The organism is Butyrivibrio proteoclasticus P6B7 (assembly GCF_000622085.1).
Lineage (GTDB): Bacteria > Bacillota > Clostridia > Lachnospirales > Lachnospiraceae > Butyrivibrio > Butyrivibrio proteoclasticus_A.
Genome location: NZ_JHWL01000005.1, coordinates 1 through 57,671, shown reverse-complemented (window position 1 = coordinate 57,671; position 57,671 = coordinate 1). Strand labels below are relative to the sequence as shown.

Below are 57,671 nucleotides of genomic sequence, written 5' to 3'. Positions count from 1 at the left end.
GAAGGACATGCAGATGATCCTTGCTGGTCTAAGGAGTCTTGATAGTGTCAGCGGCAGCAGATACTATGGTCAGCTCATGGAAAAAATCCAGGCAGGATCTTCAGAGTTTGTCAGCGGCAGGGATTCAGTTCTGATCGACCTTTCATCCTGGTACAGGGAATCTCTTGCTCCAAAAATTGAAGTTATACAAAGCGCCATTGAAAGTAGGCACATACTTAAGTTTACCTACTACAGCCAAAAGGGTGAAAGTGTCCGCAAGATAGAGCCTTACTACGTTGTCTTCAAATGGTCCAGCTGGTATGTGTGGGGCTGGTGCTTGAAAAGGAAAGATTTTCGTCTGTTCAAGCTAAATCGTATGGATAAGGTTACGATGACTGACACTGCGTTTAATTGTAGAACTGTCCCGACGCCAGATCTTTCCACGGAAAAGATATTTCCAGGTGGAATAAAGGTGAAAGCTCTTTTTACAAAAGACGTCAAATGGAGGCTGGTGGAAGAGTTCGGCCCAGAGTGCTATACAGAGGCAAAGGACGGCAGACTACTATTCACCGCTGACTACACTGATATGGATAACCTTGTCACCTGGATACTGACCTTTGGAGAGAAGTCTGAGCTCCTTGAACCTAAGGAAGCCAGGGACAGGATCAGGAATACAATTGAGGCTATGAAAAAGAACTATGAGGGGGGCTAGGATAAATATGCCATTTGATTATAAGAAAGAATACAAAGAATTCTACATGCCAAAGAATAAGCCCAGCATTGTGACGATTCCAAGCATGAATTACATTGCAGTGCGCGGGGAAGGAGACCCAAATCAGGAAGATGGTGAATACAAGAAATCTATCGAATTACTGTATGGGATTGCGTACACCATAAAGATGAGCAAGAAGGGTGACCATCAGATAGAAGGGTATTTTGACTATGTTGTTCCGCCCTTGGAAGGCTTCTGGTGGCAAGACGGTGTAGATGGAATTGATTATGCTCACAAAGAGAACTTCCACTGGATTTCAGTGATCAGACTTCCAGACTTTGTTACCAAGGAAGATTTTGATTGGGCAGTATCTGAGGCAACACGTAAAAAGAAAATGGATTTTTCCAAGGTGGAGTTCCTAACCGTTGAGGAAGGCTTGTGCGTTCAGTGTATGCATATCGGCTCCTATGATGACGAACCTGCAACGGTACAGATGATGCACGAATTTATTGAGCAGCAGGGCTACGAGCTTGACATTACTGATAAAAGACTTCACCATGAAATATATCTTAGTGATGCAAGGAAGGTAGCTCCGGAGAAACTTAAAACTGTGATAAGACATCCTATAAAGCAGAAAGATAGAAGTAACTTATAGAACGATGACTGATCTGAAGAAATCGCCAAATCAGGTATTCGCTTTGAATGTGAATTGGAGGAATGACCATGGAATATATCAAAGTTACCAAGGACAATTTAGAAGAAGAGCACATCTGCTGTGCCATATCCAATAATAAAGACGTGCAGGTTTCATCTAAGAAAGCATGGCTTGCAGACAGATTTGATGAGGGACTTGTCTTTTTAAAGAGCGCAGAGCGTGGCAAATGCTTTATTGAGTACATTCCTGCTGAGAGTGCATGGGTCCCTATTGAGGCTGATGGTTATATGTACATAGATTGCCTGTGGGTTTCTGGCTCTTTTAAGGGACATGGCTATTCCACAGAGCTTCTTGATGCCTGCATTGCCGACAGTAAGGAAAAAGGCAGAAAAGGTCTTTGCATCCTTTCATCTGCCAAGAAAAAGCCATTCCTTGCGGATCCTAAGTTCTTGAAATATAAAGGCTTTGAAGTATGCGATGAAGCTGATAATGGTATTCAGCTTTGGTACCTGCCATTTGATGAGAAGGCTGCCAAGCCAGCTTTTAAGGAATGTGCCAAGCATCCACACATAGATGAAAAAGGCTATGTGCTTTATTACACAAACCAGTGTCCATTCAATGCTAAGTATGTTCCAGTCCTGGAAGAAACAGCTAAGAAGAACAACATTCCGTTCAAAGCAATCAAGATCCAAAGTAGAGACGAAGCCCAGAATGCGCCTACTCCTATCACAACATATTCTTTCTTCTGTGATGGCGAGTACGTGACCAACGAGCAGATGAATGATAAGAAATTCCTTAAGCAGATTGGGAAGTAATAATACATAGTTGATGCGTGATTCATGTCAGAAAAAGAGTCGCAGAGAGGTTTTTACGATAGTAATTCGTGAGAACCTCTTTTTTCTTGCGCTTCAATATAGTATCATCAAAGAAATGCAGATGAGATGCGCATTCTTGGAAGATTAATGACTGGAGGACTAAATGACTAGAATATACTTCGTTAGGCACGCAGAACCAGACAAAACTGTGGAGGATGACAGGACAAGACCGCTTTCTAAGAAAGGTCTTTCTGATACACAGTTTGTATATGATACTCTAAAAGATAAAGGAATAGATGTTGCTGTCTGCAGCCCATACAAACGCAGTGTCGACACAATAAAGAGACTGACGGATGCATTGGGAATCAACATCCAGACTGATGAACGCTTTAGGGAACGTGAAGCCGGAATTAAAGGTACTGGACTTAGAAGTAATCCCCAGAGATGGAAAGCTACTGAATGGGAGAGTGATTGGGGCGAGTCAATCCAGAATGTTAAGAAGCGCAATGTAGAAGCACTCATGGATGTTCTTGATAAATACGAAGGGCACAACATAGTCCTTGGCACCCACGGAACTGCATTTAGCTCAATACTAGATTACCTATCACCTAAGTACGGCTATGACGACTTTATTCGCATGATGGACTGGATGCCCAACGTTGTGGAAATAGTTTTTGATAAAAGAGATGTCGTTGAAATAAACGAGATAGCTCATAAAGAAAAAAGCAAATAAAGGGGATACAAAATGTCTTTATCAGAAAGAGCACTAGAGATACTTGATCGATACAATAAAACAGAAGATGTGATAGAAACCACCAAGAAATTTGTTTATGAGATGCTTGGACCAACGCCTGATAGAGGCGACATGCTCTATCGCTACGAGCATTCAATACGAGTTGCAGAAAACGGCAGGATGATCGCAATTGCTGAGAACCTCCCCGTCACCGATACTGTTGTTGCCTGCCTTCTTCATGACGTTGGCTACAGAGAATGTGGTGACGACTGGCGCATACACCCACAGGTAAGCGCCGATATTGCCGCAGAGTATCTTGCAAGAATAGGCTATAATCCTGATATGGCAAAAGAAATAGTGCAGGGAATCGGAAGGCATAATCTGACTGACACGTTACCTGAGGATATGAGCGTATTCCAGACCACCATCAGAGACAGCGATGATATCGACAGGTTTGATATTATCAGGATTGCAATGGCTATGGGCAGTTCCGTTCACGAAAAGACAAATGTTGAGATCATCGAATCCTGTCAAAAGCAGATTGATATAGCTAGATGGTACATGACACTTCCAAGGGGAACTAAGACCGCCAAGGATATGATGGATAAAGAACTAACCCAGAGAATAGAGCTTCTTGAACAGATTATAGCGCAGGCAAAGAAAGGCTTTGAATAAACCAATGAATGCTTTAATCATTAATTGCAGCCCTGTAAAAACAGGAGCTACAGCAGAAATTGTCAACATCATAGAGAAGGAAATCTCTACTCGATATGATACAAAATGTATCTGTATAGATGATTATTCTTTTGACTTCTGCAGGGGATGTAGGACCTGCCACAGCACGGCAAAGTGTGTTATGGATGACGACATCCTCAAAATCTTGGATGAGTTCGACAATGCAGATGTCATCGTATCTGTATCACCCTCCTACTGGGCTGATATTCCAGGACAGTACAAGGCATTTATCGACAGATGCACGCCTTGGTGCGATACACATGAACCGCATGCTTCAATCAAAGAAGGCAAGAAGGGATATTCAGTTGCTCTTAGAACTGGCCCAGGCATGCATGAGTGCGACAGGATAATTCAGAGCATTGAGCATTTCTATGGTCATTTGCATATTGAATGCGCAGGTCATCTTGGCCTTACATCAATTGAGTATAAAGAGAATGTAGAGCCTAGGAAACAAGAAATAATTGATTTCTGTAAGAAGATTCAATTCCAGTCTAATAGATAAAGACAAATCGAGATTTGGTGGTGAGGTGGAAAAATGATTAGAGTTATGGAGAACACTGACTTAGCACAATGTGGAATGATTTATTCAAAAGCATTTCCTATGGAGCATTGGGGAATAGATTGGACAGTAGAAAATGCAACAGAATATCTTCAAGATTTTTTTGAGCAGAAAAGATTTGTTGGGTATGTATATGAAGAAAATAGTGAAGTGTTAGGATGTATATTTGCACTTTGTAAGATTTCTGGAAGCAAAGAGGAGATTTACATTAATGAGATGGCAGTTCTTCCCGAACGACAAGGGCATGGAATAGGTAAACAGCTATTAAATGCAGTTAAAGATTACAGTAAAGAAAAAGGACTTGCGGGAATTGTTCTTTATACAAGCGAGTATGCACCAGCGGCTAGGTTTTACGAAAAGAATGGATTTAAGTTATCAAATGGAACTATATGTATGTACTGCGAATAATTGAAAGATAGTTTACAGAATCACTTTAACAAACTGTACGCAAGGGATGAAAACTCCATTCAGGATAACAAGAAGAGAGTGCGGAGGAATGCAAAATGAAGATCACAGTGATAAACGGAACTGAAAAGCACGGTGTTACATACAGAATGAAAGAAGTCTTTTTAGAGCAGTTCAGAGCTGATGCAGAGATCACGGAATACTATCTTCCAAAAGATGGTCCTGGTTTCTGTACTGGATGTACTGCGTGCTTTAGAAATAATCAGAACCTCTGCAAGGATGCTGAAATAGTACAGAAGATCGAGAAGTCCTTGCTTGAAGCGGATTTGCTTGTTTTTACATCACCTGCATATGTTTTCCATACGACCGGCGCAATGAAAGCTTTGCTTGACCATTTTGGCTACAGGTGGATGCCCCATCGCCCAGCAAAAGAGATGTTTGGTAAGCGTGCAGTGATAATCACACAGTGCCTTGGAGCAGGCGGGAAATCCACAGCAAAGGACGTTAAGGACAGCCTTTCCTGGTGGGGCATTTCGACTATCAAAGTTGTTAGTTTCAAACTGATGTCTGAAATTGATTGGGACAAGATCGAGGACAAAAGAAAAGCCTCTTTCAAAAAGAAGTTAAGCAGTGTCGCACGTAAAATGCATGCTATCAACTATGATAAACCCGGGCATACTAATATTTCTGTGAAAGCTAAGTTCTACATTGTAAGGATGCTGCAGACGAGCCTTGGTAAAAAGGATCCCGAATACACCGACTTTAAGTATTGGAATGAGAATGGCTGGATTGGTAAAGTAAGACCATGGAAATAGAGGCTTTTTGTGAGAAGCTAAATAGTATATAATCCTCTAAGGAAATTCACTAATGTAAAGAGGATAAATATGAAAGCAATACGTAACTATTTAAAAGAAGAACTTGCTGGCTGGAAAGTATTTGATGTGGCGTGGCTTGTGCTTGCCACAGCGGTAATACTTGGATTATCAATTTACTGGAAGGATTCACTGATCAGTGTTTTTGCAGCTCTCACTGGTGTATGGTGTGTAATACTTACTGGAAAAGGCAAGCGTTCTTCTTTTATCTTTGGATTTTTTAATACAATTCTTTATGCTATAGTCGCTTTCGGGGAAAAATACTATGGTGAAGTAATGCTAAATGTCTTTTACTATCTGCCACTTAATTTTGTGGGATTCATCGCTTGGCGCAAATATATGAATTCTGAAACAGGAGAGGTTATTAAGGAACGTCTCAATCTATCAAAGAGTCTTATCCTTTACGCTATTACTGCGGTTGGAATAGTTGGCTATGGAATGGTCCTGAAGAGGCTTGGTGGTAATCTTCCATATGTTGACAGTATGAGTACCGTTGTATCGGTAGTGGCTCAGATTCTTTCAATTAAACGCCTTACAGAACAGTGGATTCTGTGGATCGTTGTTGATGTTGTCACTGTATTTATGTGGGCTGTTAGTTTTGTGCAGGGTGGTGAAAATATTGCTACGCTAGCTATGTGGTCAGTGTATTTGGTAAATGCGTTTATCATGTTCTTCCGCTGGTATAGGGAGGCTAAGAAAAATGAGGTATAAGGTTGGAATGTATGGCGGATCATTTAATCCGCTACACCTAGGCCATGTTGACTGCATAATTCAGGCAGCTAACATGTGCGAGGAATTATATATAGTATTAAGCGTTGGCCCTAATCGAGGTGAGATTGATTATAGAGTCAGGTACAGGTGGCTGTATCAGCTTACCAAGCACATCGGGAATGTTAGTATCATAATGCTTGAGGACGATGCTGCTTCCAAGGAAGAATACAACGAGAACTGCTGGGATGCAGATGCACAGAAGGTAAAAGAGCAGATTGGTAAACCTATAGATATCGTTTTTTGCGGCGATGATTATGATGATAACAGCTTTTGGAATAAGTGCTATCCGGACAGTGAACTGCATAGATTCCCTAGAAATGGAATTAGTTCTACTGAGATCAGAAGAAATCCATATGAGCATTGGGAGTGGCTTCCAAATGTGGTTAAGCCCTTTTATGTAAAAAAAGTTCTTTTGATGGGCGGAGAAAGCACTGGGAAATCCACATTGACCATCAATCTTGCAAATCGCTTTGCAACAAATTATATAGATGAGGCTGGAAGAGATATTTCTGAAAGAAGCGGTACAGACCTTATGATGATATCCGCTGATTTTACGGAAATACTGTTGCAGCACAAACTTAATGAGATTAAGGCTATTGAGAACAGTAATAAGGTACTGTTTGTTGATACTGATACTCTTGTTACCCAGTTTTACATGAAATTCTTAAATGACCCTGAGATTGATAAGAATAAAGCTTTATCAGATGCTATAGATGCCATCAATACATATGATCTAATTCTGTTCCTGGAGCCGGATGTTCCTTTTGTTCAGGACGGAGACAGAAGTGAAGTCATTAGAGATGATAGGCTTAAGTATAGCAACCAGATTAAAGATTTAATACTTTCTCACGGAAAGCAGGTAGTATCCATAAATGGTTCGTATCAGGAACGCTACATGGCTGCCGTCAAAGAAGTTGAGAAATTGCTGGATTGTCCCAATAAATGAAGATACTATAGAGGTTTTTGCGGAAGAAATTCGTGAAAGTCTCTTTTTTACTGCGCTCAGAAATGTTATCATAGTAAAAATGCTGAGAATCCGCAGGATATGCTTGATATTTTAAGAGGGGCTGATAAATGATGTTCTTTAAAAAGAAATCTGAAAAGAAAACCTACGACAAAGAAAACAAAAAGCCTGTAATCAAGGCAAGTATCTGTAATGGAGAGCAAGTTGCCGGATTTCAGGATATCCATACTGGAGCCTTTGAGGAAGTTATGCTGATCAGAAATTCTGAGGACCTGTTTCAGTTCAAGGATGAGTATGGGATTAGTGGGGATATAGAGAAAATCTATTAAAGAAATATTTTAAGATTTTTCTTGAAAAGAATTTTTAATCATATTAGCCTTTTCTTAGGACGTCCAAATCTTATTCCTAAGAGGAGGCTTTTTAATGAATAAAGAACAGCTTCATAAGTACATTTCTGAAAGCAAAGGAAATGAGAGCAATATTTGTCAGATATATGTGGTTAAAGATGATGCTACAGTATATGATGATTGCTGGCATGGATTTAAGACTCTGGATGCAATGAATGTCAATTCCGTGACCAAAGGCATTGTTGCATTACTTGCAGGAATTGCACTGGACAAGGGGGCTATCAAAAATGTAGATCATAAGGTCATGGATTTCTTTCCGGATTACACTGTAAAGCGCGGAGAGAAAACTATCTATGACGTTACGATAAGGCACCTTCTTACAATGACTGCTCCTTATAAGGGTAAGTCAGAACCCTGGAAAAAGGTGTGTACTTCCCAGGATTTTACTCTTGCGATACTTGATTTTCTTGGTGGCCGGAACGGGATTACAGGAGAATTCAGGTACGCAACACTTGGCATTCAGATTCTAGCGGGGATAATCGAGAGAGCAACGGGTGAAAAATGCATTGATTTTGCCAACAAGAATCTGTTTGAGCCGCTGGGACTTCCAAACCGTATACCTCACGGCGACAGTTCTAAAGAAGATCAGTTTGATTTCTTTATGAATAAGAATCCAAGGAAATACGAGTGGTACACTGATCCGCAGGGCAGCGTTACTGCAGGCTGGGGACTTTGCATGTCGGCAAAAGATATGGCTGTGATCGGTGCGATGGTGATTGGTGGTGGTTTGTATAATGGAAAAAGAATCATCTCAGAAGAATACTTAAAAGATATGCTGTCACCACATCTTAAGCTTGGAGAACGATTCGGATTCATGAACTATGGATACTTATGGTACAAGCCATACGATGACAGGGGAGTTTATGCTGCCATTGGTGATAGCGGAAATATCATCTATATTAACAAAGGGCTGAATGTGTCTGTGGGTATGACTGGTACATTCAAGCCAAGGATTTTTGACAGAGTAGAATTTATTGAACAAAAAGTATTACCTGCGATTGCAAACTAAGGAGCGACATGAATAATCCGTGGGAAGAAATAAGTTTGGATGATTATGAGAATCATATGAGCCTTGACTGTGTAAAACAGCTTCAGGCTATGAATGAAATGATGAAAGAGCAGTTTGAAGCATATCCTGCAACTACGGCTATGGTGCTTGGAGTTGCTGGTGGGAATGGCCTGGAACATGTAAGACGGGATAAGTATCAGACTGTTTATGGAGTAGATATCAACGAAGATTATCTTCGGACAGTGTCAGAGCGGTATTCTAATCTGACGGATATACTGAAGTGCTTAAATATAGATCTGACTCATAATGCGGATCAGCTTCCAAAGACACAGCTACTGATAGCGAACCTTCTTGTCGAGTATATCGGTTATGATGCATTTCAAAGAGTAATCCTTAAGGTGAATCCCGAATACGTATCATGCGCGATACAGATCAATACGGATGATAAGCAGTGGGTATCCGATTCGCCTTATCTACATGCATTTGACAGACTGGATGAGGTACATCACCAGATGGACGAGAAATCTCTTTTAGCCCAAATGCAAGAAATAGGATATAAAGACATTCTTAAAAAAAGATTATGCTACCTAACGGGAAGGCATTGGTAAGATTGGATTTTCAAAAGGGCCGATGAAGAGAAGAGAAAATACATTGGATTCAAGAGTAGAGAAGATACGTGACAGTGGAAGAAATAGTATTTTCATCGCAGATCAGTTGGCTGGAAACGGATGTCAGATAGATTGTGTTGATATATTGGAGATTGCCATTGAGAAACTTAGAGCTAATGCTAGAGAGCATGGCATATCTAATTGTATCTATGGCTATGTGGATACTATTGAGCATTATCCAATAGCAGAGAATTTATATGATATGATAATAGCTATTTCTGCATTAGAGCACGTAGAAAGCAGAGAAGTGTTCTTGAATAAGTTAAAAGAGATTCATTGCACACCTTGAGTTGAAAACTGCCTCAATATAGGATATTACAAATGGTGGCAGTTTAATTTATGATCGGAGTTCTGCCTTTATCCCAAGTAATGCTAATATAGGCAGTTGATTATTGCAGAAGGTTTCTGCCTATATTCAGTGTGCCATTGATATAGGCAGAATCTTTTTGGATAAATAAACTGCCTATATTTATAAAAGGTGCTATAGAGGCAGAAAAGCAAGCAAAAAAGCACTGCCGCTATCAAGATAAACAGCAATAGAGGCAGTAAAACTACACAAAAATCGACTGCCACTATTACAATTTCAGGAATAGTAGCAGAATAAAAGCGATAGCAAGTTATATCCGAACACATCATTAGAATAGAAAGGAACAACCCATGATAAACATACTCTTCGTCTGCCACGGCAACATCTGCCGATCCACCATGGCAGAATTCATAATGAAGGACATAGTCAATAAGCAAGGCTTATCAGAACACTTCCACATTGAGTCCAGTGCAACCCACACAGACGAGATCTGGAACGGTGTAGGAAGCCCGGTTTATCCACCAGCTAGAGCTAAGCTCCGTGAACACGGCATTGGTACTGACGACAACGAACTTGGCGTATCAGCAAAAAGAGCCAGACTCACATCCAGAGCGGACTACGACAAGTTTGACTTCATAATAGGCATGGACAGCGCTAACATAAGAGACCTCAACCGCGTATTTGGCGGCGACCCAGAGAATAAGGTCCACAAGATGCTTGAATATGCAGACAGGGACGGGGACGTGGCAGATCCCTGGTATACAGGCAACTTCGATGCCACCTGGAGAGACTGTTCTGATGGCTGCCACGGGCTCTTTAGACAGATTCTCACTAATCCCCAATATGCCAGAGAGCTGTCAGAAGCAGAAGACAACGCACATTATGATGACTACGCCGATGAACCACGAAACGCCAGTCTCATTCATGATGACTTCCCAAGGGGCTGATTCTTGATAAATTCAAATACTAGTAAATACGAGGAAAAACCAATGAACAATCTTAAAAATACAGTACACACCTTTATTATAGTAGCCATAGTCATGCAAGCCATATCTCTATTGAATTTGATAGTCGTAGCCCTTAATCAAAGCATGTTTGCAGCTATTTACGGCTATCATGAAGAAATGCGCTATGCACTTCCAGCGACAATAATAGGTATTATGGTTGTTCCAAATGTAGTTAACCTGATAGTATACTGCGGCCTTCTTCTTGCGATGAACTCATCCAATGAAAGAGCCTACAAGGTTCAGGGCATTGCGTTTCTGGTACTGGGAATAGTGGTGCAGGTTCTCATGGTCATATATAACCTTGTGGAGAACGTGATCATTGGTCGCAGCTACGGCGCCTATGCTTTATCAAAAATGGCAATGATAAGTTCAGTGTCAAACATTTTCAATACCATTCCTTCCGCTGTAGCAATAGGATTCTTCTTCGCGGCCTGCGGAATGCTTATGATTCTTGGCAAAAGAGCTATGAATGACCAGCAGAACACTGCCCATTATACAGAGTTGTAAATTCCTATAAACGCAGATGCCAATTGGCTATAAATGGATTGACATTTATTTAACGTGACCCTATAATATAATTGTGTATTAATTAACAAAGTTGTATGCACAATTTCGCGGTTTTGCGTTAAGGAGAGGGTTTTATGGCATCTAAAGAGATATCACAGGCGGTAATCAGTCGATTACCACGCTATTTCAGATATTTAGGAGAGCTCAAGGACCAGGGAGTTGAGAGGGTTTCATCCCAGGAACTGAGCGACATCATGAAGGTTACGGCTTCACAGATCAGACAGGATTTTAATAACTTTGGCGGATTCGGACAGCAGGGATATGGCTACAATGTCACCTATCTCTACGATGAGATCAGTAAGATTCTTGGCATTGATAAGCAGCACAGTCTTGTTATCATCGGAACAGGCCATCTCGGGCAGGCTCTTGCTGGCTATACCAACTTCACTAAGAGAGGCTTTGTATTCAAGGGAGCTTTCGATCGCAACCCAGCCCTCTATGGCACTAAGATTGGTAATGTTGAGGTTAGACCAATCGATGAGATGGAAGAGTTCGTTAGGGAGAATAATATAGAGATAGCAGTTCTTACTATTCCTAAGGATCAGGCAGTCCCAATGGCAGAAAAATTAGTAGGCTGCGGAATCAAGGCTATATGGAACTTTGCCCATGTTGACCTGGATGTTCCTAACAATATTCAGGTAGAAAATGTACATTTATCTGACAGTTTGATGAAATTATCGTATAATATTAGTAGGTACGAAAATTAAATTCTGTTTAGAGAGAATCCAATGGCTAAGAATGAAGAAGTGTACATGTCTGCGCTGGAGGGAAAGAGTATTCCCATACTGACACTTGATAATAAGTGGCACCAGCTCTTTACACAGACAGAGATGACTCCGGCGATCGAAAGTCTTTCGGAGGAACTGAATGCACTTGTTGAGCGCGACGGCAAGATCCGCAGCGAGACTAAAGATATCAAGAAGCTTAAAAAGAAGCTTCTTGGTGAAATTGTGCCCTTAAGAGATCAGGCCAATAAAAGCGGCAACGCAGCAGCCATTGAGAAGGAGATTCAGGACAGAACAAGGCTTATCAACGACTGTAACGACAGACTTGCAAGCCATGAGGATGAGCTTCTTGATTTGTCTAAGCAGATTTACGATGTTGACTATAAGCTCATGATAGAGACCATGAATGTCTGCTATGAAAGGCTTCATGACAATACTACAGAGATCAAGGCCATGGATGAGTGGATATCCAGAGTCAGGATTGAGCTTAAGAAGAATGTAATAAGGCTTCAGGAAACAGAGATGGAGAACTACAACCTCTACTCTTACATGCATCAGATCTTTGGACCTGAAGTTATCGAGATATTCGATATGAAATATGATCCGGACAGAAGGCATCCTATAAGGCGCCCGCTATCTGGTAATGAAAGTGATTATGTAGAATGAGGCGTTACCCTTTTAGTAACGCCTTTTCCTTTGTTTTTTACCATTTAATTTAGTAGTTGTAGTTTGCATGAAATGGGGGCATTTGTATGAAATATGCTGTTACAGCTGGTGAGATGAAAACCTATGACCGCAATACCTCTGAGCATTTCGGAGTGGACACCAAGATCCTTATGGAGAGGGCTTCTCTTGGAGTTACCCACAGGATCATGGAGCATATTGAGAACAGGGGCGTGGATAGGAAATATAAAGCCTTGGTCTTTGCCGGTGTTGGCAATAACGGAGGCGATGGTGTGTGCGTAGCAAGGCTCCTTAAGCAAAGAGGCGTAACTGTGACATTGTGTCTTATCGGCGACTATGCAAGGATCAGCGACCTTACCCTTACCCAGCTTAAGATTGCAGAGAAGTACGGCATTACCACCGACACTTTTTCCAATATAAGAGACAACAAATCCCCTGCTGAATGGGATATCATTGTAGATGCATTATTCGGAATAGGCTTATCAAGACCTGTGGCCGGAGATTACAGAAGTGCAGTTGAGTACATAAATGGCTGCAAGGAACAAAGAGCTGAGGATATTTACGTAGTTTCTGTGGATATCCCATCAGGAATTCATTCTGATAGTGGAGAAGTATGCCAGGTTGCCGTCAAGGCAGATGAAACCGTGACCTTCAATCAAGCCAAGATAGGACACCTTCTTTATCCTGGCTGCGAATACACAGGAAAGCTCACGATTTCCGATGCAGGAATTACAGAGGAGAGCTTTCTTGGTAAGACTCCCGGAGCCTTCTACTACGATGAGGAGGTAAAAGAGCTACTTCCTAAAAGAAAGCCTGATGGCAACAAGGGTACTAACGGTAAAGTGCTGATAATCGCAGGTTCTAAAGAGATTAGCGGGGCAGCAGTTCTTTGCGCCAGCGCCTGTCTTAAATCCGGAGCCGGCATGGTTAAGGTCTTTACGGCAGCTGAGAATGAAACTCCAATTAAGACTCTTTTACCAGAGGCTATGGTGGAGACCTATCAGGACTTTGAGCCTGTTAATGAGAAGCTTTTGGATGCCTTTAAATGGTCCACGGGAGCAGTACTTGGTCCTGGACTTGGCACCAGCGTAAGAGCCTTTGAGATTGTCAAAGAGGTCCTAGCCTCCTATGATAAAGACCTGGTGATTGATGCAGACGCCCTTAATCTTATTGCTGGTAGTGAGGAGCTGACAGCTCTTTTAACAGAGTATGCAAGGGGCAACAAGAAGGCCATCATAACGCCTCATTTAGGCGAGTTTGCAAGGCTCTATAAGTCTGATATTGCCGACTGCAAGCGCCACATTTTAGAATATCCCAAGCTTCTTGCAGATAAGCTCCATCTGACGGTCGTCTGTAAGGATGCCAGGAGCATAGTTGTTGACAGCAACAGCAAAAAGATATATATTAATATGAGCGGCAACGACGGAATGGCCACCGCAGGAAGCGGCGATGTCCTTGCTGGAATCCTGGGAGCAATGCTTGTTTTTGACAGATCTTCCTTTGAGATTGCGTCCCTTGGCTGCTATGTTCACGGCTTTGCAGGTGACAGAGCCAGCGACAGGCTTTCCAAGCAGTCCATGATTGCCTCAGACATTATTTATGAGCTTTCAGATATTTTGATATAAGTTAAGTAAGGAAATGAACTGAAATGTTAGAGTATTCAAGAGTTTGTGCCAAGATTGACCTTGCTGCTATCAAGTTCAACCTTGAATCCATGAAAAAGAATATACCAGCCTGCGATCGCATCATGGCTGTCATTAAGACAGATGCCTACGGTCACGGCGCAGTGGGAATTGCTAAGATGCTGGAGGGCATCGACTATATTTGGGGCTATGCCACAGCCACAGCAGAGGAGGCCTTTGAACTTAGGGATGCAGGCATGGAGAAGCCTATCCTGGTTCTTGGCTACACCTTCCCTTATGCCCATGAGAGAATGCTTTCTGAGGGCATCAGACCTACAGTCTTTAGACTTGATATGGTCAAAGAGCTTGATGAATGCGCAGAAAGACTCCTTAAGGCAGGTAAGATCAAGGAGGCACCAAGCGTTCATGTGGCGGTAGATACAGGCATGAGCCGAATTGGAGTTACTCCAGACGATAACGGAATCTCTTTTGTAAAAGAGCTATATAAGGCAGAGAATCTCCATCTTGAGGGAATCTTCACCCACTTTGCCAGGGCAGATGAAGAGGACCTTACCAATGTTAAGAGTAAGGAGCAGATATTTGCTGCATTTGTGGATAGACTTGAAGAGGAAACCGGCAGGAAGATTGAGCTTAGACATTGTGCTAACAGCGCCAGCATCATCTCTGTACCGGAGTCTTCAATGGATATGGTGAGAGCCGGCGTAACCATGTACGGTATGTGGCCTTCAGATGAGGTTAGCAGAGATATCATCAAGCTTAAGCCTACAATGGAGCTTATCAGCCACGTTGTAATGATAAAAGAGGTCCCAGTTGGCTGTGAAGTCAGCTATGGCGGAACCTTTGTAACTGAAAGGCCAACAAGAATAGCCACAATTCCAGTGGGCTATGGCGATGGCTATCCAAGAAGCCTTTCCAACAAGGGCTACGTTCTCATTAAGGGACACAGAGCGCCAATTCTTGGAAGAGTCTGCATGGATCAGTTCATGGTGGATGTAACAGACATTCCAAAAGCTTCTGAGGGAGATGAAGTAATCCTTCTTGGCAAGGATAAGACTTCAGGGGAAGAGATAACAGCAGAGCTTTTAGGAGACCTTAGCGGACGCTTTAACTACGAGCTTACCTGCGATATCAATAAGAGAGTACCACGAGTTTTTGTATAAGATAACAAATAATAATACCCTTCATGTTAAGTGATAGTTCATCACCAACGTGAAGGGTATTTGATCTTATTGGATAATATTTATTTAGATTTACATTTACTAGAATCTCTTTTTAGCAGCATCGTACTGGACGTTTATCTCTTGAAGTGCTGCGGTGTCACCGTCCATATTATCAGGATGATAGAGCTTTACAAGAGATTTATACTTCTTATCAACGCTTTCTCTTGAATTACAGCCTGCGAAGAAATCAAAGGAGCTCTTTGGAGCATCGTAGTCGTCCTCAAAGTCTTCATCCTCATATTTCTCGTATTCGTCAATATCTTCTTCTATGCGGTCATAATCCTCATAGTCTTCATCAGGATCATAATCATCGTATTCATCGTCATACTCAGGATCATCATACTCAGGATCATCATACTCATCATCGTAGAATGTGGCAGCCCTGCGCCTTTTCTCGCTTCTACGGTCATCCCTTATTTCCTCGTTCTTTTCCTTTAGCCACTTTTCATAGTTCTTTTCCTGGTGCCTCTTACCTGCATCCTTAAAGAGCTTGTAATATCTGTCTGTAACCTGATCCTTAAAGGTCTGGCCCAGCACGGCTCTAACCAGGTAGATAACCGCATCGGCACAGATTCCAAAGAACAGGATGTGACCATAGGAAACAAAGGCAGAGATTGATAAAAGAACTGCCATAACAGGAACGAACATGATAATTGTAAGGATAATCAGAAGGATATATGCTAAAGATCCTCTGGAACCTGCAAGGACACTGGTCCACCAAAGGGTTAGCTGCTTGAAAAGAGAAGCGGTGCTGTCCTTGGCTGTATCAAGGAGTTCCTGAGTTTGCTTTTGAACATCGGGATTATCGAACATTTCGCCTGGGACTGGAGAGTCCTTAGGCATCTGAGGTAGTGACTTTGAGATGCTTGCCGGCATTCTGACTGGCGCATCAGTTCCTGTAAAAAGAACTACCACATCCAGAACAAGGAGTAGTACGAAAACCACCGCAGTTACCGGCAGTAGCACATAGAAATACTTAAGAACCTTGAAAAACTGCCTGATAAACCATGTAAGCATGGAGAAAAAAGCTTTAACGACATACAAAAAAGCACTGATAACGGTATTAACAACCATAGATAGTAATGAAATCATTCACGTCTCTCCCAATCCGGCAGAAAATCTTCTGCTTTAATCCCCACTAGGTCATTTTATATGAAAAATAGTAGTACGACAACACAAAATATGTTATAGTGTAATTTGATATTTTGTGTTTATTTTGACTTCATGTCATAGCTTTAGGAGGGACAATTATGGACGAAGGCTTGCCTTCTGTCAGTATTTTACTGTTATTCGTGGTTATTTTGATCGATGTATTTATCCACGGATTCGGAGTAGCTCTTTTACATATCAAAGAGGATGAGATCGAGAAGAAAAGTGAAGAGGGTAAGGATAGCATCAGCAAGGGGCTATTAGCTCTTTTATCTGATGATTCCATGCATATTAAGTCTATGCAGTTTGTTACCATTCTTCTTAATATGCTTCTTGGTGCTTTTTCAGCTGGTAAGTTTACTGAGTTTTTCGGTAGGCTCCTTGGATATGGAGTGGGCGAGGCACCATATATCCTGCTTACGGTATTGGTGTGGTTTGTTCTTATCCTTGTGGTTATGATCTTCGGAGTTCTTATACCTAGAAGGCTTGCACTTAGGAAGCCTGAACCCTGGGCATATGTATGCTTTTATCCGGTCAAGATCTTAAGACTTGTTGTTTATCCGGTTGTCTGGATCATTGATGTTATCTCTAATACTCTTTTATATCTGGTTGGAGTAAGAGATGATGATACTCCTTCAGATGTAACTGAAGAGGAGATCAAGTCCATGGTTTCTGAGGGACAGGAGCAGGGCGTGCTTCAGGAAGCTGAAGCGGATATGATTTCTAATATCTTTGAGTTTTCCGATAAGGAAGCACAGGATATCATGACCAATAGAAATGCTATGGTGGCCATCGACGCCAACATGACTCTTAAAGAGGCTGTGGATTTCATGATGAACACCAACAATAGCAGATTCCCGGTCTATTTAGATGATATTGATCATATCATCGGTATCATGCACATCAGGGACGCCATGAAGAAATTGTCGCTTAAGACGGATGAGGAGCTTCCTATCCGTAAGATCAAGGGACTTCTTCGTCACCCTAAGTTCGTGCCTGAGACCCGTAATATTGACTCTCTTTTCCATAGCATGCAGTCCTCCAAGACTCAGATGGTTATCGTAATTGATGAGTACGGACAGACAGCGGGACTTGTATCCATGGAGGATATCTTAGAGGAGATTGTAGGAAGTATTCTGGATGAGTACGACGAGGATGAGAACTTCATCAAGTCCACTAAGAACCCGATGGAGTACACAGTGGATGGAATGACTCCTATAGAGATCCTTGAGAAGAAATTCGATATTTCTTTTGAGGAGAGTGAGTTTGAAACTCTTAATGGTTATCTTATCTCCAAACTTGACAGGATACCAGAAGAGGATGTGGATTTCACCACAACAGTTAGTGGCTATAGTTTCAAGATCCTTTCCGTTAAGAATCATATGATCGAGAGCGTGCTTATGACCAAGCTCCCGGAAGAAGAGACCGAGGATAAGGACAACGAATTAGAAATAGCAAAATAAGTTTTACTGAATTTAGAAAGGAAGTTTTTTATGTCAGGACATTCAAAATTTGCAAACATCAAGCACAAAAAAGAAAAAAATGATGCTGCAAAAGGAAAAATCTTTACTGTAATTGGTAGAGAGATCGCAGTTGCAGTTAAGGAAGGTGGTGCAGATCCTTCTAATAACTTCAAGCTTGCTCAGGTTATTGCAAAGGCTAAGGCTAACAACATGCCTAACGATACTATCGAGCGTGGTATCAAGAAGGCTTCTGGTGCAGACGGAGCAGTTGATTACAAGAGCATTACATACGAAGGATATGGTCCTGGCGGAACAGCTATCATTGTTGAGGCACTTACAGACAACCAGAACAGAACAGCTTCTAACGTTAAGAGTGCATTCACAAAGGGCAATGGTAACGTAGGAACTCCTGGATGTGTATCATATATGTTCGATAAGAAGGGTCAGATCCTTATCGACAAGGAAGAGTGCAAGCTTTCAGCTGATGACCTTATGATGATGGTTCTTGATGCTGGCGCTGATGACTTCAACGAGGAAGATGACAGCTACGAGATCCTCACAACTCCTGAGAATTTCCAGGCTGTAGTAGAAGCTCTTTCTAAGGAAAACGTTGAGACAGCTTCTGCTGAGGTTACAATGATTCCTCAGAACTACGTTTCTGTAACTGATCCAGAGACAGTAAAGTATATCCAGAGAATTTTAGATCTTCTTGATGAGGATGATGATGTTCAGGCTGTATATCACAACTGGGATGAGCCTGAAGAATAATTAAAAGACATTATTACATGACTGGGGGAGTCCTTTAATGAATCTAAAACGAAAATGGCCAGCAGTATGTATTTGGGTAATATTCCTGATATTTGATGTTGTTATGGTAGTAAGTTCTAGTTTCTTTATAGGACTTTTTCCGTCTCGTAATAATTTTCTTTATAGTGTGATCTTTACAGTGTTAGGGCTTTTGATAGTTTCTGTCATCACCTTTGCCCTTGGCAGAGTGTGTGATTTTATCAAGGTTCAGGAACTTAAGAAAAAGCCTGTTTTCAGTATTCTTTACTATGTTCTTCTTGCGCTGATACTTATTGGTGGCGCCTACCAAAGGGCAATCTTAGTAAATGGTTCTATCGAGCCAGCCTTTAACTCATTTCTATATGAAGATGCCATGATTGGAAGTGGCTCTATGTCCAGTCATGATCTGCTTTCTGTTTGTTACACAAGTATCCTTAGGGTAATACTTCTTTTTACAGGTAATAAGACTACAGTAGCCTTTTTCTTTGAGATAGGCCTGTTTTTGATCTTCATATTATGTTCAGCCCTGGCTGTTAAGAAACTTTTGGGATATTCTGCATCCCTGGTGTTTGCTGCTTACACAGCTTTTATGCCAATTTTTTATGATGGCTTAAGAGCATTTATGTTAAGTACTGATACACTTTTCTTTGCCATGTTTGGCTTAGAGATGCTTATAATCTCGATTTATTTAAAAAGAGCTATAGATAAACACTATGTATCCAAGTTGTGGATAGTTTGGTATCTGCTTGTGGGCGCTATGGTTGGATTTATGACCTATGTGGATCCAGGCACCTTTATAGCAGTTTTACCACTTCTTGTTGCACAGCTTTTCTTTGCTAATCTCAAGGCATCTGAGGAAGTTAAAAGACTTTTATTTGTGCTTTTGGGCGCAGTAGTAAGCTTTGCAGCATTTATTATTCAGGAAAAGGGCGCAGCTCTGGCCCTGACTTCCTTTGGAAATTGGTTTTCTTACTTCTTTAAAAATGTGAACGTGTTTAGCATGTTCTGGATTAATACCAATTACAAGCTTATATACCTTATCACTGTTCTTGCTATGGGCAGTGTTATTGTGGGATTTTGGAAGAACAGAAAGCTTGAGAGAGTATCTCCATGGCTTTTATCCTTCTTGTTTGTGTTTACTGCCATTCCATTTATGGGTAAGACCAGAATGAATGACCAGCTTATGGTTACCATCTACTATGCATTTATTCTTGCCTGCGGCGTTAATCTCATTACCTTCCCAGGATATGAGTCTGAGGAGACCATGAGAGAAGCTTTAGAGGGCGAGACTCAAAGCGAAGATGAGATTGTAGCTGAGACTGAGTCACAGTCTGAGAATGAGACTGAAAGTGTTTCTGCAGCAGAGCCAGCTGTCGATGGAATCGCAGAGGTGGTTAAGCCTGAGTCAGTAGCATCAACTCCTGTATCAGAGCCTGCTATCACTGAGCAACTTAGTGAGCCAGTAGCACCACAGCCAGTTCCAGAGCCAGTGACACAGAACACCACCAGGTTTGTGCCTGTTGGAATGATCCTCCCAGAGGATGACGATGATGGTACTCCAAATGAGGCACCAAGCAGAATGAAGATGCCAGAATTTAAGGGGAAGATCGCTCTTGAAAGAAACAGAGCAGATAAGGACAGACGTCCTAAGAACCCTCCTAAGACCATCTCCCGTAAAGATGATTTTGACATTGCCTTTAGACCAGGCGATGATTTTGATATATGATACCAAAATATAAGGATGACAATATGAAAATTGAAGATCTTTCAGCCTATGAAATATTAGAAAAGAGAAGAATTGACGACCTCAATTCTGAAAGCTATATCCTAAGCCACAAAAAGACCAAGGCTAGGATAGCTCTTTTATCCAATGATGATGACAATAAAGTCTTTGCAATAGGCTTTAGGACACCACCTAAGGATTCAACAGGTGTTGCCCACATCATTGAGCACACAGTTCTTTGCGGTTCTAAGGAATTCCCTGTTAAGGATCCTTTTGTAGAACTCGTAAAGGGCTCTCTTAACACATTCATTAACGCCATGACTTTTCCAGATAAGACTGTATATCCTATTGCAAGCTGTAACGATACAGATTTCCAGAATCTTATGCATGTTTATCTCGATGCAGTCTTTTACCCAAATATCTACAAGACAGATAAGATTTTCAGCCAGGAGGGCTGGCACTACGAGATGGAGGATGAGAACTCAGACCTTACCATCAATGGTGTTGTATATAACGAGATGAAAGGCGCCTTTTCATCTGCTGATGACGTGCTCTCAAGGGAAATCTCAAGCTCTCTTTATCCTGATAACACCTATGGCTTTGAATCCGGCGGAGATCCTGACTTTATAACAGATCTTACATACGAGGAATACCTTGATTTCCATAGGAAGTACTACCATCCATCCAACAGCTATATCTATCTTTATGGCGACATGGACATGGCTGAGAAGCTGGATTACATCGACAAGATGTACCTTTCCAAATACGACTATCTCAAGGTGGATTCTGACATTGAGCCTCAGGCTCCTTTCTCTGAGAGAAAAGAGATCCATAAGGATTATCCAATTATGGATGATGAGGCAGTTGATAAGAATACCTACCTTTCCTATAACTGGAGCGTTGGCTCAACCCTTGATAGAAAGGTCTACGTGGCCTTTGACATTCTGGACTACGCCCTTTGCTCAGCACCAGGAGCTCCTATTAAGAAGGCTCTCATTGACAAGGGAATCGGCCAGGAGGTTTACAGCGAGTACGACAATGGTATCAAGCAGCCTACCTTCTCCATCATCGCCAAGAATGCAGATGCTGATCAGAAGGAAGCCTTCGTTGAGACCATCACAGAGGTTCTTAAGGAGCAGGTTGCAAATGGCATAGATAAGAGATCTCTTTTAGCAGGTCTTAACTACGACGAGTTTAAGTACAGAGAGGCTGACTTTGGAAGATATCCAAAGGGTCTGCTGTACGGACTTCAGGTCCTTGACAGCTGGCTTTACGACGACATGAGCCCATGGATCAATGTGGAGGCCAATGAAACCTTTGCTGAGCTTAAGAAAGAAGCAGAGGGCCGTTATTTCGAGGATCTTATTGAGAAGTATCTTCTTAATAACAATCATTCAACAGTTCTTTTGCTTGAGCCTAAGCCAGGTCTTACAGGCAAGAAGGACGAAGAGCTTAGAACTAAACTTAAAGCTTACAAGGATTCTCTTTCTAAGGAAGAAATCAAGAAAATAGTTGATTATACAAGAGAACTTAAGGAATATCAGGATGCTCCGGATGATCCTGAGAATCTTAAGAAGATTCCTCTTCTTAAGCTTGAGGACATGAAGAAGGAATCTGAGAAATTTGTATATGAGCTCAGAGAGGCAGATGGGGTTAAGATCCTTTTCCACAACATCTTCACCAACGGCATCTGCTACCTGACCTTCGTCTTTGACATGAAGAACATTGATGACGAGCTTATCAGCTACGCTTCATCTCTTAAGAAGGTTCTTGGAATGCTGAACACTGACAACTATTCCTATAAGGACCTGTACAACGAGATCAACATTCACACCGGTGGAATAAGCGGCGCCATCAGCACCTATACAGACTCTGAGGACACCTGCAAGTTTGAGACCACCTTTGAAGTCAGCGTTAAGGTTCTTGGAGACAACCTGTCAAAGGCCTTTGAACTGGTTCAGGAGATCCTTACAAAGAGCCACTTCGATGATCCAAAGAGACTTAGAGAGATCTTTGGAGAGCAGCTTGCACGCTTGCAGTCCGACATGGCTTCATCAGGACACCAGAGCGCAGCTCTTCGCGCCATCTCATACATTTCTCCAGCGGCTACTGTTTCTGACAGAGTTAGCGGAATCTCTTACCTTAAGCACCTTGAGAAGGTCTATGAAGAGATATCCACAGATGAGGGAGCCAAGGCCTTCTCTGATAAGTTAAAAGAGCTATGTGAAGCAATCTTCAGACCAGAGAACCTTTTAGTTGATATAACAGGTACAGAGAAAGAGTTTGTGGGCGTTGATAAGGAAAGTATCGCTTTCAGCAAAGCTCTTTATACTGTTCCATACAAGAAGGGCACTATGGCACCTAAGCCTGTTAAGAGAAATGAAGCCTTCATGACTGCTGGCCAGGTTCAGTATGTCTGCAGAGCTGGTAATTTCGCTAATAAGGGCCTTAAGTATACCGGATCCCTTCGCGTTCTCAAGGTTATGATGGGCTATGATTACCTGTGGAAGTACATAAGAGTTCAGGGCGGCGCCTATGGCTGTATGAGTAGCTACGCCAAGAACGGCGACGCAGCCTTTGTTACCTACAGAGATCCTAATCTTAAGAACAGTATTGAGGTCTTTGAAAAGGCAGCAGAATACCTTAGAAACTTTGATGAGGATGACAGAGTTATCCTTCAGTATATAATCGGAGCAATCTCTGATCTGGATACACCTAAGACTCCTTCTGGAAAAGGAACCTATGGCCTTACAGCTTATCTTTGTAACGCCAAGATGGAGAACATCCAGAGAAACAGAGATGAACTATTATCAACCACCAAGGAGACTATCAGAGGCCTTGCCAACTACGTGGATGCATTTATGGAGGACCAGTGCCTTTGCGTAATCGGCTCCGCTGATAAGATCGGTGAGTGTAAAGAACTATTTGATGAGGTTAAACAGCTTGTTAACAGATAATTTTAAAACAGGATTTGTAACTTTGATCGGCAGACCTAATGTTGGTAAGTCAACCCTGATGAACCAGCTCATTGGTCAGAAGATCGCCATAACCTCCAGTAAACCTCAGACCACCCGTAACAGGATCATGACTGTTTACACAGATGAGGATTCCCAGATGGTGTTCCTTGACACCCCTGGTCTTCACGAATCCAAGAATAAGCTTGGTGAGTACATGACTAAGGTTGCCAAGAGTACTTTGGAAGAGGTGGATGTGGTACTCTGGCTCGTGGAACCAAGTACCTATATTGGAACCATGGAAAAGAGCATAATTGATGATCTTAAGGGTATTAAGAAGCCGGTCATTCTTGTTATCAACAAGATCGACACCGTTTCAGAAGAGGACCTTGATAAATTCGAGGCTGCCTATACCAGCGAAATGTCTTTTTCCAGAGTGGTTAAGGTGGCAGCATTAAAAAGAACTAACATTGATCAGGTACTTGCTGCAATCAAGGAATTTCTTCCTGTGGGAGAGCCCTTCTATGATGAAGAGACCCTTACTGATCAGCCGGAAAGACAGATCGTATCTGAGATTATAAGAGAGAAGGCTCTTCGCCTTTTACAGGATGAGGTTCCCCATGGAATCGCTGTTACCATCGAGTCCATGAAGATGAGACAGGTTCAGGTTAAAGAACCTGCCAAGAAAAAGAGACATTACCATCCTCCTAAGAAGAGCAAAGAGGTTGTAGAAACACCTGTTGATCCATCCCTTGAGGAGATGCTTGGCAATTTGTCACAACCGGAAGAGGCTTATGATCCAGAGGGTATCATGGACATAGATGCCACTATTATCTGTGAAAGAGATTCTCACAAGGGAATTGTCATAGGTAAGGGCGGATCCATGCTTAAAAAGATTGGATCCAGCGCCAGAAAGGATATTGAGAACCTTCTTGGCGTAAAGGTTAATCTTCAGATCTTTGTTAAGGTCAGAAGAGACTGGAGAGATGACAAGCTGCAGATGAAGAACTTTGGATACGTTTTTGATCCTAAGAATAAATAAAGTGGTCACCTATTATGGAAGATATTCTAACTGTAAGAGGAATTGTGCTAAAGCATTCTCCTTCGGGAGATTATGACTGGGTTGCCACCATCTTTACAAGAGAACGTGGCAAGATCACAGCCTTTGCAAAAAGCGCCAGGAAACCTGCCGCCAAGCTTTCAGGCTGTGTGGAGCCCTTTTGCTTTGGAACATTCAAGCTTTTTGTAGGTAAAAATTCCTATACTATTGTAGAAGCAGATATAGATAACTATTTCGAAGGCTTTAGACAAGATTTGGAAGGTGCCTGCTACGGCACCTTTTTTCTTGAGCTGGTGAATTACTACACCAGAGAGAACAACGAGGATGTATTTCTTTTAAACCTTTTGTACGTTTCTCTCAAAGCTCTTTTAAAAGAATCCCTGGATAACAGGCTTGTGAGATGCATATTCGAGGTAAGGTCACTGGTGGCAGAGGGAGAGTATCCCGGAATACCAGAGGATCTTAAGTTATCGGATTCTGCCAGATATGCTGTGGACTTCATAGTCAACACTCCACTGGAAAAGCTCTATACCTTTTCTGTAAGCGACAGTGTTCTTAATGAACTCATGGCATTAAGCAAGGTTTTCAGGCACAGATTTATTGATAAACCGTTAAAGAGTCTTGAAATGCTTGAAACCTTTGAGTATTGAAAAAGAAAAACTATTTGGATATAATTACTTTGTTTGCGTAAAGAAAGCTTTAATTATTTTCTGAATTATGATGGGAGAGAAAATGGTTTTTTGGCGAAATGATGTAAGTGTGGGTATTCTTTGTGCAACCGTTATGTTATCTATGCTTGCTGGATGTGCATCTGGCAAAGCTGATGTAACCAATATTACTATTGATAAGAATGGTAAGGTTACTAATGCTATATATGAAGACTTTGGCCAGTCTTATTATGATCTTGACGAGCTTTCAGATGTGGCGTTGACGGAGATATCCACTTATAACAATGAATATACTCAGGAAAAGGTTACTCTTGAGTCAGCTGAAATGCTGGAGGAGAGCGGATCTGTCAAGGTTGTGATGAAATATGAAAGCGCCTATGACTACGCTCATTTTAATCATCTGACACTGTTTTATGGAACTGTTAAGGAAGCCATAGACAGCGGATACACTATCGAGGGACTTATAGATAAGTCAGGAACTGCTTTTGCGGGTGATCTTAGTGAATACTATGATAATCACATTGTTATCACCTCAGACAGATCCAATATCAGAACACCATATGATGTTGCCTATATGACAGCAGGTGTTGTTTTACTTAGTAAAAAGGAAGCTGTACTACAGGATGCAACTACGGATACTGTGGTTTTACTTCTTTCAAAATAATATTTATAAATAATTTCTTGTGCGTGTAATCGCAGGAATGGAGGAATATGGAAACAAGCGCAAAATCAATGGAAAAAATTGTAGCCCTGGCAAAGGCAAGAGGATTTGTATATCCTGGTTCAGAAATTTATGGAGGTCTTGCCAATACTTGGGATTATGGTAATCTCGGCGTTGAATTTAAGAACAACGTTAAGAAGGCCTGGTGGAAGAAATTTGTTCAGGAGAACCCATACAACGTGGGCGTTGACTGCGCTATTCTTATGAACCCTCAGACTTGGATCGCTTCAGGTCACCTTGGTGGATTCTCAGATCCTCTTATGGATTGTAAGGAGTGTCATGAGAGATTCAGAGCTGACAAGATCATCGAGGATTTTGCAGCTGAGAACGGCATCAAGCTTGAGACTTCAGTTGATGGCTGGTCTCATGAGGAGATGGAGAACTTCATTAAGGAGAACAACGTTCCATGTCCATCATGCGGTAAGCACAACTTCACTGGCATCAGAGAGTTCAACCTTATGTTCAAGACATTCCAGGGTGTAACTGAGGATGCTAAGGATACAGTATATCTTCGTCCTGAGACAGCACAGGGTATTTTCGTTAACTTCAAGAATGTACAGCGTACATCCCGTAAGAAGGTTCCATTTGGTATCTGCCAGATCGGTAAGAGCTTCCGTAACGAGATCACACCTGGTAACTTCACATTCCGTACAAGAGAGTTCGAGCAGATGGAGCTTGAGTTCTTCTGCAAGCCTGGAACACAGACAGAGTGGTTCGAGTATTGGAGAAAGACATGCTACGAGTGGCTTCTTTCCCTCGGAATCAAGGAAGAGAACTTAAGACTTCGTGATCACGATCCAGAGGAGCTTTCCTTCTATTCAGATCACACTACAGATATTGAGTATGCATTCCCATTCACAGATTGGGGCGAGCTTTGGGGAATTGCTTCAAGAACAGATTATGATCTTACAAGACACCAGGAGACATCTGGCCAGTCTATGGATTACTTTGATGATGAGACTAATGAGAAGTACATTCCATACGTTGTTGAGCCATCACTTGGTGCAGACCGTGTAACACTTGCATTCCTTTGCGAAGCATATGATGAAGAGAATATCGGAACTGAAGAGAAGCCAGATATGCGTACAGTTCTTCATTTCCATCCAGCTCTTGCACCTGTTAAGATTGGTATCCTTCCACTTTCCAAGAAGCTTAACGAAGGTGCAGAGAAGATTTATGCTCAGCTTGCTAAGCACTACAACTGCGAATTTGATGATCGTGGAGCTATCGGTAAGAGATATCGCAGACAGGATGAGATCGGAACTCCATTCTGCGTAACATATGACTTTGACTCTGAGACAGATGGCAAGGTTACAGTAAGAGACAGAGATACAATGGAGCAGGAGAGAATTGCTATCAGCGATCTTGATGCATACTTTGCAGAGAAGTTTGAGTGGTAATTGGAATCTTTGGTAGATATAAAGGAGAGTTTTATGAAACAGTTTACAGCTAATGAGCTGCGTAAGGCTTGGAAGCAGTTCTATATAGATCGTGGACACGTAGATTGCGGTGCAGTTTCACTTGTATCTGACGGATCTACAGGTGTTATGTTCAACGTTGCAGGTATGCAGCCACTTATGCCTTACCTTCTTGGTAAGAAGCATCCTCTTGGAACAAGACTTTGCAATGTTCAGGGATGTGTACGTACTAACGATATTGATTCTGTTGGTGACAAGAGCCATGGTACCTTCTTCGAGATGATGGGTAGCTGGTCTTTGGGCGATTACTTCAAGAAGGAACGTTGCCAGTGGAGCTTTGAGCTTTTAACACAGCTCTTTGGATTCGACGCAGATCACCTTGCAGCTACTGTATTTGCAGGTGATGAGAACGCACCAAGAGACGAAGAGGGTGCTAAGTATCGTATCGAATCTGGATTTAAGCCAGAGAATATTTATTACCTTCCAGCTGAGGACAACTGGTGGGGACTTGAATATGGTCCATGTGGTCCTGATAGTGAGATGTTCTATGTTAAGGATATTCCAGATTGCGGACCAGACTGCGGACCTGGATGTCACTGTGGTAAGTACACTGAGATCGGTAACGATGTATTCATGCAGTATGAGAAGCACCATGATGGTAGCCTTACTCCTCTTACTCAGAAGAACGTTGATACTGGTTGGGGACTTGAGAGAATTCTTGCCTTCCTTAATGGCGTTGATGATGTATACAAGATTGATCTTCATGCACCAGTAATCGCTTATATTGAGAAGGAAAGCGGAATCAAGTACGACTCAGATGAGAAGACAACAAGATCAATGAGAATTCTTGCTGATCACACTCGTACTTCAGTAATGCTTATTGGTGATGAGGCTAAGCTTCTTCCATCTAACACAGGAGCTGGTTATATTCTTAGAAGACTTATCCGTCGTGCTGTTAGACACGCTAGAACTCTTGGTCTTAACAAAGAGCAGATCCTTGGCGTAGCTAAGATATACATTGATGAGTATAAAGAGAGCTATGAGCATCTTAACAAGAACCAGAAATTTGTTCTTACTGAGCTTGAGAGAGAAATCGTTCGTTTCGAGTCTACTCTTGAGAACGGTATGAAGGAATTCAAGAAGATTCTTGATAAGACTTCTGCTGCAGGCAAGAAGGAAATTGAAGGTAAGGATGCATTCTTCCTTTATGATACATTCGGATTCCCAGTAGAGCTTACAGTAGAGCTTGCTGAGGAAGAAGGCTTTACTGTTGACGAGAAGGGCTTTGCTGATGCTATGGAAGAGCAGAAGCAGAAGGCAAGAGATAATCAGAACTTCTCAGCTAACCTTACAACAGGCGCTGGCGTATTTGATGGTCTTGATGAGTCTGTTAAGGTAGAATTCCTTGGCTATGATGCACTTGGATGCGATGGCAGCATTGTTGCAATGGCTGGAGCTGAGGCTCTTGTTGATGAGCTTACAGAGGGTCAGCAGGGTACTATCATTACAGATAAGACTACCTTCTATGGCACAATGGGTGGCCAGGTTGGCGATATCGGTGAGATCCTTGGACAGAACGGATCTAAATTTGAGGTTCTTGAGACTGTAAAGGTTGCAGGCGGAAGAACAGCTCATGTTGGTAAGGTTGTATCCGGAAGCTTTAAGACTTCTGATAAGGTATCACTTAATGTAGATGCTGAGAACAGAGCTAAGACTTGTCGTAACCACTCAGCTACTCACCTTCTTCAGAAGGCACTGCAGGAGGTTCTTGGAGATAGCGTTGAGCAGGCTGGTTCATATCAGGATCCTGATAAGACAAGATTTGACTTTAGCTATCATCAGGCAATGACTGCTGAGGAGCTTCAGAAGGTTGAAGATATTGTAAATGCTAAGATTTTAGAGGCACTTCCAGTAGTTACTAAGGAAATGTCTATTGAAGAGGCTAAGAAGACTGGCGCTATGGCTCTCTTTGGTGAGAAATATGGCGAGACAGTTCGCGTAGTTAATATGGGAGATTTCTCAATAGAGCTTTGTGGTGGTACTCATGTTGCTAACACAAGCCACATCGGAATCTTCAAGATTGTATCTGAGAGCGGCGTAGCAGCTGGTGTTCGTCGTATCGAGGCTCTTACAGGAAGTAACGCAAGAGCTTATTACAAGAACACAGAGGCTAATCTTGCAGAGGCTGCTAAGACACTTAAGACTACACCTGCAGATCTTGTTGATCACATCAAGAAGCTTCAGGAAGAGCTTAAGGCACTTAAGAGCGAGAATGAATCTCTTAAGAGCAAGGAAGCTCAGGCAGCTCTTGGCGATGTAACAGATCAGGTTAAGGATGTTAACGGAGTTAAGCTTCTTGCTGTAGCACTTAAGGGTGTAGATATGAATGGTCTTCGTGATCTTGGTGACCAGATGAAGACTAAGCTTGGAGAGGGAGTAGTAGTACTTATCTCTGAGGCTGATGGCAAGGTTAACCTTGTTACTATGGCAACTGATGGAGCAATGGCTAAGGGAGCTCACGCAGGTAATCTCGTTAAGGCAATTGCACCTAAGGTTGGTGGAGGCGGCGGCGGTCGTCCTAACATGGCTCAGGCTGGTGGTAAGAACCCTGCAGGAATTGCAGATGCTATTGCTGAGGCTGAGACAGTACTTAAATCACAGATTGGTTAATAAGACTTATTAAAAATTTTGATAATTTTTGTCCTATTTATACAAAAATATGCTTGACGGGTTGAATTTTTATGATATAATTATTCATGTTATGTGAATCTTTAGGTTCTAATCATAATAAATAACCCAATCAGTCATGTACTTGAAGGGACTGAAGGGAGGGTAAGAGTAGAGATGTCAACAGTAGTAGTAAAAGAAAACGAGACTTTGGATAGCGCACTGCGTCGTTTTAAGAGAAGTTGCGCAAAGGCTGGTATCCAGCAGGAAATCCGTAAGAGAGAGCACTACGAGAAGCCTAGCGTAAGACGCAAGAAGAAGTCTGAAGCAGCAAGAAAGCGCAAATATAACTAAATCAAATTAAAAAAGTCCTTGGATTTTCCAGGGACTTTTTTCTTTGCTTTAAATCTGGTTTAAGAAAATATTCATTTGGTACACTACATGTGTTAAAATGTTTGAGTGCTTATAAATAAATGGGAAGAAGTTTTGTATGTGGATCTATATTATTATCGCAATTATAATACTGGCTGTGATAAGCGGCTTTGTAATCTATCATGATACCCATAGCTTTGTTGTTAGGGAGTATGAGGTTAAGACCAACAAGATAAAGGGTAATTATACCTTTGTTCTTTTATCAGATCTTCATGGATATGTATTTGGAGATGATAATGACAAGCTTATAGACCGTATCGATGAGATAAGGCCTGATGCTATCCTCTGTGCTGGTGATATGCTCACAGGCCAGATGAAAGAGGGCAAGGTTAACTATAAGCCAGGTTTAGATCTTTTAACCAATCTTGCATCTAAATATCCTGTATATTATGGAAATGGTAATCACGAGACCAAGACTAAGGAATTTACTAAGGAGTTTGGTAATTTCTTTGACAGATATAAGAGTATGCTTCTTAGAGGAAGAGTTAATGTTCTTGAGAACTACAGCATTCTTCTTGGCAATGAGAATATCAGAATAACAGGTCTTGATCTTGAGCTTGATTATTTCAGAAAAGTTATCAAGAAGAAAATGGATAGTGAGTATTTGGAGAAGCATATTGGAAAGGCTGATCCTAATATGTTCCAGGTACTTATTGCCCACAATCCTCAGTATTTTAAAGAGTATTCCAAGTGGGGAGCAGATCTGACAGTATCAGGTCATGTTCACGGAGGAATTGTAAGACTTCCTCTTATCGGAGGTGTTATTTCTCCAGCACTGGCTCTTTTCCCAAGATATGATGGCGGTAAGTATGTCAGGAATGGACGCACCATGATCCTTAGCAGAGGACTTGGTACTCATACGATTCATGTTAGAATGTTCAATCCAGGAGAGATTGATGTTATAAGGGTTTGTGAGGGTTAAAAATGTCATTGGAAGTTAAGCTTCAGGTGTTCGAAGGACCGTTGGATCTTTTGTTGCATCTGATCGATAAGAACCAGATTGATATCTATGACATTCCTATTGTTACTGTTACTGAGCAGTATATGGAATATATTAGAGCCATGGAGAAGGCTGATATGGACGTTACCAGCGAATTTCTTGTTATGGCCGCCACACTTATAGATATCAAGTGTAAGATGCTCCTTCCTAAAGAAGTTAATGAGGATGGAGAAGAGGAGGATCCAAGAGCTGAGCTTGTGGAGAAACTCCTCGAATATAAGATGTATAAGTATATGGCTTACGAGCTTAAGGACAGGCAGATGGATGCTGACCTTTCATATTTTAGGAGTAAGAATATTCCTAAGGAAGTAAGGGATTATGAAGCTCCACTTGATCTTGAGGGACTTATTGGAGATGCTACCCTGACCAAACTCAATGCTATTTTCCAGGATCTTCTTAAGAGACAGGAAGATAAGGTGGATCCTATCCGTAGTAAATTCGGTAACATCCAGAAGGAAGAGATAGATATGGACGCCAAGACCTTATATATCAAGGCGTATATTAGAGAGCATAGCAGATTTAGCTTTAGACAGCTGTTGGAAAAGCAGCATAGTAAGACAGAAATAATCGTCACCTTCCTTGTTATGCTTGAGGAGATCAAGCTTGGCGAGATAGAGATTGAACAGGAAGGAACCTTTGGCGATATCACAATTATTTCCAGAAAGGCAAGTTGATATTATGACAATCGAAGAAGGCGCTGCTGTAGTAGAAGCAATCCTTTTTACAATGGGGGACTCAGTTGAGCTTAGTGCTCTTTCCAAGGCAATGGAAACTGACGTTAAAGAAGTTAAGAAATATGTGGAGTATCTAAAAGAGAAATACCAGAAGGAAGATAGCGGAATAGGTATCATCGAGATCGAGAAGGCCGTTCAGCTTTGTACCAGAAAGGAAATGTACGAGTATCTTGTTAAGATAGCCAAGGCTCCTAAGAAGGCTGTACTTACTGATTCTCTTATGGAAACTCTTTCTATCATTGCTTACAAACAGCCTATTACAAGGCTTGAAGTTGAGAAGATAAGAGGTGTTAACTCTGATCACGCTGTTAACAGGCTTGTTGAGTTTGGACTGGTTCAGGAGCTTGGAAGACTTGATGCTCCAGGAAGACCACTTTTATTTGGAACAACTGAAGAGTTTCTTAGAAGCTTTGGAGTTAAGTCCCTTGAAGACCTTCCATCCATAGGAACTGTGCAGGTTGAAGAGTTTAAAGCTCAGGCCGAAGAAGAAGTGAATTTGAAATTGGATATTTAATTAAAAAATAATGGTGAGAATGCTGAATTTTTAGCATTCTCCCTTTTTTTTGTCTGCATTTATGGTATACTATAACATGACTTATGTTGCGGATTTATGTGATATTCGGAATAGTAAGGAAACTTTTACAATTTTCAGAATATCATATAGTTTAAAAAAATTCTCGGAGGTTAAACAAATGAGTAGTTCTTCACAAGCGAGTCAAAGAATCAATGCTTTGCTCGATGAAAACAGTTTCGTTGAAATTGGTGCTCTTGTGACAGCCAGAAACACAGATTTCAATCTGAAACAGGAAGAAACACCTTCAGACGGTGTAGTAACCGGCTATGGTGTTATTGACGGTAATCTGGTTTACGTTTATAGCCAGGATGCGTCAGTTCTTGGCGGATCTATTGGTGAAATGCATGCCAAGAAGATCGTTCGCCTGTATGAACTGGCAATCAAGACAGGCTCACCTGTAATCGGTCTTATCGATTCAGCTGGACTTCGTCTTCAGGAAGCAACAGATGCTCTTAATGCATTTGGCGAAATTTATCTTAAGCAGGTGGAGGCTTCCGGAGTTGTACCACAGATCACAGCTATTTTTGGTGCATGTGGTGGTGGACTTGCTTTGATTCCTTCAATTACTGACTTTACATTCATGGAGTCTGAGAAGGCTAAGCTTTTTGTTAATTCACCTAATGCCCTTGAGGGTAACTATAAAGAGAAGTGCGATACATCATGCGCTAAGTGGCAGAGCCAGGAAGTTGGCACTGTTGACGTGGTAGCTGATGAGGCTTCTATCTATACTCAGATTAGAGAACTTGTTTCTCTTCTTCCTTCTAACAATGAGGACGGCGATTCATATCAGGAGTGCGCAGATGATCTTAACAGAGCATGCGAGAATCTTGATGGTGCTGTAGCTGATCCTTCAATTATCGCAGGACAGATTTCAGATAACGGCGTATTCTTCGAGACAAAGAGAGATTACGCTAAGGATATGGTAACAGGATTTATCAGATTAAACGGCGCTACTGTAGGATTTGTTGCAAATCGTACAGCTGTTTTTGATGAAAATGGTAAGGAAGTTGAGAAGTTTGGCGATAAGCTTTCAGCTCATGCATGTGAGAAGGCAGCTTCTTTCGTTAACTTCTGCGACGCTTTTGATCTTCCTGTTCTTACACTTACAAATGCAACAGGCTTTGGCTCATCTAAGTGCGATGAGAGACATGTAGCTAAGGCAGCTGGAAGACTTGTATTTGCTCTTGCAAATGCTACAGTTCCTAAGGTTAACCTTATTACAGGCAAGGCATTTGGTAGTGCTTATGTAATCATGAATTCTAAGGCAATTGGCGCTGATGTAACAATTAGCTGGCCAGATGCTCAGATTGGAACAATGGATGCTAATCTTGCTGCTAAGATCATGTGCGATGGCAAGGATCCTGAGACAGTTTCTAAGGCTGCTAAGGATTATGCTGAGCTTCAGAACAACGTTAAGAGCGCAGCTGCAAGAGGCTATGTAGATGAGATCATCGAACCTGCTGATACAAGAAAGTATGTTATCGGCGCATTCGAGATGCTTTTCACAAAGAGAGATGAACGTCCTGCCAAGAAACATGGCACAGTTTAATGAAGGGAGCACTCAAAATGAAACATAAACTGTTAGTTTTGGGCGTTATGGTTACCAGTCTTCTTTCACTTACTGCATGCGCTGATACTACTAAGTACAACACAGTAGAGGGCAGCAAGTATACATCAGAGGTATTCACATCAGAGTGGATCAACGCTTACGTTGATGCTGTTGAGAATACAAACTTTGAGACATGGTATTTAGCAGGAGTTACACCTGATAATTTCCAGGATAAGCTCTACGATGTACTTGCAGTAGATGTAGAAGAATCAGAGGATGCGTTAAACAAGGCGGTAACTGTTAACGACGAATATTATGAAGTTAATAAATCCGGCTATACTAGCTGGTATAAGGCACTTAAGGATATAGGATTTAACTCTGAGAGCTCATTTGCAGAGGATATCTCAGTAGATGATGTTACTTATTATGTTAATAAGGATGGTCAGCTGGTAATTGAGGGTACTCTTCAGGGTACTAAGCATTCAGCTCTTATGGTCATCTATATGGACAACGAGAAGAATCCTACAGATATCGGTGTTACTGTTAACCTTTCCAAGGGTGAGAAGCTTGGCAATGCCGGACTTAACACACTCCTTGGTATGGGAATGGCATTCACTATCCTGATCCTTATTTCACTTATTATTTCTCTCTTCCCACTTCTTTTTGGTGCTAAGAAGAAAAAGAAGGTTAATGATCAGGAACTTGCTAAGACAGCTATGGACAACACCATTAGCCAGATTGAAGAGAAGGAAGACCTTTCATCTGACGCTGAGCTTGTAGCAGTTATTGCAGCAGCAATTGCAGCTTATGAGGGAAGCGCAGGCACTGATGGATTCCGTGTAAGATCTATTAGAAAAGTAAACACAAATTGGAAAAAATAAAAATGGCATCGAGCACGGAGAAGACAGTGCTCTATGAAAGGAGAAACAATGAAGAACTATACAATAACCGTTAACGGAAACGTATATGATGTAACTGTAGAAGAAGGCGCTGGTTCAGGAGTAGCTCCTGTAGCTTCAGCTCCTGTTGCTAAGGCTCCAGCAGCTCCTGCTAAGAAGGCAAGTGCTGGCGCAGGCTCTATCAAGATCACAGCTGGTGCAGCTGGTAAGGTTCTTAAGCTTAACGCATCTGTTGGACAGGCTGTTAAGAAGGGTGACACAGTTATCACTCTTGAGTCTATGAAGATGGAGATCCCTATGGTTGCTCCAGAAGATGGAACAGTTGCAAGCATCGATGTTGCTGCTGGTGATGCAGTTGAAGCTGGTGCAGTTCTTGCATCTCTTAACTAATGATCGGAGATAACAATCTAAGTTTTGATTAAAACAGAAATGAGGATGAAGAATGGATTACATAGTTAATACATTATCAAATCTCTGGTCACAAACAGCATTCACTACAATGACACTTGGCAATTACATCATGGTTGTAGTTGCACTTGCGTTCTTGTATCTTGCTATTGCAAAGGGATTTGAACCTTTACTTTTGGTACCAATTTCATTTGGTATGCTTCTGGTAAATATTTATCCAGATATTATGGCTAGCCCTGTAGGCGACGCCGCAGGTGGACTTCTTCATTACTTCTATATCCTTGATGAGTGGGCAATCCTGCCATCACTTATCTTCCTGGGTGTAGGAGCTATGACAGACTTCGGTCCCCTTATTGCTAACCCAATCAGCTTCCTTATGGGAGCTGGTGCTCAGTTTGGTATTTTTGCAGCTTACTTCATGGCTATTTTCTTCGGATTCAATGACCAGCAGGCAGCTGCAGTTTCAATCATCGGTGGAGCTGATGGCCCTACATCTATTTTCCTGGCATCTAAGCTTCATCAGACTTCAATCTTAGGACCTATTGCCGTTGCAGCTTATTCCTACATGGCTCTTGTTCCTATGATTCAGCCACCTATCATGAAGCTCCTTACAACTGATAGAGAGCGTAAGATCAGAATGCAGCAGCTTAGAGAAGTTTCTAAGCTTGAGAAGATTCTTTTCCCAGTTATCGTTACTATCGTTGTAAGTATGATCCTTCCTACAACAGCTCCTCTTATCGGTATGCTGATGCTTGGTAACCTCTTTAGAGAGTCTGGAGTTGTTCGTCAGCTTCAGGAGACAGCTTCTAACGCACTTATGTACATCGTAGTTATCCTTCTTGGTACATCTGTTGGTGCTACAACAAGTGCTGAGGCTTTCCTTAACTGGACAACACTTATCATCGTAGGTATGGGACTTGTTGCATTCATGTTTGGTACAGCTGCAGGATGTCTTCTTGGTAAACTCCTTTGCTTCATTACAAAGGGCAAGATCAATCCTCTTATCGGTTCAGCTGGTGTATCTGCCGTGCCTATGGCTGCCCGTGTTTCACAGAAGGTTGGTGCAGAGTATGATCCTTCCAACTTCCTTTTGATGCATGCTATGGGACCTAACGTTGCCGGCGTTATCGGTACAGCCGTTGTTGCTGGTACATTCATGGCGGTATTTGGAGTTTAATTTAGAAATTTAATCTATTTAAATCATAGAAAGGAAATAATAGATATGGCAGATTTACAGAAAAAACCAGTTCGTATCAATGAAACTGTACTTCGTGATGCACATCAGTCACTTATCGCTACTAGAATGCCTACCGAAGTTATGTTACCAATCATTGATACAATGGATAAGGTTGGATATAACGCAGTAGAGTGCTGGGGTGGTGCTACATTTGATTCCTGCATGAGATTCCTTAAGGAAGATCCATGGGAGAGACTTCGTAAGCTTCGTGATGGCTTTAAGAACACAAAGCTTCAGATGCTCCTTCGTGGACAGAACATTCTTGGATACAAGCACTATCCAGATGATGTTGTAGAGTATTTCGTACAGAAGTCAATCGCAAACGGTATTGATATTATCCGTATCTTCGACTGTCTTAACGACCTTCGTAACCTTGAAGCTTCAGTTAAGGCTTGTAAGAAGGAAGGCGGACATGCTCAGATCGCTCTTGCTTACACACTTGGTGATGCATATACAATGGATTATTGGATGAACATCGCTAAGGATATTGAGAACATGGGTGCAGATTCAATCTGTATCAAGGATATGGCAGGACTTCTTCTTCCTTACGAGGCAGAGAAGCTTGTTAAGGCTCTTAAGAGCGCTACATCACTTCCTATCGACCTTCATACACACTATACATCTGGTGTTGCAAGCATGACATACATGAAGGCAGCTGAGGCTGGTGTTGATATCATCGACTGTGCTATTTCTCCATTCGCACTTGGTACATCACAGCCTGCTACAGAGGTTATGGTAGAAGCATTCAAGGGACAGCCTTTCGAGACAGGTCTTGATCAGAAGCTTCTTGCTAAGATTGCTGATCATTTCAGACCATACAGAGAAGAGTGCCTTGCTAGCGGACTTATGGATCCTAAGGTTCTTGGTGTTAACATCAAGACTCTTATGTATCAGGTTCCTGGCGGTATGCTTTCTAACATGGTTTCACAGCTTAAAGAGCAGAACGCAAGCGATAAGTACGATACAGTGCTTGAGGAGATCCCACAGGTTCGTAAGGACTTCGGTGAGCCACCTCTTGTAACACCTTCTTCACAGATCGTTGGTACACAGGCTGTTATGAACGTACTTATGGGTGAGAGATATAAGGTTGCTACTGACCAGACTAAGGACCTTCTTGCTGGTGAGTATGGTAAGACAATTAAGCCTTTCAACCCAGAAGTTCAGAAGAAGATCATTGGCGACAGAGAAGTTATCACCTGCAGACCAGCTGATAAGCTTGCTCCTGGCCTTGATAAGTTCGAGAAGGAAGTTGCTCAGTGGAAGCAGCAGGATGAGGATACTCTTTCCTATGCATTGTTCCCACAGGTTGCTACAGACTTCTTCAAGTATCGTTTAGCTCAGCAGACATCAGTTGATGTATCTGCAGCAGATACTAAGAACGGAGCTTATCCAGTATAATATAGCTATTTTAAAGACTTAGATGCGCTTTGCATCTAAGTCTTTTTTTATATTTGAAGGCCTCTATTTTACCGCAAATTCATAAAAATTTTATCATTAATGTGATAAAATTATAGTATGAATGAGTATAGAAGACATAGGTCAGATCAATTTAATCGAAAACCGGTTGATATCGGCAACAGGCAGGTTCGAGAGCTTCGAAAAAACGAGTTCAAGAATAGAACTTTACTTGCCCTTGACGAAGTTGGAGGCTATCGAATTCGACCTGGTTTTTACTATGCAAACGGCGCCACTAACCTTAATGACGGCGTTAATTTTACTGTGTACTCAAATGGAGCTACGCAGATAACACTATGTCTTTTTAAAAGAGGTGAAAAGAAGCCATTCACAGAGATACCATTTCCTGATTCCTACAGGATAGGAAAGGTCTATTCAATGATAGTATTTGGTCTGGATATTGAGAATCTGGAGTACTGTTATAGAGCAGACGGCAAATGGGAGCCTGAGAATGGTCTTTTATTTGATAAAAACCACCTTCTTTTGGATCCATATGCAAAGGCAGTATCCGGACAACGTATCTGGGGCCAGAGCCCTAATAAAGAGGGTGCCTACAGAGCCAGAGTTGTAAGAGATAACTTTGAGTGGAATGACACAACCTCACTTAATACACCAATGTGCGATTCTATCATTTATGAAATGCATGTAAGGGGCTTTACTATGAGCCCTACTTCTGGTGTTAAGTGCAGAGGAACCTTTGAGGGAATCCTTGAAAAGGTTGAGCACCTTAAAAAACTTGGTATCACAGCAGTCGAGCTGATGCCTATATTTGAGTTTGATGAGACCAGGGATAAAAGAGAAGTAGGTGGAAAGACCCTTCTGGATTACTGGGGCTATAACACCATTAGCTTTTTTGCCCCTAATACAAGCTATGCCTCCCAGTCAGAGTACAACAAAGAGGGTGTAGAGCTTAAGAACATGATCAAGATCCTCAAGGACAATGGAATTGAGGTCATTCTTGATGTTGTATTTAACCATACAGCAGAAGGTAACGAGAATGGACCATTTGTCTCCTTTAAGGGACTTGATAATAATATCTATTATCTTTTAACTCCTCATGGTCAGTATTACAACTTCAGTGGCTGCGGCAATACTATGAACTGTAATCATCCTATGGTTCAGGAATTCATAGTTAACTGCCTTAGATACTGGGTTGAAGAGTATAGAGTAGACGGATTTAGATTTGATCTTGCAAGTATTCTTGGAAGAGATCAGGATGGTTCTCCTATGGAAAGACCTCCTCTTATCCAGAGACTTGCCTATGATCCGCTTCTTGGTAATATCAAGCTTATTGCGGAGGCTTGGGACGCAGGCGGAATGTATCAGGTTGGTAATTTCCCTGCCTGGAAGAGATGGGCTGAGTGGAATGGTAAGTATAGAGATGACATCAGGTCCTTCCTTAAGGGCGATATTTGGGCTGCTCCTGATGCGGTTCGTAGAATTACCGGATCTATGGATATGTATGGCGGTTCTTACCTTGGCTATGAGTCTTCAGTTAACTTCATTAACTGTCACGATGGCTTTACCTTGTATGACATGTACGCATACAATGACAAGCACAACGAAGCCAACGGCTGGAATAATACTGATGGAGCCAACGATAACAGGAGCTGGAACTGCGGCGTAGAAGGTGAGACTTCTGATGTTTATATCAATGACCTTAGATTCAGGATGATGCGCAATGCCATAACTGTGCTTATGTGTTCCCGCGGAACGCCTATGATCTACGCTGGGGATGAGTTTGGCAACACTCAGTTTGGCAATAATAACGCCTACTGTCAGGACAATGAGATTTCCTGGCTTGACTGGACATACCTTGAGAAGAATAAGGCTTTCTTTGACTTCTATAAGAGTGTTATTCACTTTAGAAGAAAGCATCCTGCTATAAGAAAAGACCTAAAGCCTGCAAGCTGCGGCCTGCCATTTATTTCAGTTCATACTGAGAATCCGGACAACGGCAATATTACAACGGATTCAAGGGTTATCTGCGTCAGATATGCAGGATTTGTTAAGCAGAAGGGCCACGACGATATTGTTTATCTTGCCATTAACGTATTCTGGGAAGATATACAGATCACGCTTCCTAATCCACCAGAGGGCGCTTATTGGGCTCTTTGTGTTGATACAGGAGATGAGACCGGCAAATACTTCTATAATAGACCAAAGCCTCTTACATGGAGAAATAAGACCTTAAAAGCACGAAGTGTGAGCGTATTCATTGCATCGTATGGAGCAGAATATGGCGGCTGATGATAAGAAAGAAGTGGATAATTTCATAGTTGGCGGGTTCGAGTTTCTGACAGAGGGTGATGCCCAAAAGGCCCAGATGGACCTTTCCAAGATCAATCTCTTAAAGGCAAGGGCAAAGGCTGTTCGTCCCAAAGAAATAAAGGCTGTCTACGATAAGGCTATTGAAAACAAGATCTTTAAGACCCCCATTGGCTGGATGTATCTGGCCTACATGAGGGAGCACTTGTTGGAAAGTGGCTTTACTGAAGATGACCTTATTCCCATACCTATTTCTATTCCAATGGTAAGACATTCTGCCATGGAGAATCTCACTGTTAAGCAGAGAATTAAACATGTAGAAGAAAAAGAAAAGACTGATTTTCCCAAGATCTTTTCTTTTATTCTTAATATAGTTTTGTTCCTGTTAGTGATAGGAATGTTCGTGGTAGCATTCACCAGTGAGAACGATAATATAATAAATTATAAGAAAAATGTCACAAATAGGTATGCTTCCTGGGATGAAGACCTTAAAGCACGGGAAAAAGCAGTCAGAGAAGCTGAAAAAAAGCTTGGCATAACTGACACTTCAAGTTATTATGAGGATACAGACATAAGTAACCAGGAGGAGTGACATAATGGAAAATCTGAAAATATTAGTAGTTGATGACGAGAGCAGAATGCGTAAGCTTGTCAAAGACTTTTTAATCAAGGATGACTATGTTGTTCTCGAAGCAGAGGATGGTGAAAAGGCTCTGGATATGTTTTACGAGGATCCAGACATAGCCCTTATTATATTAGATATTATGATGCCTAAGAAGGATGGCTGGGAGGTATGCAGAGAGATTCGAAGAGAATCCAAGGTACCGATCATTATGCTTACAGCAAAGGCAGAGGAAAGAGATGAGCTTCTTGGCTTTGAGCTTGGTGTAGATGAATACATTTCCAAGCCATTTAGCCCTAAGATCCTTGCAGCCAGAGTTTCAGCTATTCTTAGAAGAACAACCATGGCTGCCAACAATCAGGTAATGGAAGTTGGAGGAATTACCGTTAACAAGGTTGCACATAGTGTAATGGTTGATGGAAAAGAGATAGAGCTTAGCTACAAGGAGTTTGAGTTATTATCGTTCTTCTTTGAGAATAAGGGAGTAGCTCTTTCTAGAGAAAAAATCCTTAATAACGTATGGAACTACGATTATTTCGGAGATGCACGTACCATCGATACCCATGTTAAAAAGCTTCGTGGTAAGCTTGGCGAGAAAGGTGATATGATCAAGACCATCTGGGGAATGGGGTATAAGTTTGAAGAACTCGGAAAATAAATTCGGCAAATCAAATAAGACACATTCTATACGAGTTGATATCAGCCTTTTGTTCATCATCACCATGGCGGGAACCTTTATATTCTGCTTTATGGTCAATCTCTTTTTCATGGAAGACTTCTATGTTCAGAATAAGAGAGAGGTTATCCTGGCTGCCTATCAGAGCATTGAGGCCGCAATAGCCAATGGTGACGTAACATCAGAAGAATTTGGTAATGAGATTTCTCACATCTGTGAGCGATATAATATCGAGATGATAATTCTTGATGCGGATTCTAAGACCGTCAGATCCTCATCAAGTAACTCGGAGCTTCTTGGTAAGATTCTGTGGGAGAATATGATTAGTCCCACAAGCGGTAATATCATGGAGCCCCGTACAATCCTTGAAAAGGGTGAGACATATACTCTTCAGCTTGATATAGAAAAGACTACAGGCAGAAGATATCTTGATATGTGGGGAATTGTTGGAAACGGTAACCTGGTACTTCTTCGTGCTACAATGGAAAGTATCAGAGATAACGTTACTATTTCCAATACCTTTATGATTTATGTTGGTATCATAGCGGTTTCAGTGGGTTCTGTTATTATCCTTTACATTTGTAAAAGAATTACCGACCCTATCAAACAGCTATATCTGGTTTCAGATGAGATGAAAAAGCTCAACTTTGAAGCCAAGTATACCAGGGAGACAGAGAGAAGGACTGAGATCGACGTTCTTGGTGAAAACATGAACGATCTGTCTGAGACTCTGGAGTCCACCATCAAGGAGCTTAAGACTGCCAACCTTGCTCTCATGCAGGATATTGAGAAGAAGGAGCATATAGACGAGATACGTAAGGAATTCTTATCCAACGTATCCCACGAGCTTAAGACACCTATCGCTCTTATTCAGGGCTACGCAGAGGGCCTTAAAGAGGGCATTATAGACGACGAAGATAATAAAGAGTTTTACTGTGAAGTAATTATGGATGAAGCATCTAAGATGAACATCATGGTTAAGAAGCTTCTGACACTTAATCAGCTTGAATTTGGCAACGATTCTTCCAATATGGATCGTTTTGACATAGTAGAAATGATAAAGAACTACATCAAATCTGCAGAGCTTTTGGCTAAGCAGAAGGATGTAGTGGTTAAATTCGATGATTCTAGATCCATCTATGTATGGGGCGATGAGTTCAAGATTGAAGAGGTCCTTCAGAACTACTACAGTAACGCCCTTAACCACATCGATGGTGAGAGAATAATAGAGATCAAGGTTACAAGACTTGAGAACCGTGCAAGGATCTCAGTTTTTAATACAGGTAAGCCTATCCCTGAGGAAAGCATTTCCCATATCTGGGAGAAGTTCTACAAGGTTGATAAGGCTAGGACCAGAGAATACGGTGGAAGTGGCGTAGGCCTTTCTATCGTTAAGGCTATTATGGAAGGTATGCATCAGAAGTACGGCGTCAAGAATTTCGATAATGGAGTTGAGTTTTATTTCGAACTGGAGACTAAATAGTAGTTTGTATCCTAAAAGAGGACAATCTTATGAGGGGAAAAAAGTATTTAGTAGCTTCAATTGTAATTGGAACGACACTTGTATGCAGCGCCTGTGGCAGCTCTTTACCAGATCTTACTGAGGAAGAGTACAACCAGACCATCGAGTACGCTGCTGGAATTCTCATGAAGCATTCCAACAACGAACAGGAGAGACTGGTGTACGTTGATCCTGAGGCGGTGGAAAAAGAAAGAGAAAGAAAAGCTGAGCGTGAAGCCATCAGAGAGGCCAATCTTAAAGAGCTGCAGGAAAAGCAGAATGCAGCCATGGAAGAGGAACAGCGCCTTGAAGAGGAGCAGCAGGCTGAACAAGAAAGAGAAGATGAATCAGCAGTAGATGAGTCATCTCTTGATAATAGTGGTAATATAGAAGATGAAGCGACCCAGGCTACATCTAAGGATTCAGAGGATGAATCTTCCACTATGGAGGCAAATACCAAGGATACTACCGGAAGCGAAGAGACTTCAGAGACGGAGGAGAACAATACCAGTAACAGCAGCAAGGACTCAGGTTCTAGTAGCTCTGCCGTTACTGTAACCTCAGATGATTCACAGGAGCTTCAGAGTAATATCTTTATATCCTACGATGGATACTCAATTTCCAGCCATTATCCTGAGAGCTCAAAGAGCTATGTTATAAATGCGGATAAGGGCAGAAAGCTATTAGTGCTTCGTTTTGACCTCTATAATGCAGCTTCATCAGCACAGCAGGTCAATATGTACAGTAAGGGACTGACCTTCCAGGTTTCTGTAAACGGCAAGAAGCTTGGATATACATCGGTTACAGTTCTTCCTAATGACCTTTCAACCTATTTGGGATCGGTGGATTCCAAAGCCCACGAAAGCCTTGTGCTTCTTATGCAGATTGATGAAGACACTGCAACATCTATAAAGACTATAGAGATGACTGTCACAATGAATGGCAAGGAGCAGACAGTTAATCTTAAATAAATACATTGGAGGGGGATATGGTACACATTATTTCAGACAGCACATGCGACCTTTCACATGAACTTGTTACTAAGTACAATATTGTAATTCTGCCACTTTATGTAAGACTTGGGGAAGAGGAATTTTTAGATGGAGTAAATATAACTCCTAAGGACATTTACGACTGGTCTGATAAGAATGAAGAGACACCTAAGACAGCAGCTCCAAGCATTGAAGATATATCTAACATTTATAAGAAATATCCAGGAGATGAGTTCATTGTTTTCACCATCTCATCTTCTATGTCAGCCTGCTTTAACAACTGTAGATTAGCAGCAGATTCTCTGGATATCTCAGATAAGTGCCATATTATCGACTCCATGAATCTTTCAACAGGAATTGGCCTTATGGTCCTTAGAGCAGCTGAGCTTGCAAACGAGGGTAAGAGCGCTTCTGATATAGAAAAAGAAATCCTTAATATGCGAAGCAGGGTAAGAGCCAGCTTTGTGATTGATACCCTTGTTTATCTCCACAGAGGAGGCAGATGCTCATCAGTTGCAGCCTTGTTTGGAACAGCTCTTAAGCTTCACCCAAGGATAGCAGTATCAGACGGAGCCATGTCTGCGGAAAAGAAATATAGAGGACTTCCTAAGAAATATATTATGGACTACGTAAAAGACATGGAGGATTCCCTTAAGAAGGCAGATAGAAAAAGAGTATTTATAACTCATTCAGGCTGTGATAAAGAGATTGTTAATCAGGTTAGAGAATATCTTGAAAGTCTCCATGTATTTGATGAGATACTTGAAACCAGAGCAGGAAGCGTTGTTTCTTCACATTGCGGACCTGGAACACTTGGAGTTCTTTTTGTAGAGTAATCATGGAATAATAATATTGGGATAATAATAAACCCGCATTTTTCCAACTGGAAGAATGCGGGATCTTTTTATTTTATACTTCTGCTTGCCATCTGAAGCTGCTTTGGAGATTGTCCAACATGCTTTGAAAAGGTTCTGGAAAAGTTGGAGTAGTTGTTAAAGCCAGCCATAAAGCACACATCGCTTGGGGAAAGACCCTCCTTAAGTAGCTTACAGGCCAGGGCTATCTTTTTTGCAATAATGTATTGTTGAATGGAAAGGCCTGAAAACTTCTTAACACAGCGCGAAATGTAGGTTCCGTTGTGATGAATAGCCTTTTCAAGGTCTGAAAGAGTGATCTCTTCTGTAAGATGCTTGTCTATGTATTCAAAGGTCTTACTGACTATATCAGGCAGCATCTCAGGATAAGCCATGTTGGGATTATCCTTGAAGTGATTTGTGATCTTTACCATGATCAGCTTAAGATATGCGTCCTTTAAGATATCAGAGCCACTGGTAGGATGGATGATATTCTTTTGAAGCTCCTGACAGTAAAGTTTGATTTCATCCAGCTCTTCTTCATCAAGATGGGTTGTATGAAGAGAGGTGTCATTGTCTTCGTAAGGCTCAAAGCATGTTCTGAGCTTCATCTTGTTGGTAGAAGCCTTCTTTAATAGCTCATCATTAACATTGATGACTATTCTGTCGTATCTGCCAGGTGTGAGAATGTCGGCAGTGTGGAATACGTACTGCGGAATAAAGCCTATATCACCTCTTTTTAAAACTCTTCCTGAGTACTCGGTATACAGATTAAGCTCCCCGTCCAATACTATCAGTATCTCATGGCAAAAATGGTTATGCATATCATCTGTGGTATCAAATGGCGCATCAATCGTCTTGACCTCACAGATAAGATCCCCATTTACAGCCATGAATTTCTTAGCACAAGTTCTTTTTGTCATGTGGCTCCCCTCTTGCCCCCAACAGGCCTTGATGTATCTACAATAGCAAATACAAACTACCTGAATATAGCATAAAGCAATAACTGTGCATATACAATATGTTTACTTTGCACAAAACGACAATTATTTGATTTTAAATGAGTAAATCACGCAATAATTTCACTGAAAGTTAATAATTTCACGTACTTTTGTCATACAAAAAATCATTTTGCGCAAAGTTTATATGCGCACAGGTGTAAGAATCGCTATGGCATTAGTGTTATATTTACATCAACGGGGAGGTGCATCGTGAGAAACGAATTGGGGAATTCAAAAAGCTTTTCTAAAACTCTGGGGAAAATCTGGAACTACAAATGGATATATTTAATGCTGGTACCTGTAATCACCTACTACGTACTCTTTAAATATATACCAATGTACGGTATCACAATCGCGTTTAAGGACTATAACGTATTTAAGGGGATTACAGCAAGTCCATGGTGCGGTTTCGATGTTTTTTCCAAAATCTTTAAAAGTAAAAACTTCTGGAATGCGATCAGAAATACTTTGGTGCTTAACTTTGCCACTTTGTTTGTGAGCTTTCCGCTTACCATCATCGTGTCACTTATGCTCAACGAAGTAAGAAACAAGCATTTCAAAAAACTGACACAGTCAGTTCTTTATCTTCCACATTTCATTTCATGGGTAGTAGTAGCAGGAATCGCAACTAACCTGTTCTCCATGACAAATGGAAGTATCAACAGAGCCATTGAGAATGTGGGAGGATCACCAATTCCATTTATGAGTAATAACGGATGGTGGATCTTTACTTACGTAGTATGTAACGTATGGAAGGAGATCGGTTGGGGAACAATCATCTATTTGGCTGCTCTTACAGGCGTTGATGAGACTATGTACGAGGCTGCTTACCTTGACGGAGCAACCCAGTTCCAGAGACTTATCTACATCACACTTCCATCAATTAAATCAGTTATTGTTACAATGCTGATCCTTCAGATTTCCAAGATGATGTCCATCGGCCTGGACGCACCACTTCTTCTTGGTAACAAGAAAGTCATGGAAGTCTCTGAGGTTATCAGTACCTATACCTACAGAATTGGTATTGAAAAGGCTAAGTACAGTGATTCAACTGCCATAGGTCTTTTCCAGTCTGTAATCAATATCATCATTTTGTTTGTCGCTGATAAATTTGCAAAAGCCATTGGCGAAGACGGAATTATTTAAGGAGGACAGACAGGATGAGATCAAAAAAGATTACACCAGGACTTATTGTAAATGACATACTGCTGGCGATACTGGCTTTCATATGTTTATATCCTTTCCTAAACGTGCTTGCTTACTCAGTCAGTGGTTATAATGCAGTTCTTTCAGGAAGAGTTACTTTCTATCCAATAGATTTTAACGTGGATGCTTACAGGCAGATCCTTGGTAAGACCCAGATCTGGATGGCCATGAAGAACACAGTGTTCATCACCGTGGCAGGTACAGCCCTTAGCCTTGTGCTTACAATATTGGCTGCCTTCGCTCTTTCAAGAAAGGATCTGCCAGGCAAATCATTCTTTACAGCGTTTATTCTTTTTACAATGTACTTCAGTGGTGGAATGATTCCTACATTCCTCACAGTAAAGAACTTAGGACTGTTTGATACAGCCTTTGCACTTTTTGTTCCTCAATCAATTAACGTATTTAACTTCATTGTTATGAGGACGTTTTTCAAGAACATACCTGAGAGCTTGGAAGAAGCAGCAAGAATTGATGGAGCTTCCTACATGAAGGTCCTTAACAAGATCATTCTTCCATTATCAGTACCGATCATAGCTACAATGGGTCTTTTCTACGCTGTTAGCTATTGGAACACATACTTTGATGCTCTCATTTATATCCAGAAGCCAGAGCTTTACACACTTCAGCTTAGACTTCGAAGCCTTCTCTTCGGCGAAGAGCTTAACAACTCCAATGCCAATGCAGAGGGTATTGGAACACAGGTAATGAGCCAGTCTCTTAAGATGGCTACAGTGGCAGTGTCCACCATTCCTATTCTTATTATTTATCCATGGCTTCAGAGATATTTCGTTAAGGGAGTCATGATCGGTTCAGTTAAGGGTTAATTATTTTGGGGGTAACTATTTGCCGTGTAAGTAGGCGCGCACTTACAGGCATCAAAATTATAAAAAGAAAGGGAAAATTATGAAAAACAGAGTATTGGCTACTTCAATGGCATTTGTGCTTGCATCATCCATGTTATTTGGATGCACCAAGACAGCATCACAGCCTGAATCTAGCGGGGGAGATTCAACTGGTCAGACACAGACATCCACTGATAACGGTGGCTCCACAGAGCAGGCAGCAAGTAAGTATCAGACAACCTATGGTTCCAAGCAGTTTGATAACGTTACTATCACAGTCGAGCTTTTCGACAGAAGTAACGCTCCTGACGGCTCAACAATCACAGAGAATAAGTGGACAGAGTACGTTAACGAGCAGATGAACAAGGTTGGTATCACAGTTGAATTCGTTCCAGTTCCAAGATGGGATGAGGTTACCAAGATGCAGGCTATGGTTGCATCTCAGACAGCTCCTGACCTTACTCTTACTTATACCTATGCTTATGCAGAGGATTATTACAACCAGGGCGGTACCTGGGATCTTTCAGAATTCATCGATGGTGCTGATCAGGCACTTAACATGAAGCAGTACCTTGGCGAAGAAGTTATGAACATCGGAAGAAATGAAGGCGGAGAACTCTACGGAATCGTAGCTAAAAGAGCTACCACAGCAAAGAGTAACTTCTTCATCAGAAAGGACTGGCTTGATAAGCTTGGCCTTGATATTCCTACAAACCCAGATGAGCTCTTTAACTGTCTTGATAAGATGGTTCATGAGAACCCAGATGGACTTACAGGTGTTTCCGGTGCCATTATCTGGAACGGCTGGAACCTCAAGCAGGTATTCTCAAAGCTTGCTGGCGATCCTGCTAAGTTTGCAGTAAGCGGCGGTGGTGAGGATGTTATCCAGGATTACTATGATCCAGGTATGTATGATTACTACCAGTTCCTTAACAAGTTGTACAACGCTGGTATTCTTCATCAGGAATACTACAACCTTGCAGAAGATGACTTCAAGAGCCAGATCGTTACTGGTAACCTTGGATTCTGTGAGTACAGTGTAAACGGTAACGTTGACGTTCTTCGTGGTTCACTCTTAAAGACACTTAAAGAGAACGTTCCAGATGCAGACTTCGTTTCAATCCCTCAGTTTGCAAACGTTAACGACGGACAGGTTTATTCTGCAGCATATGGCGCAGGCGGACTTATTGCATTCTGCCCTAAGACAGCTGATGAAGAGACAGTAGAAGCTTGTATGACATATCTTGACTGGATGTGCACACAGGAAGGTGGTTTCGTTCTTTACCACGGCTTCGAAGGCGAGCACTATGATATGGTTGATGGCGTTCCTGTAGTTAAGGATGCTGAGTACAACGCACAGGATAAGGACTGGATCAGAACTGACCTCTTTATCGTAGGTAACCAGGGTTACTTCGAGACAGTAGATGACTTCAACAAGTGCACATCTAAGGAAGCTCCTGGATATGAGGATTACGTAATTCAGAACTATGAATACGCTCTTGCAGGAACACTTAACCACGACTCCTCATACACATCACCTTCTACATCAGATCTTATTACAGACCTTAACATTGCAAAGGATGATTATCAGGTTAAGATGATCACCTGCGCACCAGAAGAGTTCGACAGCATGTACAACGAATACATGGAAGAGCTTAAGAGTATTGGAATCGATACAATCATTGAGGAAAGAGAAGCTTATTACGGAGTAAACTAAACTACTAATAATATGGGAAACAGTTCATCTGTTTCCCATATTTCTAAATGGGGACAAATATGGACAAGAAAGATGGTATGAACTACGCACCAAAAGGGAAACCAGCCAAGGTCGTTAACGAAGGGGAATTTGTTATAGCAGCCATAGCCTTAGACCATGGCCATATATACGGAATGTGCAACGGACTGGTGGAAGCAGGTGCAACACTTAAGTGGGTATACGACAGAGATGTTAAAAAAGCTGAAGCCTTTCAGAAGGCCTATCCTGGAGTACAGATAGCTGACTCTGAGGACACAATCTTAAACGACCCGGAGGTTAAGCTGGTCTGCGGAGCAGCAGAGACCTGGAAAAGATGCGATCTGGGAATACGAGTAATGGAGCATGGAAAGGACTACTTCACAGACAAGGCTCCTCTTACAACTTTGGATCAGCTTGAAAGGGCAAAAGAGACAGTTAAAAAAACCGGAAAGAAATACATGGTCTACTACAGTGAAAGAATCCATGTAGAATCCGCAGTATTTGCAGGACAATTAGTGGAAGAGGGAGCGATCGGAACTCCAATCCATGTTGACGGCTTTGGACCACACCGGGTTGGAAATCCTAAGGGACGTCCCGACTGGTTCTTTGAAAAAGAAAAATATGGAGGAATCCTTTGCGACATAGGATCCCATCAGATAGAGCAGTTTCTTTTTTACTGCAATGTTAAGGATGCTCAGGTTGCCTATAGCGAAGTTGGAAACTTTGGACATCCTGAATATCCTGAGCTTGAGGACTTTGGCGATGCCATAATTGTAGGCGATAATGGCACATCACAGCACTTTAGAGTGGACTGGTTCACTCCAGATGGCCTTTCAACCTGGGGAGATGGAAGGACCATAATCCTTGGAACAGAAGGCTATATCGAGATCAGAAAGTACGTAAACATCGGAACAGGCGATGGTACAACTGATCACGTATTCCTGGTTAACAAAGCTGGCGAGCAGCACTTTGAGGTGGCTGGAAAGGTAGGATACCCATTCTTTGGTCAGCTGATCCTTGACTGCATTAACAGAACAGAAAACGCCATGACTCAGGACCATGCCTTTAAAGCCGCTGAGCTCTGCGTAAAGGCTGAGCTTGCCGCTAAGACGATCGGATTCAATAAGTGAGGAAAACACATGATTAAAGTAGCAATAGTTGGAACCGGCAATATTTCCAATATGCATATAAATGGTCTTCTGGAATTCAAGGACAGGTGCAAGATAGTAGCTCTTTGCGACATTTATCCGGAAAAAGCCGAGAAAATCAGGGATAAGTATGATCTTGGGAGCGATGTAAAGATATTTAAGAGTCACACCGAAATGCTTGATTCAGATGTGGACTTTGACGTGGTGCACGTATGCACACCTCCCTATGTCCATGCCTCCATCAGCATCGATTGTATGAATAAAGGCAAGAACGTCCTTGTGGAAAAACCCATGGCAGCCAGCGTAGAAGAATGCGATCAGATGCTGGAAGCAGAGAAAAGAAATAACGTAACCCTTGGAGTTATTGCCCAGAACAGATTCAGAAACGGCGTCTACAAGCTTAAGAAGATTGCTGATTCAGGACTTGCCGGTAAAATTTGCCTTGCCAGAGTCGACTCCCAGTGGTGGCGTGCACACTGCTACTACGACCTTTGGTGGAGAGGAACCTGGGAAAAGGAGGGCGGCGGCCCAACCCTTAACCATGCAGTTCATCACATTGACATGCTTAACTGGATCGAGGGTAAGAGCCCTGTGGAAGCCACAGCAGTCCTTACCAACGTTATGCACGACAACGCTGAAGTTGAGGACCTGTCCCTGGCCTGCGTTAAATATGAGGATGGCTCCATCGCAGAGATCCTTTCATCTGTAGTCAGCCACGGCGAAGAGCAGGGCATAACCCTCCAGTGCGCCGACGCTAAGATCTCCATGCCCTGGAACGCCAAGGCAGAAGTTGGAATGGACAACGGCTTTCCTACTGACAGTCACAATCAGGAGCTTCTTAAGAAGCTTAATGACTACTACGACAACATACCGGACCTTAAGTACGAAGCTCACACCGGCGAGATAGACAACTACCTCTCCGCCATCGAAAGTGGCACCAGACCACTTATAACCGGAGAAGATGGTAAAAGAACTATCGAACTAATAACAGCAATCTACGTAGCAGGCTTTGAGAAAAGAACTATTTCTTTACCTATTACAGAAGACTCCAAGTACTATAAGACTGGCGGAATCGTAAATAACGCCATCCACTTCTATGAAAAGAAATCCTTTGTTGAAAACTTTACAGAGGAAAAAATCACAGTTGGAAACTATTGATCAGAGGTTAACATGGTTAGATACGGCATAATTGGAATAGGGAACATGGGAAGCGCCCATGCAAAGGCTCTTTATGAGGGGAAAATTGATAGTGCCACTCTTACGGCTGTTTCAGATACAAATATAGACAGACGTACCTGGGCACAAAACGAATTTGGCGCGGGCACTGCAGTGTTCGAAGACTACGAAAGCCTACTTACATCAGGCCTTGTGGATGCAGTCATCATCGCAACACCCCACTATTCCCATCCTGACATTGCTAAAAGAGCTTTCAAAGAAAACCTTCACGTACTTATTGAGAAACCTGCAGGCGTGGACACTAAATCCGTAAAGGAGATGAACCGTGTTGCCATGGAAAGCGGCAAAGCCTTTGGCATCATGTTCAATCAAAGAACCGACGCCCTCTTTGGCGCTCTCAAATACTATGTGGAACTAGGACTTCTTGGTGAAATAAAGAGATTCAACTGGATCATTAACAACTGGTACAGGACTCAGGCTTACTATGAGTCATCCTCCTGGAGAGCCAGCTGGAATGGAGAAGGAGGGGGCGTTTTACTTAACCAGTGCCCCCATAACCTGGATATCTGGCAGTGGATAATGGGTATGCCAACTAAAGTCATGGCTTTTTGCCACGAGGGGCAGTTCCATGATGTCTACGTTGAGGATGATGCCACTATCTATGCAGAATATCCAAATAAAGCCACAGCCACCTTTATAACATCCACCGGTGAATATCCTGGCACCAACAGACTTGAGATCAGTGGAACTATGGGCAAGGCAGTAGCAGAAAATGGCGTTCTTAAGCTCTTTTTACTGGATAAGGATGAAAGAGATATCTGCTATAACTCAACTAAATCCATGCCCAAGGAAAAGGTCACCCAGATAACCGTGAATATTCAGGAACAGGTAGATGGACATATCCTGATCATCCGCAATTTTACGGAACATATCGAGAATGGAAAAGAGCTTATAGCTCCAGGCCTGGATGGTATCAAGAGCTTAAGTATCAGTAACGCTGCGTACCTTTCAGCCTGGACCGGATCCTTTGTGGATATCCCCTTTGATGAGACCAGATTTAACGAACTTCTAGAAGCAAAGAGACAGGAAGAAAAGGAAAAGGGAAATGCCAAAAACAGCGTAGATATCCCATCTGAAGCCGCTGGAGAGTATAGCGACAGATGGCAGGTCAGATGGTAAAAAATTAGGCAAAACAGAACAAAAATCGTGTATATCTCATAGCTTCCACTATGTTAGAATTGTCTAAGGTAGGAAATTAATTTGATAATTTATGTTCGGAGGGCAAGCGATGGACAATTCATTCCCAGAGATAAAGACCTTTTTCGGCTTTGGCTGTATGAGACTTCCCATGAAGGGAACTGAGGTGGATATTGAGCAGTTCAAGGAGATGACAGATTACTTCCTTGAAAATGGCTTTAACTACTTTGACACAGCCCATGGATATATTGATGGCAAGTCTGAGAAAGCTATTAAGGTGGCGCTCACCAGCAGATATCCAAGAGAAGCATATCTTTTGACAGATAAGCTCACTGAGCCATACTTTAACAAGGAAGAGGACATCAGACCCTTCTTCCAGAGCCAGCTTGATGCATGCGGAGTAGACTATTTTGACTTCTATCTTATGCATGCTCAGAATGCAACTAACTTTGAGAAATTCAAAAAGTGCAGAGCCTATGAGACCGCATTTAAGCTTAAAGAGGAAGGCAAGATAAGACACGTGGGCTTGTCTTTCCACGATAAGGCGGAGGTTCTTGATAACATCCTTACCACATATCCTCAGATAGAGATTGTTCAGATCCAGTTTAACTACCTGGACTTTGAAGATGCATCTGTTCAAAGCCGCAAGGTATATGAAGTATGCAGAAAGCATAACAAGCCTGTTATCGTCATGGAGCCTGTAAAGGGTGGAACCCTTATTAAACTTCCTGACGACGCGCAGAAGATTCTTGATGACCTTAATTCAGGCCTTTCCAATGCAAGCTATGCTATCAGATTCGCAGCTAGCTTTGACGGAATCCGCATAGTTCTTTCTGGAATGAGCGATATGGCTCAGATGAAGGACAACGTTTCTTATATGAAGGACTTTAAGCCTCTTACAGATGTAGAGAAGGCAGCTATTGCCAGAGTTACAGCTGTTTATAAGGGCCTTGATATGATTCCTTGTACCGCATGTCACTACTGCGTTGAAGAGAACCACTGTCCAATGAACATCAAGATTCCTGAGGTGTTTGCGTGCCTTAACATGAAGCGTATCTTCAATGACTGGAATCAGGCAATGTACTATAGCGATATTCATGCTGCGGCTCCTAACGGTAAGGCCAGCGAATGCATTGGCTGTGGAGGCTGCGAGAATGTATGTCCTCAGCACCTTGAGATCAGAAGCCTTCTTAAGGAAGTAGCTGCCGAGTTTGAAGGATGATCGTACCGGGGATAAGTACAGTTTGTAAGCCCCAGTATAGAGTTAGCATTCTGAATAATTGAATATTGGAATAGATAAAAACATGTAGGAACGTATATTCCTGCATGTTTTTTTATTGGGCAAAATAGTTCTTTTACCAGTGCAAATGCCCATGAATAGGTCATTTGAAGAAAAACGAAAAAATGTAAAAAAATATTGTTGACATCCTACGTCTGTCGTAGTATATTTACTTCATCAGATGAAGTACTTTGCCAGACGTAGTACATCTAACGTAGTACGACAGACATAGTTAAATAAATGAGGAGGGAAATATGGTCGAGATCAGTAGTGACGTAATCCGTGGCTACAACGATACGATGATTCTCAGTATTCTCATTAAGGAACCGTCCTATGGATACGAGATATCCAAGCAGATCCGAAGGATTTCCGATGATAAATACATTATCAAGGAAACCACTCTTTATTCCGCTTTTACCAGGATGGAGAAGAATGGGTACATAGAATCATTTGTAGCTGATAAGGATCCAGAAGGTAATGGTAAGAAACGAACCTACTACAGAGTCACCGATGCAGGAAGAGAATTCTACAACAGCAAATGTGATGAATGGGTTCTTACTAAGGAAGTTATTGAACGCTTTATTGAGAAAAAGTGATAAATGGGAGAAAAAATATGGAAACAATAAAAAACTATCTTGAAGCTATGTTTGCAAATATGCCTAACACCCCAGAGGTTATGAAGGCAAAGGCTGAACTGTTTTCAATGATGGAAGATAAGTATAACGAAATGATAGCTGACGGAGTTAGCGAGAACGAGGCAGTTGGTACAGTTATTTCAGAATTTGGTAACCTGGATGAGCTGGCTGAGGACCTTGGACTTGTTAAAGAGGTTGAGGAAGTACATGTCCGCGAAGTTGAGAGACCAAGAAGATTCGTAGAGCTTTCAGAGGTTCAGGACTATCTTGATGGCCGTAAGCTCAGAGGCATCATGATCGGCGCAGGCGTTTTCCTCTGCGTAATATCAGTTATCTTTCCTATAATTGCAGATGAGTTTGCCATGAGAGAGAGCTACGGAATACTTGGAATGTTCATATCTATAGCAGTAGCTATCGGCCTCTTCATCTTTAGTGGAATTATCGGTAACGACTTTAGATATCTGCAAAAAGAGCTATGCCAGATAGACATGTCTACAGCAGAATACGTTAAAGATAAAAAGAACGACAGCAAGTATGCACTTGCAATGATGCAGACCATAGGAATCATCCTCTGTGTAGTATCATGGCTTCCAGCAGCAGTCTTTGATAATAAAATGGCTCCGGTTTGCTTATTTGTAATGGTAGGTATTGGATTATTTCTAATAATATATAGCGCCAAGATCAAGAATGGCTACAACACAATTCTTAATCTCAACGATGCAACAACAATAAGTGGCACTTATGGCAAGGAACTTGATGCCAAGTACATCTCAAGAACTGCAGAAGTATTCATGTCAGTATATTGGTCAACAATTACATGCATCTACCTTATTGTTAGCTTTGTGACCATGAACTGGGGTAGCACCTGGCTTATATGGATAATCGCAGCCATCGTACATAAGATTTTAAAAGTGGCACTTGTTAAGGAGGATTGAAATGGATAAGTGGAGTAAAAGATATTTGATTATTATTTGGATTGTCACTTTGGCAATCATTGTTGGAGCATCAATGTATCACTTTGGATTCTTTTTTGACATATTATCAAAGGACGCCAGCGAGACCGTGAACCTTGAGGGAACTGTCAGCAAGATAGAAGTTGATGTGGATGCTATAGATCTTGATGTTCAGTACGGCGATTCATTAACAGTAGTCTATAACGGTCCTGATAAATTCAAACCTGAGATTACACTTGATGACTCTATACTTAAGATCAAACAAAAGAAAACCGTCAAATTCAGAAACCTTGGAGAACTCAAAGAATGTAGGGTTGTAGTTACTATTCCAACTGGAACAGAGCTTGACAAGATGAAATTCGATATTGATGCAGGAGACTTGGATATTGTTGGCATTGCAGGAAAAGAGGTCAAGATAGACATGGATGCTGGTGATATCAAGCTCTCTAAAGTAAGTGCTGAGAATATCGAGATCGAGGCAGATGCTGGAGCAGTTAAGATAGAAGAGTCTAATGTAGAAAAGAAGATTAAAGTAGATGCAAATCTTGGAGATATTACCCTTTACAAGACTAACTTTGACACAGGCTCTATTAAGGCCGATGCAGGAGATATAGATGTAGACGGCGTACTTAATTCACTTGAAGCAAAGTGCAGCCTGGGAGATATAGACGTAAATACTACTAATGAAAATGCTGATTTAGACATTGATTGCGATCTTGGTAAGGTCACAGTAAACGGAAAGAATTGGTAACACCATGGGAAAGCCCATAAAATGGGCTTTCCCATTTTATTTCTAAAAAAAATAAAAAAAATTGAAAATAGTTGTTGACACAAGTATGCCTCAGTGATATATTTATATTCGTTGCTGATGCGGACACGAAACACCGCAAACGCAGTACTGGAGCGAGTTCTAGGCTCCTAGCACATTGACAAATAAACAGTAATGCAACCCTGAAAAATTCCAAGAGAATTTATTCAGAACAAATTAGTAAATAACGGACAGAACAAAAAGCCAAGCTTTAGTTCTGGTCAGATCAAACTTTTTAACGTGAGAGTTCGATCCTGGCTCAGGATGAACGCTGGCGGCGTGCCTAACACATGCAAGTCGAACGGAGATTTAACGCTGATGAGGCTTCGGCGGATTCTTGTTAAATCTTAGTGGCGGACGGGTGAGTAACGCGTGGGCAACCTGCCTCATACTGGGGGATAACAGTTGGAAACGGCTGTTAATACCGCATAAGCGCACAGAGTC

56 protein-coding genes and 1 rRNA gene (1 of these 57 running past the window's edge) are annotated in these 57,671 nt (G+C 41.8%); 55 read left to right on the top strand and 2 right to left on the bottom strand.

The window, feature by feature from the left end; translation table 11 throughout:
• From T541_RS0106150 to alr, 20 genes are all read left to right on the top strand, one after another.
• On the top strand, window positions 1-691 hold the 3' portion of the coding sequence (locus tag T541_RS0106150) for a helix-turn-helix transcriptional regulator (RefSeq protein ID WP_026651868.1). It extends 221 nt beyond the left edge of the window; only the last 691 of its 912 coding nucleotides appear in the window; the start codon falls outside the window, past its left edge; the stop codon is at window positions 689-691.
• Window positions 692-698: 7 nt separating this feature from the next.
• Window positions 699-1,346 carry a GyrI-like domain-containing protein gene (locus T541_RS0106145; RefSeq protein ID WP_026651867.1) on the top strand — a complete coding sequence of 216 codons (648 nt, stop codon included), beginning with the start codon at window positions 699-701 and terminating at the stop codon, window positions 1,344-1,346.
• Between the two features lie 68 nt (window positions 1,347-1,414).
• Window positions 1,415-2,161, top strand: coding sequence for a GNAT family N-acetyltransferase (locus T541_RS0106140; RefSeq protein WP_026651866.1), 747 nt, complete (start codon window positions 1,415-1,417; stop codon window positions 2,159-2,161).
• 163 nt (window positions 2,162-2,324) lie between these two features.
• A complete protein-coding gene (locus tag T541_RS0106135) occupies window positions 2,325-2,894 on the top strand; it encodes a histidine phosphatase family protein (protein WP_026651864.1) in 570 nt (189 codons plus the stop codon).
• 12 nt (window positions 2,895-2,906) lie between these two features.
• Complete coding sequence (locus T541_RS20600) at window positions 2,907-3,569, top strand: HD domain-containing protein (RefSeq protein WP_026651863.1); 663 nt, start codon at window positions 2,907-2,909, stop codon at window positions 3,567-3,569.
• A gap of 4 nt (window positions 3,570-3,573) precedes the next feature.
• A complete protein-coding gene (locus T541_RS0106125; RefSeq protein WP_026651862.1) occupies window positions 3,574-4,131 on the top strand; it encodes a flavodoxin family protein in 558 nt (185 codons plus the stop codon).
• A gap of 33 nt (window positions 4,132-4,164) precedes the next feature.
• Window positions 4,165-4,596, top strand: coding sequence for a GNAT family N-acetyltransferase (locus T541_RS20595; protein WP_051538120.1), 432 nt, complete (start codon window positions 4,165-4,167; stop codon window positions 4,594-4,596).
• A 95-nt stretch (window positions 4,597-4,691) separates the two neighbouring features.
• Window positions 4,692-5,408, top strand: a complete 717-nt coding sequence (locus tag T541_RS0106115) for a flavodoxin family protein (RefSeq protein WP_026651861.1) — start codon at window positions 4,692-4,694, stop codon at window positions 5,406-5,408.
• A gap of 69 nt (window positions 5,409-5,477) precedes the next feature.
• A complete protein-coding gene (gene pnuC / locus T541_RS0106110; RefSeq protein ID WP_026651860.1) occupies window positions 5,478-6,176 on the top strand; it encodes a nicotinamide riboside transporter PnuC in 699 nt (232 codons plus the stop codon).
• The gene (locus T541_RS0106105) at window positions 6,166-7,182 is read left to right on the top strand and encodes an AAA family ATPase (protein WP_034466281.1); all 1,017 of its coding nucleotides are present in this window, start codon (window positions 6,166-6,168) and stop codon (window positions 7,180-7,182) included. Before pnuC ends, T541_RS0106105 begins: the two co-directional genes overlap by 11 nt.
• A gap of 128 nt (window positions 7,183-7,310) precedes the next feature.
• Window positions 7,311-7,529, top strand: a complete 219-nt coding sequence (locus tag T541_RS0106100; RefSeq protein ID WP_026651858.1) for a hypothetical protein — start codon at window positions 7,311-7,313, stop codon at window positions 7,527-7,529.
• Between the two features lie 94 nt (window positions 7,530-7,623).
• The gene (locus tag T541_RS0106095) at window positions 7,624-8,616 is read left to right on the top strand and encodes a serine hydrolase domain-containing protein (RefSeq protein WP_026651857.1); all 993 of its coding nucleotides are present in this window, start codon (window positions 7,624-7,626) and stop codon (window positions 8,614-8,616) included.
• Window positions 8,617-8,624: 8 nt separating this feature from the next.
• Window positions 8,625-9,224: a methyltransferase type 11 gene (locus T541_RS18970; RefSeq protein WP_242840755.1), complete on the top strand. Its 600-nt coding sequence runs from the start codon at window positions 8,625-8,627 to the stop codon at window positions 9,222-9,224.
• Between the two features lie 22 nt (window positions 9,225-9,246).
• Complete coding sequence (locus T541_RS18965; RefSeq protein WP_051538119.1) at window positions 9,247-9,573, top strand: class I SAM-dependent methyltransferase; 327 nt, start codon at window positions 9,247-9,249, stop codon at window positions 9,571-9,573.
• Window positions 9,574-9,941: 368 nt separating this feature from the next.
• Complete coding sequence (locus T541_RS0106080; RefSeq protein ID WP_026651856.1) at window positions 9,942-10,538, top strand: low molecular weight protein-tyrosine-phosphatase; 597 nt, start codon at window positions 9,942-9,944, stop codon at window positions 10,536-10,538.
• A gap of 42 nt (window positions 10,539-10,580) precedes the next feature.
• The gene (locus T541_RS0106075) at window positions 10,581-11,105 is read left to right on the top strand and encodes a hypothetical protein (protein WP_026651854.1); all 525 of its coding nucleotides are present in this window, start codon (window positions 10,581-10,583) and stop codon (window positions 11,103-11,105) included.
• Window positions 11,106-11,239: 134 nt separating this feature from the next.
• Window positions 11,240-11,872: a redox-sensing transcriptional repressor Rex gene (locus T541_RS0106070; RefSeq protein ID WP_026651853.1), complete on the top strand. Its 633-nt coding sequence runs from the start codon at window positions 11,240-11,242 to the stop codon at window positions 11,870-11,872.
• Between the two features lie 21 nt (window positions 11,873-11,893).
• Entirely contained in the window at window positions 11,894-12,556 is a 663-nt protein-coding gene (locus T541_RS0106065; RefSeq protein ID WP_026651852.1) for a hypothetical protein, read from the top strand.
• Window positions 12,557-12,642: 86 nt separating this feature from the next.
• Complete coding sequence (locus T541_RS0106060) at window positions 12,643-14,199, top strand: NAD(P)H-hydrate dehydratase (RefSeq protein ID WP_026651851.1); 1,557 nt, start codon at window positions 12,643-12,645, stop codon at window positions 14,197-14,199.
• Between the two features lie 23 nt (window positions 14,200-14,222).
• The gene (gene alr / locus T541_RS0106055) at window positions 14,223-15,377 is read left to right on the top strand and encodes an alanine racemase (protein WP_026651850.1); all 1,155 of its coding nucleotides are present in this window, start codon (window positions 14,223-14,225) and stop codon (window positions 15,375-15,377) included.
• A 99-nt stretch (window positions 15,378-15,476) separates the two neighbouring features.
• Here the strand turns inward: alr and T541_RS18960 are convergent, their stop codons facing one another.
• Window positions 15,477-16,529: a hypothetical protein gene (locus T541_RS18960; protein WP_034466276.1), complete on the bottom strand. Its 1,053-nt coding sequence runs from the start codon at window positions 16,527-16,529 to the stop codon at window positions 15,477-15,479.
• A 158-nt stretch (window positions 16,530-16,687) separates the two neighbouring features.
• Here T541_RS18960 and T541_RS0106045 point away from each other — a divergent pair, with 158 nt between their 5' ends.
• From T541_RS0106045 to T541_RS0105930, 24 genes are all read left to right on the top strand, one after another.
• On the top strand, window positions 16,688-18,049 hold the full coding sequence (locus T541_RS0106045) for a hemolysin family protein (protein WP_026651849.1): 1,362 nt from the start codon (window positions 16,688-16,690) through the stop codon (window positions 18,047-18,049).
• Window positions 18,050-18,079: 30 nt separating this feature from the next.
• Window positions 18,080-18,817, top strand: coding sequence for a YebC/PmpR family DNA-binding transcriptional regulator (locus tag T541_RS0106040; protein WP_026651848.1), 738 nt, complete (start codon window positions 18,080-18,082; stop codon window positions 18,815-18,817).
• A 37-nt stretch (window positions 18,818-18,854) separates the two neighbouring features.
• Window positions 18,855-20,561 carry a hypothetical protein gene (locus T541_RS0106035; RefSeq protein ID WP_026651847.1) on the top strand — a complete coding sequence of 569 codons (1,707 nt, stop codon included), beginning with the start codon at window positions 18,855-18,857 and terminating at the stop codon, window positions 20,559-20,561.
• A gap of 23 nt (window positions 20,562-20,584) precedes the next feature.
• The gene (locus T541_RS0106030; protein ID WP_026651846.1) at window positions 20,585-23,515 is read left to right on the top strand and encodes an insulinase family protein; all 2,931 of its coding nucleotides are present in this window, start codon (window positions 20,585-20,587) and stop codon (window positions 23,513-23,515) included.
• Window positions 23,502-24,554, top strand: a complete 1,053-nt coding sequence (gene era, locus T541_RS21840) for a GTPase Era (protein ID WP_242840754.1) — start codon at window positions 23,502-23,504, stop codon at window positions 24,552-24,554. The genes T541_RS0106030 and era overlap by 14 nt, the downstream gene beginning before the upstream one ends.
• A gap of 14 nt (window positions 24,555-24,568) precedes the next feature.
• The gene (gene recO / locus T541_RS0106020; RefSeq protein WP_026651843.1) at window positions 24,569-25,222 is read left to right on the top strand and encodes a DNA repair protein RecO; all 654 of its coding nucleotides are present in this window, start codon (window positions 24,569-24,571) and stop codon (window positions 25,220-25,222) included.
• A gap of 82 nt (window positions 25,223-25,304) precedes the next feature.
• Window positions 25,305-25,904 carry a hypothetical protein gene (locus T541_RS0106015; protein WP_026651842.1) on the top strand — a complete coding sequence of 200 codons (600 nt, stop codon included), beginning with the start codon at window positions 25,305-25,307 and terminating at the stop codon, window positions 25,902-25,904.
• Between the two features lie 47 nt (window positions 25,905-25,951).
• Window positions 25,952-27,361, top strand: a complete 1,410-nt coding sequence (locus tag T541_RS0106010) for a glycine--tRNA ligase (protein WP_026651841.1) — start codon at window positions 25,952-25,954, stop codon at window positions 27,359-27,361.
• A gap of 33 nt (window positions 27,362-27,394) precedes the next feature.
• Window positions 27,395-30,049, top strand: coding sequence for an alanine--tRNA ligase (alaS, locus tag T541_RS0106005; protein ID WP_026651840.1), 2,655 nt, complete (start codon window positions 27,395-27,397; stop codon window positions 30,047-30,049).
• 174 nt (window positions 30,050-30,223) lie between these two features.
• The gene (gene rpsU, locus T541_RS0106000; protein WP_013280615.1) at window positions 30,224-30,400 is read left to right on the top strand and encodes a 30S ribosomal protein S21; all 177 of its coding nucleotides are present in this window, start codon (window positions 30,224-30,226) and stop codon (window positions 30,398-30,400) included.
• 136 nt (window positions 30,401-30,536) lie between these two features.
• The gene (locus T541_RS0105995; RefSeq protein WP_026651839.1) at window positions 30,537-31,400 is read left to right on the top strand and encodes a metallophosphoesterase; all 864 of its coding nucleotides are present in this window, start codon (window positions 30,537-30,539) and stop codon (window positions 31,398-31,400) included.
• A gap of 2 nt (window positions 31,401-31,402) precedes the next feature.
• Window positions 31,403-32,152: a segregation and condensation protein A gene (locus T541_RS0105990; protein ID WP_026651838.1), complete on the top strand. Its 750-nt coding sequence runs from the start codon at window positions 31,403-31,405 to the stop codon at window positions 32,150-32,152.
• A gap of 4 nt (window positions 32,153-32,156) precedes the next feature.
• The gene (gene scpB, locus T541_RS0105985; protein ID WP_026651837.1) at window positions 32,157-32,726 is read left to right on the top strand and encodes an SMC-Scp complex subunit ScpB; all 570 of its coding nucleotides are present in this window, start codon (window positions 32,157-32,159) and stop codon (window positions 32,724-32,726) included.
• Window positions 32,727-32,904: 178 nt separating this feature from the next.
• Entirely contained in the window at window positions 32,905-34,335 is a 1,431-nt protein-coding gene (locus T541_RS0105980; protein WP_026651836.1) for an acyl-CoA carboxylase subunit beta, read from the top strand.
• A gap of 17 nt (window positions 34,336-34,352) precedes the next feature.
• Complete coding sequence (locus tag T541_RS20590) at window positions 34,353-35,216, top strand: OadG family transporter subunit (protein WP_051538118.1); 864 nt, start codon at window positions 34,353-34,355, stop codon at window positions 35,214-35,216.
• 48 nt (window positions 35,217-35,264) lie between these two features.
• Complete coding sequence (locus T541_RS0105970; protein ID WP_026651835.1) at window positions 35,265-35,624, top strand: biotin/lipoyl-containing protein; 360 nt, start codon at window positions 35,265-35,267, stop codon at window positions 35,622-35,624.
• A gap of 52 nt (window positions 35,625-35,676) precedes the next feature.
• Entirely contained in the window at window positions 35,677-36,819 is a 1,143-nt protein-coding gene (locus T541_RS0105965; protein WP_026651834.1) for a sodium ion-translocating decarboxylase subunit beta, read from the top strand.
• A 45-nt stretch (window positions 36,820-36,864) separates the two neighbouring features.
• Window positions 36,865-38,277 (top strand): oxaloacetate decarboxylase subunit alpha, encoded by a 1,413-nt coding sequence (locus T541_RS0105960; protein WP_026651832.1) that lies wholly within the window; start codon window positions 36,865-36,867, stop codon window positions 38,275-38,277.
• Between the two features lie 117 nt (window positions 38,278-38,394).
• Window positions 38,395-40,584, top strand: coding sequence for a glycogen debranching protein GlgX (gene glgX, locus T541_RS0105955; RefSeq protein WP_026651831.1), 2,190 nt, complete (start codon window positions 38,395-38,397; stop codon window positions 40,582-40,584).
• Complete coding sequence (locus T541_RS0105950) at window positions 40,574-41,194, top strand: hypothetical protein (RefSeq protein WP_026651830.1); 621 nt, start codon at window positions 40,574-40,576, stop codon at window positions 41,192-41,194. The genes glgX and T541_RS0105950 overlap by 11 nt, the downstream gene beginning before the upstream one ends.
• Before the next feature lie 4 nt (window positions 41,195-41,198).
• Window positions 41,199-41,882 carry a response regulator transcription factor gene (locus T541_RS0105945; protein ID WP_026651829.1) on the top strand — a complete coding sequence of 228 codons (684 nt, stop codon included), beginning with the start codon at window positions 41,199-41,201 and terminating at the stop codon, window positions 41,880-41,882.
• A complete protein-coding gene (locus T541_RS0105940) occupies window positions 41,863-43,383 on the top strand; it encodes a HAMP domain-containing sensor histidine kinase (RefSeq protein WP_330375713.1) in 1,521 nt (506 codons plus the stop codon). Before T541_RS0105945 ends, T541_RS0105940 begins: the two co-directional genes overlap by 20 nt.
• A gap of 29 nt (window positions 43,384-43,412) precedes the next feature.
• Window positions 43,413-44,372, top strand: coding sequence for a hypothetical protein (locus tag T541_RS0105935; protein ID WP_026651827.1), 960 nt, complete (start codon window positions 43,413-43,415; stop codon window positions 44,370-44,372).
• A gap of 17 nt (window positions 44,373-44,389) precedes the next feature.
• Window positions 44,390-45,229 carry a DegV family protein gene (locus tag T541_RS0105930; RefSeq protein WP_026651826.1) on the top strand — a complete coding sequence of 280 codons (840 nt, stop codon included), beginning with the start codon at window positions 44,390-44,392 and terminating at the stop codon, window positions 45,227-45,229.
• 68 nt (window positions 45,230-45,297) lie between these two features.
• Here the strand turns inward: T541_RS0105930 and T541_RS0105925 are convergent, their stop codons facing one another.
• Complete coding sequence (locus tag T541_RS0105925) at window positions 45,298-46,170, bottom strand: AraC family transcriptional regulator (RefSeq protein ID WP_026651825.1); 873 nt, start codon at window positions 46,168-46,170, stop codon at window positions 45,298-45,300.
• Window positions 46,171-46,458: 288 nt separating this feature from the next.
• Here T541_RS0105925 and T541_RS0105920 point away from each other — a divergent pair, with 288 nt between their 5' ends.
• The 11 genes from T541_RS0105920 to T541_RS0105870 all read left to right on the top strand — a co-directional run.
• Window positions 46,459-47,394, top strand: a complete 936-nt coding sequence (locus T541_RS0105920) for an ABC transporter permease (RefSeq protein ID WP_242840753.1) — start codon at window positions 46,459-46,461, stop codon at window positions 47,392-47,394.
• A 14-nt stretch (window positions 47,395-47,408) separates the two neighbouring features.
• Window positions 47,409-48,278: a carbohydrate ABC transporter permease gene (locus T541_RS0105915; RefSeq protein ID WP_026651823.1), complete on the top strand. Its 870-nt coding sequence runs from the start codon at window positions 47,409-47,411 to the stop codon at window positions 48,276-48,278.
• 79 nt (window positions 48,279-48,357) lie between these two features.
• Window positions 48,358-50,013: an extracellular solute-binding protein gene (locus T541_RS0105910; RefSeq protein WP_034466270.1), complete on the top strand. Its 1,656-nt coding sequence runs from the start codon at window positions 48,358-48,360 to the stop codon at window positions 50,011-50,013.
• Between the two features lie 59 nt (window positions 50,014-50,072).
• Window positions 50,073-51,161 carry a Gfo/Idh/MocA family protein gene (locus T541_RS0105905; protein WP_026651821.1) on the top strand — a complete coding sequence of 363 codons (1,089 nt, stop codon included), beginning with the start codon at window positions 50,073-50,075 and terminating at the stop codon, window positions 51,159-51,161.
• A gap of 9 nt (window positions 51,162-51,170) precedes the next feature.
• A complete protein-coding gene (locus T541_RS0105900) occupies window positions 51,171-52,337 on the top strand; it encodes a Gfo/Idh/MocA family protein (protein WP_026651820.1) in 1,167 nt (388 codons plus the stop codon).
• Between the two features lie 12 nt (window positions 52,338-52,349).
• Window positions 52,350-53,534 (top strand): Gfo/Idh/MocA family protein, encoded by a 1,185-nt coding sequence (locus T541_RS0105895; protein ID WP_026651819.1) that lies wholly within the window; start codon window positions 52,350-52,352, stop codon window positions 53,532-53,534.
• Between the two features lie 109 nt (window positions 53,535-53,643).
• Window positions 53,644-54,774: an aldo/keto reductase gene (locus T541_RS0105890; protein ID WP_081779870.1), complete on the top strand. Its 1,131-nt coding sequence runs from the start codon at window positions 53,644-53,646 to the stop codon at window positions 54,772-54,774.
• Between the two features lie 311 nt (window positions 54,775-55,085).
• A complete protein-coding gene (locus T541_RS0105885) occupies window positions 55,086-55,427 on the top strand; it encodes a PadR family transcriptional regulator (protein WP_026651816.1) in 342 nt (113 codons plus the stop codon).
• 17 nt (window positions 55,428-55,444) lie between these two features.
• Window positions 55,445-56,401 carry a permease prefix domain 1-containing protein gene (locus T541_RS0105880; protein WP_026651815.1) on the top strand — a complete coding sequence of 319 codons (957 nt, stop codon included), beginning with the start codon at window positions 55,445-55,447 and terminating at the stop codon, window positions 56,399-56,401.
• Window position 56,402: 1 nt separating this feature from the next.
• Window positions 56,403-57,170, top strand: coding sequence for a DUF4097 family beta strand repeat-containing protein (locus T541_RS0105875; RefSeq protein ID WP_026651814.1), 768 nt, complete (start codon window positions 56,403-56,405; stop codon window positions 57,168-57,170).
• A 293-nt stretch (window positions 57,171-57,463) separates the two neighbouring features.
• Window positions 57,464-57,671: ribosomal RNA gene (locus T541_RS0105870) — 16S ribosomal RNA — on the top strand; the annotation flags it as partial.

Coding starts and splice junctions, on each gene's coding strand:
- T541_RS0105970 (WP_026651835.1), top strand. CDS start 35,265: ATGAAGAACTATACAATAACCGTTAACGGAAACGTATATGATGTAACT.
- T541_RS0105905 (WP_026651821.1), top strand. CDS start 50,073: ATGGACAAGAAAGATGGTATGAACTACGCACCAAAAGGGAAACCAGCC.
- T541_RS0106070 (WP_026651853.1), top strand. CDS start 11,240: ATGGCATCTAAAGAGATATCACAGGCGGTAATCAGTCGATTACCACGC.
- T541_RS20595 (WP_051538120.1), top strand. CDS start 4,165: ATGATTAGAGTTATGGAGAACACTGACTTAGCACAATGTGGAATGATT.
- T541_RS0106100 (WP_026651858.1), top strand. CDS start 7,311: ATGATGTTCTTTAAAAAGAAATCTGAAAAGAAAACCTACGACAAAGAA.
- rpsU (WP_013280615.1), top strand. CDS start 30,224: ATGTCAACAGTAGTAGTAAAAGAAAACGAGACTTTGGATAGCGCACTG.
- T541_RS0106140 (WP_026651866.1), top strand. CDS start 1,415: ATGGAATATATCAAAGTTACCAAGGACAATTTAGAAGAAGAGCACATC.
- T541_RS0106040 (WP_026651848.1), top strand. CDS start 18,080: ATGTCAGGACATTCAAAATTTGCAAACATCAAGCACAAAAAAGAAAAA.
- T541_RS0106080 (WP_026651856.1), top strand. CDS start 9,942: ATGATAAACATACTCTTCGTCTGCCACGGCAACATCTGCCGATCCACC.
- T541_RS0105875 (WP_026651814.1), top strand. CDS start 56,403: ATGGATAAGTGGAGTAAAAGATATTTGATTATTATTTGGATTGTCACT.
- pnuC (WP_026651860.1), top strand. CDS start 5,478: ATGAAAGCAATACGTAACTATTTAAAAGAAGAACTTGCTGGCTGGAAA.
- T541_RS0106015 (WP_026651842.1), top strand. CDS start 25,305: ATGGTTTTTTGGCGAAATGATGTAAGTGTGGGTATTCTTTGTGCAACC.
- T541_RS18970 (WP_242840755.1), top strand. CDS start 8,625: ATGAATAATCCGTGGGAAGAAATAAGTTTGGATGATTATGAGAATCAT.
- T541_RS20590 (WP_051538118.1), top strand. CDS start 34,353: ATGAAACATAAACTGTTAGTTTTGGGCGTTATGGTTACCAGTCTTCTT.
- recO (WP_026651843.1), top strand. CDS start 24,569: ATGGAAGATATTCTAACTGTAAGAGGAATTGTGCTAAAGCATTCTCCT.
- T541_RS0106065 (WP_026651852.1), top strand. CDS start 11,894: ATGGCTAAGAATGAAGAAGTGTACATGTCTGCGCTGGAGGGAAAGAGT.
- T541_RS0105935 (WP_026651827.1), top strand. CDS start 43,413: ATGAGGGGAAAAAAGTATTTAGTAGCTTCAATTGTAATTGGAACGACA.
- T541_RS0106030 (WP_026651846.1), top strand. CDS start 20,585: ATGAAAATTGAAGATCTTTCAGCCTATGAAATATTAGAAAAGAGAAGA.
- T541_RS0106125 (WP_026651862.1), top strand. CDS start 3,574: ATGAATGCTTTAATCATTAATTGCAGCCCTGTAAAAACAGGAGCTACA.
- T541_RS0105990 (WP_026651838.1), top strand. CDS start 31,403: ATGTCATTGGAAGTTAAGCTTCAGGTGTTCGAAGGACCGTTGGATCTT.
- T541_RS0105980 (WP_026651836.1), top strand. CDS start 32,905: ATGAGTAGTTCTTCACAAGCGAGTCAAAGAATCAATGCTTTGCTCGAT.
- T541_RS0105880 (WP_026651815.1), top strand. CDS start 55,445: ATGGAAACAATAAAAAACTATCTTGAAGCTATGTTTGCAAATATGCCT.
- scpB (WP_026651837.1), top strand. CDS start 32,157: ATGACAATCGAAGAAGGCGCTGCTGTAGTAGAAGCAATCCTTTTTACA.
- T541_RS0105925 (WP_026651825.1), bottom strand. CDS start 46,170: ATGACAAAAAGAACTTGTGCTAAGAAATTCATGGCTGTAAATGGGGAT.
- T541_RS0106095 (WP_026651857.1), top strand. CDS start 7,624: ATGAATAAAGAACAGCTTCATAAGTACATTTCTGAAAGCAAAGGAAAT.
- T541_RS0106060 (WP_026651851.1), top strand. CDS start 12,643: ATGAAATATGCTGTTACAGCTGGTGAGATGAAAACCTATGACCGCAAT.
- T541_RS18965 (WP_051538119.1), top strand. CDS start 9,247: ATGAAGAGAAGAGAAAATACATTGGATTCAAGAGTAGAGAAGATACGT.
- T541_RS0106135 (WP_026651864.1), top strand. CDS start 2,325: ATGACTAGAATATACTTCGTTAGGCACGCAGAACCAGACAAAACTGTG.
- T541_RS0105885 (WP_026651816.1), top strand. CDS start 55,086: ATGGTCGAGATCAGTAGTGACGTAATCCGTGGCTACAACGATACGATG.
- T541_RS0106045 (WP_026651849.1), top strand. CDS start 16,688: ATGGACGAAGGCTTGCCTTCTGTCAGTATTTTACTGTTATTCGTGGTT.
- T541_RS0105965 (WP_026651834.1), top strand. CDS start 35,677: ATGGATTACATAGTTAATACATTATCAAATCTCTGGTCACAAACAGCA.
- T541_RS0105910 (WP_034466270.1), top strand. CDS start 48,358: ATGAAAAACAGAGTATTGGCTACTTCAATGGCATTTGTGCTTGCATCA.
- T541_RS0106010 (WP_026651841.1), top strand. CDS start 25,952: ATGGAAACAAGCGCAAAATCAATGGAAAAAATTGTAGCCCTGGCAAAG.
- T541_RS0105900 (WP_026651820.1), top strand. CDS start 51,171: ATGATTAAAGTAGCAATAGTTGGAACCGGCAATATTTCCAATATGCAT.
- T541_RS0106105 (WP_034466281.1), top strand. CDS start 6,166: ATGAGGTATAAGGTTGGAATGTATGGCGGATCATTTAATCCGCTACAC.
- T541_RS0105960 (WP_026651832.1), top strand. CDS start 36,865: ATGGCAGATTTACAGAAAAAACCAGTTCGTATCAATGAAACTGTACTT.
- T541_RS0105930 (WP_026651826.1), top strand. CDS start 44,390: ATGGTACACATTATTTCAGACAGCACATGCGACCTTTCACATGAACTT.
- T541_RS0106145 (WP_026651867.1), top strand. CDS start 699: ATGCCATTTGATTATAAGAAAGAATACAAAGAATTCTACATGCCAAAG.
- T541_RS0105950 (WP_026651830.1), top strand. CDS start 40,574: ATGGCGGCTGATGATAAGAAAGAAGTGGATAATTTCATAGTTGGCGGG.
- T541_RS0105995 (WP_026651839.1), top strand. CDS start 30,537: ATGTGGATCTATATTATTATCGCAATTATAATACTGGCTGTGATAAGC.
- T541_RS0105945 (WP_026651829.1), top strand. CDS start 41,199: ATGGAAAATCTGAAAATATTAGTAGTTGATGACGAGAGCAGAATGCGT.
- T541_RS0105895 (WP_026651819.1), top strand. CDS start 52,350: ATGGTTAGATACGGCATAATTGGAATAGGGAACATGGGAAGCGCCCAT.
- T541_RS0106035 (WP_026651847.1), top strand. CDS start 18,855: ATGAATCTAAAACGAAAATGGCCAGCAGTATGTATTTGGGTAATATTC.
- T541_RS0105915 (WP_026651823.1), top strand. CDS start 47,409: ATGAGATCAAAAAAGATTACACCAGGACTTATTGTAAATGACATACTG.
- glgX (WP_026651831.1), top strand. CDS start 38,395: ATGAATGAGTATAGAAGACATAGGTCAGATCAATTTAATCGAAAACCG.
- T541_RS0106075 (WP_026651854.1), top strand. CDS start 10,581: ATGAACAATCTTAAAAATACAGTACACACCTTTATTATAGTAGCCATA.
- alr (WP_026651850.1), top strand. CDS start 14,223: ATGTTAGAGTATTCAAGAGTTTGTGCCAAGATTGACCTTGCTGCTATC.
- alaS (WP_026651840.1), top strand. CDS start 27,395: ATGAAACAGTTTACAGCTAATGAGCTGCGTAAGGCTTGGAAGCAGTTC.
- T541_RS0106115 (WP_026651861.1), top strand. CDS start 4,692: ATGAAGATCACAGTGATAAACGGAACTGAAAAGCACGGTGTTACATAC.
- T541_RS0105890 (WP_081779870.1), top strand. CDS start 53,644: ATGGACAATTCATTCCCAGAGATAAAGACCTTTTTCGGCTTTGGCTGT.
- T541_RS18960 (WP_034466276.1), bottom strand. CDS start 16,529: ATGATTTCATTACTATCTATGGTTGTTAATACCGTTATCAGTGCTTTT.
- T541_RS20600 (WP_026651863.1), top strand. CDS start 2,907: ATGTCTTTATCAGAAAGAGCACTAGAGATACTTGATCGATACAATAAA.